This window comes from Pseudomonas sp. AF32 (genome assembly GCF_022342325.2).
Classification (GTDB): domain Bacteria; phylum Pseudomonadota; class Gammaproteobacteria; order Pseudomonadales; family Pseudomonadaceae; genus Aquipseudomonas; species Aquipseudomonas uvaldensis.
In genome coordinates this window covers 57,517-113,405 of sequence record NZ_RQJK02000017.1, presented here as the reverse complement: position 1 = coordinate 113,405, position 55,889 = coordinate 57,517, and the positions used below count along the sequence as shown (strand labels likewise).

The window sequence follows — 55,889 nt, the reverse complement described above, 5'->3', positions numbered from 1 at the left end:
GGGGTCGACTCGTTGCGTGAAACGTCCACTTGGGACTGCACGAACACCCCTTTGCCCGGCTGCACGCTGATCGTGCCCAGGGCGCTCAACGACGAAAGCGCCTCACGCAGCGATGCCCGACTCACGCCCAACTGCACGGCCAGTTCGCGTTGCGACGGCAGCGCATCGCCGGGACCGAAGCCTTGTTCGACGATCAGTTTACGGATGGCTTGCAACGCCACTTCAGGGACGGCGCGAGGGATGGAATTCATGTTCTTTTCGACAGACCGGACCAGTGAGCGGCTAGTTGTAAAGCTATTCGGAGCGCCCGGCAAGTCGTGCCCCAGCGGGGTTCGGCGGCCAATGCCAACGCTCGATAACGGTGCGAAATACGGCGCAACTGTTCAGACCAGTAAGACCGCCTCCCGCCAGTAAAACCGAGGCTTTCGCCGCCGGAAAATCGCCTTGGCACGCCCCGTGCTCTGTCGCCATGCAGAAACCACATCACCGATCCCGGAGATACGCCATGACCCTGCGTTTCAGCGCCCTGCTCACTGCCCTGTTTGCCAGCTTGATGCTTTGTCAGATCCCCGCCCACGCCGATGGCCTTGAAGATGTGGTCAAGCGCGGCACCCTGAAGGTCGCGGTGCCCCAGGACTTTCCACCCTTTGGCTCGGTAGGCCCGGACATGAAACCCCGGGGCCTGGACATCGATACGGCGAAGCTGCTGGCCGATCAGCTCAAGGTCAAGCTTGAACTGACGCCAGTCAACAGCACCAACCGCATTCCCTTCCTGACTACCGGCAAGGTCGATCTGGTGATTTCCAGCCTGGGCAAGAACCCGGAACGTGAAAAGGTCATCGACTTTTCCAGCGCCTATGCACCTTTCTACCTCGCCGTGTTCGGCCCGCCCGAGGCGACCATCAATGGCCTGGATGATCTCAAGGGCAAGACCATCAGCGTCACCCGTGGTGCCATTGAAGACATCGAGCTGACCAAGGTTGCCCCGCCAGATGCCACCATCAAACGCTTCGAAGACAACAACTCGACCATCGCCGCCTACCTGGCCGGCCAGGTGGACCTGATCGCCAGCGGCAACGTGGTGATGGTGGCCATCAGCGAACGCAACCCCAAGCGTGTGCCGGCCTTGAAAGTGAAGCTCAAGGACTCGCCGGTGTACGTCGGCGTGAACAAGAACGAGCCCGCGCTGCTGGACAAGGTCAACCAGATCCTCGCCACGGCCAAGGCCGACGGCAGCCTGGAGAAAAACTCGCAGACCTGGCTGAAACAGCCGCTGCCGGCCGACCTCTGACCAACGCTTGAGGGGGCTGAGCATGGCTTATCAGTTCGATTTCCTGCCGGTGGTGCAAAACACCGAGCTGTTGGTGCGCGGCGCGCTGTTCACCCTGGAGCTGACGGCCATTGGCGCACTCTTCGGGGTCGGCCTGGGTATCGTGGGCGCCGTGGTGCGGGCCTGGGATATCCGGCCGTTCGCCGCGATTTTCGGCGTGTACGTGGAGTTGATCCGCAACACGCCGTTCCTGGTGCAGCTGTTCTTCATTTTCTTCGGCTTGCCGTCCCTGGGTCTGCAGATTTCCGAATGGCAGGCGGCGGTGTTGGCGATGGTGATCAACCTGGGGGCCTACTCCACCGAAATCATCCGCGCCGGCATCCAGGCCATCCCCCGGGGACAGCTGGAAGCCGCCGCGGCCCTGGCGATGAGTCGCTTCGAAGCCTTCCGCTACGTGGTATTGCTGCCAGCGCTGGGCAAGGTCTGGCCGGCCCTGAGCAGTCAGATCATTATCGTGATGCTGGGCTCGGCGGTCTGTTCCCAGATCGCCACCGAAGAGTTGAGTTTCGCCGCCAACTTCATCCAATCGCGTAACTTCCGCGCCTTTGAAACTTATGCGCTGACGACCCTGATCTATTTGTGCATGGCGTTGCTGATCCGCCAGTTCCTGAACTGGCTGGGCCGCCGCTGCCTGTACCGGAGCGCCCAATGAGCGATTTCACTTTTTGGGACGTGGTGCGCAACCTGCTCACGGGCCTGCAATGGACCCTGGCGTTGTCCCTGGTGGCGTTTATCGGTGGGGGCGTGATCGGTTTGCTGGTCCTGGTGCTGCGCATCGCCAAGGGCACCCTGACCCGCCATGTCGCCCGTACTTATATCGAGCTGTTCCAGGGCACACCCTTGCTGATGCAACTGTTCCTGGTGTTCTTCGGCGTGGCCCTGGCCGGGGTGGAGATTTCGCCCTGGATGGCAGCGGCAATTGCCCTCACGTTGTTTACCAGCGCCTACCTGGCGGAGATCTGGCGCGGTTGCGTCGAGGCCATCCCCCATGGTCAATGGGAAGCCTCTTCCAGCCTGGCGTTGAACCGGCTGGAGCAGTTGCGCTACGTGATACTGCCCCAGGCCCTGCGCATTGCCGTGGCGCCGACCGTGGGGTTCTCGGTACAGGTGATCAAGGGCACGGCGGTGACTTCGATCATTGGCTTCACCGAACTGACCAAGACCGGCGGCATGCTCGCCAACGCCACGTTCGAGCCCTTTATGGTGTATGGCCTGGTGGCCCTTGGTTACTTCCTGCTCTGCTACCCCTTGTCCCTCAGTGCGCGCTACCTGGAAAGGAGACTGCATGCCTCTGCTTAGAATTTCCGCCCTGCATAAATACTACGGCGACCATCACGTACTCAAAGGCATCGACCTCAGCATCGAGGAAGGCCAGGTGGTTGCGATCATCGGCCGCAGCGGTTCGGGCAAATCCACCTTGCTGCGCACCCTCAATGGCCTGGAATCGATCAATGACGGTGTGATCGAAGTGGACGGCGAATACCTCGACGCCGCTCGCGCCGATCTGCGCAGCCTGCGCCAGAAAGTCGGCATGGTGTTCCAGCAGTTCAACCTGTTCCCGCACCTGACCGTGGGCGAAAATGTCATGCTCGCCCCTCAGGTCGTACAGAAAGTATCCAGGGCCAAGGCCGCCGAACTGGCGCGACGGATGCTGGAGCGGGTCGGGCTCGGCGAAAAATTCGATGCTTTCCCGGAACGTCTCTCCGGTGGCCAGCAGCAGCGGGTAGCCATCGCCAGGGCCCTGGCGATGTCTCCCAAGGTCTTGCTGTGCGATGAAATCACCTCGGCCCTGGACCCCGAATTGGTCAATGAAGTGCTCAATGTGGTCCGACAGCTGGCCAAAGAAGGCATGACATTGATCATGGTTACCCACGAAATGCGGTTCGCCCGCGAGGTGGGGGACAAGCTGGTGTTCATGCACCAGGGCAAGGTCCATGAAGTGGGGGATCCCAAGGTGCTGTTCGCCCATCCGCAGACAGCAGAACTGGCGAACTTCATCGGGACGGTCGAGTCCGTGGCCTGAAGCGTGGCGCCTGTTCTGGCCTCATCGCGAGCAGGCTCGCTCCCACCTCGGATTGTCGCCCATCGCGATTTCACTGTGGGAACGAGCCCTGCTCGCGATTGACCGCGAAGCGGTCGCCATACATTGGCGTAAGCGGTCGATCGTGGCAGGATGGCAAGGTTATCGACCGAGACTTTCTGACCATGCCGCCATCCCAAGCCAAGAATCTGTCCCTGATCGCCGCCATAGACCTGGGCTCCAACAGCTTCCACATGGTCGTCGCCAAGGCCCAGAACGGGGAAATACGGATTCTCGAACGGCTCGGTGACAAGGTCCAGCTGGCTGCCGGCATCGACGAAGAGCGCCGTCTGAGCGAAGAATCCATCCAGCGCGGACTCGACTGTCTCAAGCGGTTTGCCCAACTGATCAACGGCATGCCCCTGGGCGCAGTGCGGATCGTGGGCACCAACGCCCTGCGCGAGGCGCGCAACCGTGGCGAATTCATCCGCCGCGCCGAGGAAATCCTCGGTCACCCGGTGGAAGTCATCTCCGGCCGCGAAGAAGCCCGCCTGATCTACCTGGGCGTCTCCCATACCCTGGCCGACACCCCCGGCAAGCGACTGGTGGCGGACATTGGTGGCGGCAGTACGGAGTTCATCATCGGCCAGCGCTTCGAGCCCCTGCTGCGCGAAAGCCTGCAAATGGGCTGCGTCAGCTACACCCAGCGTTATTTCCGCGACGGCAAGATCACCCCGGCCCGCTATGCCCAGGCCTACACGGCGGCGCGGCTGGAAATCATGAGTATCGAACACGCCCTGCACCGCCTGACGTGGGACGAAGCCATTGGTTCCTCGGGCACCATTCGCGCCATCGGCCTGGCGCTCAAGGCCGGCGGTCATGGCAACGGCGAAGTCAACGCCGAGGGCTTGGCCTGGCTCAAGCGCAGGCTGTTCAAGCTCGGTGAATCGGACAAGATCGACTTCGAAGGCATCAAGCCCGACCGCCGGGCAATTTTCCCGGCTGGCCTGGCGATTCTCGAGGCCATTTTCGACGCCCTCGAGCTGCAACGCATGGACCATTGCGAAGGTGCCCTGCGCGAAGGCGTGCTCTACGACCTGTTGGGACGCCATCACCACGAAGACGTCCGCGAGCGCACCCTGGGTTCGCTCATGGAGCGTTACCACGTCGATCTGGAGCAGGCCGTGCGCGTCGAACGCAAGGCGCTGCATGCCTTCGACCAGGTGGCCGACGACTGGGACCTGAACGACGGTATCTGGCGCGAACTGCTGGGCTGGGCCGCCAAGGTGCACGAAGTGGGCCTGGACATTGCCCACTATCATTATCACAAGCACGGCGCGTACCTGATCGAACACTCCGACCTGGCAGGTTTCTCCCGGGAAGACCAGCAAATGCTCGCCCTGCTGGTGCGTGGCCACCGGCGCAATATTCCCAAGGACAAGTTCACCGAGTTCGGTGATGACGGCATCAAGCTGATTCGCCTGTGCGTGCTGCTGCGTTTCGCAATCCTGTTCCACCACATCCGCGGCACCCAGGAAATGCCCCAGGTAGCCCTGCACGCCGACGGCGATCAACTGGATGTGATGTTTCCCGATGGCTGGCTGGAAGAAAACCAGCTGACCCAGGCCGACTTCGCCCAGGAAGCGGAATGGCTGACCCGTGTCGGGATTGTGCTGAATATCCACTGATCCAGCAGCAGTGAGAACCAACTGTGGTGAGGGGATTTATCCCCGCTGGGCTGCGAAGCAGCCCTTGGTGAAATGACCTCGGTGAATCTGACGTACCACAGGTTCAGGCTTTAGGGCTGCTGCGCAGCCCAGCGGGGATAAATCCCCTCGCCACAAAGCAACCCCTACCGCCGTTTAACGAACCGGCAACACCGGGCTGCTCAGGCGCTCCAGCAAGGTTGCCTGGGCGCTGCGCGGGTTCTGGTTGCCGGTGGGCGTGTTGCGGATGTAGCGGCCGTCCGACTGCAGGCTCCAGCTGTGGGTGTTGTCGGTGAGGTAGCTTTCCAACTCCTTCTTCACCCGCAGGATCAGTTTCTTGCCCTCTACCGGGAAGCAGGTCTCGACGCGCTTGTCGAGATTGCGCTCCATCCAGTCGGCGCTGGACAGGAACATCTGTTCCTCGCCACCGTTGAGGAAGTAGAACACCCGAGTGTGCTCCAGGAAGCGGCCAATGATCGAGCGCACGTGGATGTTATGGGAGACCCCTGGGATGCCCGGGCGCAGGCAGCACATGCCACGCACCACCAGGTCGATGCGCACGCCCGACTGACTGGCCTTGTACAACGCACGGATGATCTTCGGATCGGTCAGCGAGTTGAACTTGGCAATGATGTGCGCCGGCTTGCCATCCAGGGCGAACTGGGTCTCCCGGGTGATCATGTCGAGCATGCCCTTTTTCAGGGTGAACGGCGCATGCATCAGTTTCTTCATGCGCAGGGTCTTGCCCATGCCGATCAACTGGCTGAACAGCTTGCCGACGTCTTCGCACAAGGCATCGTCGGACGTCAGCAGGCTGTAGTCGGTGTACAGACGGGCGTTGGCCGCGTGGTAGTTGCCGGTGCCCAAGTGGGCGTAACGCACAATCTCACCGGCCTCGCGCCGAAGGATAAGCATCATCTTGGCGTGTGTCTTGAAGCCGACCACGCCATAGATCACCACCGCGCCGGCCGCTTGCAGACGGCTGGCCAGTTGCAGGTTGGACTCTTCATCGAAGCGCGCCCGCAATTCGATCACCGCCGTGACCTCCTTGCCGTTTCGCGCCGCATCCACCAGGGCATCGACGATTTCCGAGTTGGCGCCGCTGCGGTAGAGGGTCTGGCGTACCGCCAGGACGTGCGGGTCCTTGGCGGCCTGGCGCAGCAGGTCGACCACCGGGGTGAACGACTCGAATGGGTGCAACAGCAGGATGTCCTGCTTGCTGATCACGCTGAAAATGTTCTCGCTGTTTTGCAGCAATTTCGGGATCTGCGGCGTGAACGGCGAATATTGCAACTCCGGATGACTGTCCAGGCCGGTGATGCTGAACAGACGGGTGAGGTTGACCGGGCCATTGACCTGGTACAGCTCGGTCTCATGCAGGTTGAACTGCTTGAGCAGGTAATCGGACAGATGTTTCGGACAGGTGTCGGCCACTTCCAGGCGCACCGCATCGCCGTAGCGCCGGGAGAACAGCTCGCCACGCAGGGCGCGGGCCAGGTCCTCGACGTCCTCGGTGTCCACCGACAGGTCGGCGTTGCGCGTCAGGCGGAACTGGTAACAACCCTTCACCTTCATGCCCTGGAACAGGTCATCGGCATGGGCATGGATCATCGACGACAGGAACACATAGTTGTCGCCAGGGCCGCCGACGTCCTCCGGCACACGGATGATGCGCGGCAGCAGGCGTGGTGCGGGGATGATCGCCAGGCCGGAATCGCGACCGAAGGCATCGATGCCCTCCAGTTCGACGATGAAGTTCAGGCTCTTGTTGACCAGCAACGGAAACGGGTGAGTCGGGTCAAGGCCGATCGGCGTGATGATCGGCGCAATCTCGTCACGGAAATAGCGGCGCACCCAGGTCTTGAGCTTGGTGGTCCAGTAACGGCGACGAATGAAGCGCACCTGATGCTTTTCCAGCTCCGGCAACAGGATGTCGTTGAGGATCGCGTACTGGCGATCGACCTGGCCGTGAACCAGTTCGCTGATGCGCGCCAGGGCCTGATGGGGTTGCAGGCCGTCGGCGCCGGCCTGTTCGCGGGCGAAGGTGATCTGCTTCTTCAGGCCGGCGACGCGAATCTCGAAGAACTCATCGAGGTTGCTGGAAAAGATCAGCAGGAACTTCAGCCGCTCCAGCAACGGATAAGACTCGTCCAGCGCCTGTTCCAGCACGCGGATGTTGAATTGCAGTTGCGACAACTCGCGATGGATGTACAGGCTGCTGTCATCCAGGTTGGGGATCGCAATCGCCGGAGCCGGGGCGGGCTCGGTAGCCACCGGGGGAGCAGGCTCCAGCTCCGGTGGCGTCTCGTCGATTTGCTCGACCACGGGTTGAGCGTCTTTTACGGCAACTTCAGTGAGTCCTTCGGTATTCATCGCAAGTTCCTGGGAGGCTATTTCTGCTCTCGTAGCAATTGGGCAGCGCGCACGGCGAAGTAAGTCAGGATGCCATCAGCGCCGGCGCGTTTAAAAGCGGTCAAGGATTCGAGAATCACCCCTTCGCTCAACCAGCCGTTCTGGATCGCCGCCATGTGCATGGCGTACTCGCCGCTGACCTGATAGACAAAGGTCGGCACTTTGAATTCGTCTTTGACCCGGCAGAGAATGTCGAGGTAGGGCATGCCCGGCTTGACCATCACCATGTCGGCCCCTTCCGACAAGTCCGCCGCCACTTCGTGCAAGGCTTCCTGGCTGTTGGCCGGGTCCATCTGATAGGAGGCCTTGTTGGCCTTGCCCAGGCTCAGGGCCGAACCGACGGCATCGCGGAACGGACCGTAGTAGGCGCTGGCGTACTTGGCCGAATAGGCCATGATCCGCACATTGACGTGGCCGGCCACTTCAAGCGCTTCGCGGATCGCCTGGATGCGACCGTCCATCATGTCCGACGGCGCCACCACCTGGGCGCCGGCCTCGGCGTGGGACAGCGCCTGCTTGACCAGCGCATCGACCGTGACGTCGTTCTGCACATAGCCCTCTTCATCGAGGATGCCGTCCTGGCCGTGGGTGGTGAACGGATCCAGCGCAACGTCGGTGATCACACCCAGCTCCGGGAAACGCTCGCGCAAGGCACGGGTCGCACGCTGGGCGATGCCCTCTGGATTCCAGGCTTCGGCGGCGTCCAGGGATTTGAGCGCCGGCGGCGTTACCGGGAACAACGCCAGCGCCGGAATTCCCAGCTCAACCCATTGGGCGGCTTCTTCGAGCAACAGATCGATGGTCAGGCGCTCCACGCCGGGCATCGACGTCACTGCTTCGCGACGGTTCTCACCGTCCAACACGAACACCGGCAGGATCAGGTCATTGGTGGTCAACACGTTTTCACGCACGAGCCGACGAGAAAACTCATCACGGCGATTGCGACGCAGGCGGGTGGCGGGGAAAAGACGGTTGGCGGGGGTAAAGCTCACGGCAGACTCCTGAGCCCGCGCTGACGGGCAAGCGTGACAGTTATAAGCGGTCATTATGACGAACACATTACAGAAGTGTTGCGTCCGGGCGGCAATGTTCTGGACCTGTGACCCGTCGTCGCAGTTATTGTCGTTGTAGGAATTGTTCACGTCGAGACACATTTCGATACTTTCCTGAATGTGTCTGAAGGGTTAGGCTGCGCGTTCATTTCGCCAGCACCCAGACAATGCTCCAGCAATTTCTACATGACTTCGGCTACCTGGCCCTGTTTATCGGCACGTTCTTCGAGGGCGAAACCATCCTCGTGCTCGCAGGCTTCCTGGCGTTCCGTGGCTACATGGACATCAACCTGGTGGTCGTCGTTGCATTCTGCGGCAGCTACGCGGGCGATCAGCTGTGGTATTTCCTGGGACGCAAGCATGGGCGCAAGCTACTGGCTCGCAAGCCCCGCTGGCAGTTGATGGGCGACCGCGCCCTGGAGCACATTCGCCGGCATCCGGACATCTGGGTCCTGAGCTTTCGCTTCGTCTACGGCCTGCGCACGGTGATGCCAGTGGCCATCGGCCTCTCGGGCTATCCGCCGGGCCGTTACCTGTTGCTCAATGGCATTGGCGCAGCCATCTGGGCCACCGCGCTGGCCGCTGCGGCGTACCACTTCGGGGCCGCGCTGGAAACCATTCTGCCCAGCATCAAGAAATATGAACTGTGGGTGCTCGGCAGCCTGCTGGTGCTGGGTTTTGGACTGTGGCTGCGCCGCCGGATCAAGAATGCCCGACTGGCCAGGAAAGTCCTCGAGGCCGAGCGGCTGGAGCAAGCCAGGTCCGGCGAACCTACGACACCCAGCGAGTGAACCGGTTGCGGCAGCAATACAAGCCAATCCCGCTGAGCAGGCTGTAGCAAAGTACCCCGGCCCAGGCTATGGCGCTGACCTGCGCGCTGGCCGGCCATAATCCGACCAGGGGCGCCAGCCATACCAAGGGCAGGTTCGAAGCCAACCGCAACAGCTCCAATCGCAACGCCCAAGGTCGATTCTCCAGGGCCGTGCCCAACACGAACAGCCCGAACGCCACCGCCCCCCACCCCAACACCAGGGCGGCGACCGGCAAGCTGCTTTCCAGGTTCATCAAATAACTGCCCAGCGCAATGTAGGTGCAAAATTGCAGCGCCACGTACCACTGCTGGCGCACGTCCAGCGGCACGTCGAACTTGCGGAACCGGCTCAGGTCCGGCTTATTCAGAGGATACTTCGCCGCGACGTCCGCCGGCCGCCAACCGGTGGGCATGAACCAGATCCGCAGCTTGTCCCACCACCGTTCGGCCCGTCGGGCGTCGGCCCACAGTTGGGCGTAGAACTGCAGGTTGGCCCACAGGGGATTCCAGCTGGCTAGCGGCGTGGTCACCCCAAAAATCACCGGTTCATGCTCGTCCTCCTCCTGGAAGGTGCCGAACAGACGGTCCCAAATAATGAACACCCCTCCGTAGTTGCGATCCATATAGAGAAGGTTCTGCGCATGGTGGGCACGATGATTGGACGGCGTAACGAAGCACCACTCCAGCCAACCGAGCTTGGGAATGTGCTGGGTATGGACCCAGAACTGATACAGCAGATTCAGCGCCGCGACGCTGACGAACACCACCAGCGGGACGCCCAACACCGCCAGTGGCAGGTAGAAAATCCAGCTCAACAGGAACCCTGTGCTGGTCTGGCGCAATGCGGTGGAGAGGTTGTAGTCCTCACTCTGGTGATGCACCGAATGGGCGGCCCAGAGAATGTTGCGCTCATGCCCCATGCGGTGCAGCCAGTAGTAACAGAAGTCGTAGAACACAAAGGCCAGGATCCAGACCCAGGCCCGGTCGGCGGGCAATCGGAAAACGGCCAGATGCTCCAGGGCGAAGGCATAGGTCACCAGGCCCACGCCCTTGGTCAACAACCCGGTGGTGGTAGACAGCACGCCGGTGCTCAGGCTGTTGATCGCATCAGCCACGCGGTAATGGCTGACACCACGCCAGCGATCGGCCAACAGTTCGACGGCAATCAACACGAAGAAGAACGGCACGGCATACAGAATGAAATTCATGATGCGACCCAGTCATGCGAGGCAGGGAGATAGTCGGCAGATTAGGTGTAGCGGCCCGATAACCCTATGGCAACGAGTGACAAATTAGTGGACATTTAACGCCATGAATCTGGAGAAAAGCCCATGAGCAAAAAAGTTGCAGTGATCCTTTCCGGCTGTGGCGTGTACGACGGCGCCGAGATCCATGAAAGCGTGATCACGTTGCTGCGCCTCGACCAACGCGGTGCACAGGTGCAGTGCTTTGCACCCAACATTGCCCAATTGCATGTGATCAATCACCTGACCGGTGAAGAGATGCCCGAAAGCCGAAACGTGCTGGTGGAGTCGGCCCGGATTGCCCGAGGCAACGTGAAGGACTTGCGCGAGGCCAGGGCCGAGGACTTCGATGCCTTGATCGTGCCCGGAGGCTTTGGCTCGGCGAAAAACCTGTCCAATTTTGCCGTCGAAGGCACCGGCTGCACCGTCCAGCCAGAAGTCCTGGCGCTGGCCGAGGCCTTCGCCGAGGCCGGCAAACCGGTGGGGCTGATCTGCATTTCCCCTGCCCTGGCAGCGAAGATCTATGGCCCAGGCGTGATCTGTACCATCGGCACCGATACCGACACAGCCGCCGCCGTGACCAAAATGGGCGGCACCCATACCGATTGCCCGGTGACAGACATCGTCGAGGACACCGCTCGCAAACTGGTCAGCACCCCGGCCTACATGCTGGCGCAAAACATCAGCGAAGCGGCATCGGGCATCAACAAGCTGGTGGACCGTGTGCTGGAGCTGACCCACGAGAACGACGCCTGATCATCGCCGTTCTGCTCCTGTGGGAGTGAGCCTGCTCGCGATTTCGGTATGTCAGCCAGTGATGCGTCGACTGTCAAACCGCCATCGCGAGCAGGCTCGCTCCCACGGACTCTGGCGACAAGCCGATCAGGAAACCTGAATCCGCCGCTTCTCCGCCACCCAGCTGCGCCCGTACAGCACCACAATCGCCACAATCGCGACCACCTGGGCCGCCAGCGAATAAGCATCGGCGTGGATGCCCAACCAATCGAAATCGAAGAACGGCACCGGACGGGTCCCGAAGATCCCCGCCTCCTGCAATGCCTTCACGCCATGGCCGGCGAACACCACCGACAGCGCACACAGCAATGCCGCGTTGATGCTGAAGAACAGCGCCAAGGGCAGACGCGCCGAACCGCGCAGGATCACCCAGGCCAACCCGACCAGCAGCACCAGCGCCGTCGCGCCCCCGGCCAGCACGGCGTTATGCCCGGCGGGGCCGGCCTGCAGCCACAGGGTTTCATAGAACAGGATCACTTCGAACAGCTCGCGGTAGACCGAGAAGAACGCCAGGACAGCGAAACCGAAACGGCCACCACCGCCCACCAGGCTGCTCTTGATGTAGTCCTGCCAGGCCGCCGCGTGACGCCGGTCATGCATCCAGACACCCAGCCACAACACCATCACACTGGCGAACAGCGCCGTTGCGCCTTCGAGCAGTTCACGCTGGGCACCGCTGACATCGATTACATAGGCAGCCAGGCCCCAGGTCGCCAGACCGGCGAACAACGCCAGCCCCCAACCGACGTTGACGCTGCGAACCGCCGATTGCTGGCCGGTGTTGCGCAGGAATGCCAGGATCGCCGCCAGTACCAGAATCGCTTCCAGCCCCTCACGCAACAGGATTAACAGGCCAGAGATGTAGCTCAGCGACCAGCTCAGGCCATCGCCGCCCAGCAGCCCGGCGGACGCCTTCAACTTGGCCTTGGCTGCATCCAGGCGTTGTTCGGCCTGCTCGACCGGCAGACCGTCCTGCAAGGACTGACGATAGGCCATCAGGGCCTTCTCTGTGTCCTTGCGCACGTTGGCGTCGACGTTATCCAGCGAGCTTTCCACCAGCTCGAAGCCCTCCAGATAAGCGGCCACCGACAGGTCGTACGCCTGGTCATGATCGCCGGCACGGTATGCCGCGATACTCTTGTCCAGGGTCGCTGCGGTGTAGTCGAGCAACTGCGCCGGGCCACGCTGGACTTGCGGCGGCTGGGCACGCTGGGCGCGAAAGGTCGCCGCTGCCGCAGGCCCCTGCGCTGCCAGCACTTCAGTCGGCGTCTGGCGCGCGAGGTCGGCAAGATTGAAGGTCTGTTCACTTTTCGCGGCCGCCGGGTCGGCGCTGAAGCTGGCGATGTACGTTGCCAGGTCCCAGCGCTGACGGTCGTCCAGTTGGTCGGCGAACGCCGGCATGTCAGCGCCTTCGACGCCCAGGCCAAGGGTGCTGTAGATCGCATAGAGGCTCAGTTGATCCATGCGTCGACCGTCACGCAGGTTCGCGGGTGGCGGCTCCAGACCGACACCGGCAGGGCCATCCCCGGCACCGCTATCACCATGGCACACCGAGCAATTCTGGGCATACAGCGGCGCGCCCCGAGCCGGGTCAGGCGTGATGATCGGTGCCTGGCTGACTTCGTATGCCACCGCCAGCCTGGCCCCCAATTGGCGAGCCAGGCGGGCGACATCGGCGCCGTCTTGGCGCTGGGTGATCGCGTTGCGCAAAGCGCCGATGCCTTGGCTCAGCTCCGTCTTCTCCGGCTTGGCCGGCAGCGCAACGATCAACGCTTCCAGCGCCTGAGTGAATTCCAGTTGCTCACGATATTCGGACTCGTCAATGACCTTGCCCGCCTCGACTGTTGCCGGATAGTCAGCTCCGATGTAATCCAGCAGATGCAAGGCCTGGGGCGCACCCTCAACGGTATCGGCCAACAGATAAGGGCTACACAGGGCCAACAACGGCAGTGCAAGCCAGCCCAGAAAACGAAGCGGGGGAATCATTAATGACTCTCAGTTGGTAATAAGAAGTAACACATTGTTCACTTCCGCTGCCGTTGGCTCAAGGGCCAATGTGCATCGAGGGCACATTTTCATCGGATCTTCATGCTTTGGAGGTGATGTCACAAAAACAGCATTTAGGAATCGAAAAGCCATTACATGGCCAGCGGCCATGCTTATAATCCCGCCGCCGCCCTGTTTGCAGGAGGTAAAAAGCTCCTCCAGAAACGAGGAACCGACAGCGTCCCGAGGCCTGTCCGTGGATCGCCCCAGCCCGACCGCATACCTGGCTGCTACCTCAGGGAAGAAGTGTTCATGGCCTCCCGTACCGTTTTTTCGGTCGCCCTTGGTGCGATCACCTTGTTGTCCGGCTGTTCGGTATTCCGCAATTACGACAGTGAACTGGCCCAGACCAACCAGCAGTTGGCTTCCGGCAACGTCGACGCAGCCTTGACCCTGCTGGAAAGGAACAACACCGGCAAAGACAAAGATCTGTTGTATTACTTCGAGAAAGGCGAGTTGCTGCGCGCCAAGGGCGATCTGTCCGGCAGCCAGACGGCCTGGACCAGCGCCGATCAGCAGGTCGGCCAGTGGGAAGACGCGGTCAAGCTCGACACCGCCAAGTACGTGGCGCAATTCGGCAGCTTCCTGGTCAACGACAAGGTCCGACGCTACGAGGGCTACGACTACGAAAAGGTCATGCTGACCACGCAGATGGCCCTGAACCTGCTGGCGGTGAACGACTTTGACGGCGCCCGGACCCAAATCAAGAAGACCCACGAACGCGAAGCGGTGATTGCCGAGCTGCGAGACAAGCAATACCTGAAACGCGAGGAAGAAGCCGAGCAGCAAGGGGTCAAGACCGAATACAAGGACCTCCACGGTTACCCGGTGGCCAGTCTCGACGCCCCTGAGGTCGTTGGTCTCAAGAACAGTTACCAGAGCGCGTTCAGCCATTACCTGGCCGGCTTCGTCTACGAAGCCCTGGGTGAAAAGGATCTGGCCGCACCCGGTTATCGCAAGGCCGCCGAGCTGCGCCCCAATACACCATTGCTGGAGCAGGCGCTGCTCAACCTCGACAAACCCGCTGCGAAAAACGATGACAGCGACATCCTGATCGTGGTGCAAAGTGGCCTGGCACCCGCCCGTGACTCGATCCGCATTCCCCTGCCCTTGCCTATCAGCGGCAATCTCGTCATTACCCCGCTCTCGTTCCCGGTAATCAAGCCCGACACGTCCACCGCTACCTTCGCCCAGATCGGTGTCGACGGCCGTCAACTGGACCTGACCCAACTCAACAGCACCACCGCCATGTCCCGCCGTGCCCTGCGCGATGACATGCCCGGGATCATCCTGCGCACGACCGTGCGGGCCATCACCCGTGGCGTGGCGCAAAAGCAGATCAACGAAACCAATCCGCTGGCCGGCCTGGCCGTGGGCCTCACCTCGGCCGTGCTCGAAGGTGCCGACACCCGCACCTGGCGCACCTTGCCGGACTACACCCAGGTGGTCCGCCTGCGCCTGAAGAAAGGCGAGCATGAAGTCACCCTGCCAAGCGCGATAGGCGGCTCCGTGGTCAAGGTGGTCGTCGACCAGCGTTATCAGGTCATCTGCCTGCGAGCCGTGGGCAATCAGGTATTCACCGGCGGCCTGGCGGCCCGGGTCATCCCGAGCGCCAACCCGACTGCCGTCGCCAGTCTCAAGCAACCTTAAGAACGGAGTCTTTGCTCACATGCGTTTAAAAATGATCGCCGTCGGCGTCCTGGCCTTGCTGGCCGGCTGCACCACCCCGCCACCTGAGCCGGGCAGCGCCGCAAGCAAGGTCGTGGCGATGGGCAAGACCAAGAACATCGTGGTGGGCGCCATGCGCGTGGCCCGTGAAAACGGCTACCTGACCGCCAACGTGCAGCTGAGCAACACCAGCTACAACAATAAGACGATGTACTACCGCTTTGCCTGGCTGGGGCCCGAAGGCTTCCCGATCGCCGAAGAGGAAACCTGGAAAAGCCTCACGCTGTACGGCGAACAGACCCGCTTCCTGCCGGCCATCGCACCGACGCCCAAGGCGGTGGATTTCCGACTGGAAATCAACACGCCTTGAGCTTGATGACCGCCAGCCGGGGGCAAACCCTGTGGGAGCGAGCCTGCTCGCGAAACGATGTTTCAACCAGCAATGATGTGGCTGGATGATCGCTATCGCGAGCAGGCTCGCTCCCACAAGGTTCTTTGGCTGCCCGGCATCTCGCGTTAACCCTTTTTCAGCGTTAGAGAGCACTGCCATGTTCACACGTATCGCATCCCTCACCCTCGCTGCCCTGCTGGTCAGCGGCTGCGCCAATAACTCCCCGGTATTGGGCAACAAGAACATCACCTACGGCGACACCAAGGCCGTGGAAACCGTGACCAACGAGTTCGGCTCCACCGATCTGCAGATGATCGCCGAAACCATGACCCGCTCCCTGGCCCAGTCCGGCGTCCTGCAAGGCCGTCCCGTGGTCCAGGTCTATGATGTGAAGAACAAGACCAGCGAGTACATCGATACCCGCGAGATCACCACCAGCATCAAGACCCAGTTGATGAAGACCGGCGCGGCGCGCTTTGCCAGCGACAACAATGCCATGGACAGCCAGGTCGACCAGCTCAAGCTGCAGAACCAGAGCGGCCTGTACAAGAAGAGTACCGTGGCCAAGACCGGCAACATGATCGCCGCCAAGTACCGTCTCGAGGGTTCCATCAGCTCGATCGTCAAGCGCAGCAGCGACTACAAGGACGTCTTCTACAAATTCAGCCTGCAATTGATCGACGTTGAAAGCGGACTGGCCGAGTGGATGGACGAAAAAGAAATCCGCAAGACCACGGAGCGCTGAGCCATGCGCACATGGATAGGCATCATGGCCCTGGCCTGCGCATTTGGCGCGCAGGCGGCCCCGAAAGTCGCTGTCACCGACCTGGCGTATCAGGAGCGGGTGGAGGAATACATCCATACGGTTTCGGCCCAGAGCAACTTCCAGGCGGGCGGCTACAGCGCCAGTGCATCGTCGAGCTACGACGAGATGGAAGCCACCAGCAGCTACATCGAGCAGGGTGAACTGCGCAAGTTCACCGGTGACATCAAGGGTGAGATCCTGCGCAGCGGGATGTTCCAGCTGGTGCAAGGCACGCCCTATACCGCGTCGTCCAAGGGCGATGTCTATGACGTGATCAAGCGCATCAAGGCTGGCCACTTCAAGGGCGCCGACTACGTGCTGTTCGGCACCGTGTCGGACATCGATTTCACCCGTGATCTCAACGAACTGGCCAACACCGACAGCTACTCCGCGGTGCTTGCGCTGACCCTGGTAGCGGATTTCAGTCTGATCAACACCAAGACCTACGAAATCACCTCGGCCTTCACCGCCATGGGTGAAGGCCAGGACACCAAGCTGCTCAACCAGCGGGACGCGCACATCAGCCTGAACCGCCCACGGGTGGTGCGCGAGGTGTCCAAGGCCTTGGGTGAAGATGTGGCGCAGCAACTGAGCCAACAGCTCGGTGGCCCAAGCTACGAACAACCCCGCGAACCCGCACAGCGCAACAACCTGCCACGGGATACGGCGCCAGTGATCCTGCGTTAAGGTTCAGCGCCGATGAATGATGCTTTTGTGGCGAGGGAGCCTGCTCCCTCGCCACAGGTATCGCCAGGCTTTACACCGCCGCCTTGCGGATCGTCGCCAACAAACCCGCCGCGCCGATGAACAACCCTGCAAAGGTCCGGTTCATCCGCCGTTGCTGCTTGGGCGTACGCAACAGGCGCAGAACCTTCGATGCCAGCCCGGTATACCCGGCCATGACAACAAGGTCGACGCAGATCATGGTCACGCCCAGGATCAGGTACTGCTTGACCAGGGGGGCATGAGGGTCGATGAACTGCGGTAGCACCGCCAACATGAAGACCAGGGCCTTGGGGTTGCTGATGTTGACCAGGAAGCCGCGGAACACCAGCGCCATGGGGTTGCCGATAGGCCGCACCGCCGCGTCGTCGCTGATGTCGCCGGGGATGGCCCGCCACTGCTTGATGCCCAGGTAGACCAAGTAGGCAACGCCAAACCACTTGATGGCATAGAACGCCGTGGCCGACGCGGTGAGGATCGCGCCAACACCCGCGGCGACGATCACGATCTGCAAGGCCAGGCCCAATTGCAGGCCCAGAGCGTTCCAGTAGCCGCGCCAGAAACCGTACTGCAGACCGCTGGACATCGATGCAATGGCACCGGCGCCCGGCGAAAGACTGATCACCCAGCAAGCGGCGAAAAACGCCAGCCATGTTTCCAGCACCATTGCACACCTCGGCTCAGATTCGTCGAAACGACTAAGCTAATGCGCCGGCGGGCAGTTGACCACCGCTTTTTCATGCTACTCGAGGAATCCGCCGACCGGAAACGCCTCGCTGCCACGCCAGCGCCGCACCGACCGCTGGAAGAACAGACTGTTGGGCACCTGCACCATGGCGCTGCCGGTGCCCAGCTCCTCCGGTTCGATCAGCGTGGTGTAAAGCAGGTTGATGGCAACTACGCGGCCCTTGATGCCGGGCTTGTCGGTGGTGTCCACCAGCTCCACCACATCCCCCAGGCGAAACGGCCCGACGGTATAGATCAGAACAGCGCAGAACAGGTTCGACAACACGCTCCAGATGGCGAAAAACGCCACGGCCGCTACCGCGACGAACCCCGACAGCGCCGTCCACAGTACAGTGGCCGAGACGCCCAGGCGTTCTAGTACGAAGAGCACCGCGCTGCCCATGATCAGCCAGCGCAACACGCCCCGCAGGATGATCACCAGTTGCGGCGGAAAGGGGTAACGCTCGCCGAGGCCTGTGAGAGCACGGGCCACGAAGCGCTGCGTGAAATAACCGACCAGCAGGATCAACAGGATTTGCACGCCGAGCCAGATCGGCTCGATCCACATGACCGGCACAGGCAAGGCCAAGGCTTCCATCAGGACAACGCCTCCAGCTCCGCTTGCAAGGTTTCCAGCAATTCCAGCGCTTGCATCCACGCCTCCTCGAGTTCCGCTTCCCTGACTTTCAGCCTGGCCTGCTCGGCCAGCAGATCGCGCAGTTCATCCTTGCGCGTCGCCTCGTAGAGACCGCTGTCGCCGAGGCTGGTTTCGATTGTCTGCAATTTCTCGTGCAGCTTGCCCAGTTCGGCTTCGAGCTTGTCGGCCTCGCGCTTGTGCGGCGCCAACTGCTGACGCAACGCCGCGGCGGCTTGGCGCTGGGCTTTCTTGTCGGTCTTGTCGGGGTTCACCGGCGTGCTGCTGACCGGCGCGTTACGCTGACGGTAGTCCACCAGCCAGCGCGCGTAGTCCTCTAGGTCGCCATCGAACTCCTCGACCTTGCCATCGGCCACCAGGAAGAAATTATCCGTGGTGCTCTTGAGCAAATGCCGGTCGTGGGACACCACCAATACCGCACCGCTGAATTCCTGCAACGCCATGGTCAGGGCCAGGCGCATTTCCAGGTCCAGGTGGTTGGTCGGTTCGTCGAGCAATAACAGGTTCGGTCGGCCCCAGGCGATCAGCGCCAATGCCAGGCGGGCTTTTTCACCCCCGGAGAAATTCAGCACTGGCTCGTCGATGCGGCCACCCCGGAAGTCGAACCCACCGAGGAAATCACGCAAGGTCTGCTCGCGCTCGGTCGGTGCCAGGCGCTGCAAGTGCAGCAAGGGGCTGGCCTTGGCATCGAGGGAGTCCAACTGATGCTGGGCAAAGTAGCCAACGACGGTGTTCTCGCCACGCGTCAAACGTCCGGCCAGGGGTTGGAGCTCGCCGGAGAGGTTCTTGATCAGGGTCGACTTACCAGCACCGTTGGGGCCCAGCAAGCCGATCCGCGCACCCGGCGTCAATTGCAGTTTGACCTTCTCCAGCACGGTCTTGTCGCCATAGCCCAGGCGTGCGTCGGACAGGTCGATCAGCGGACTGGAAATCTTGGTGGATTCGCGGAACACGAAATCGAACGGCGAATCGACGTGGGCCGCGGACAGCTCTTCCATCCGCTCCAACGCCTTGATCCGGCTCTGGGCCTGACGGGCCTTGGTGGCCTGGGCCTTGAAGCGGGCGATGTAGCTTTCCATGTGCGCACGCTGCGCCTGCTGCTTCTCGTAGGCCTGCTGTTGCTGGGCCAGTCGCTCGGCACGGGCACGCTCGAAAGCGGTGTAGCCGCCGCGATACAAGACCAGCTTGCGTTGGTCGACATGGGCCACATGATCCACCACGGCATCGAGGAAATCGCGGTCGTGGGAAATCAGCAACAGCGTGCCCGGATAACTCTTGAGCCAGCCTTCGAGCCAGATGATGGCGTCGAGGTCCAGGTGGTTCGTCGGCTCGTCGAGCAACAGCAGATCCGAAGGGCACATCAAGGCCTGCGCCAGGTTCAGCCGCATCCGCCAGCCACCGGAAAAATCGCCGACCTGACGGTCCATCTGTTCGTTGGTAAAGCCCAATCCCGCCAGCAATTTACGCGCACGGGCGTCGGCGGTGTAGCCGTCGGCAGTGTCGAGCTCGGAATGCAAACGAGCCAGCGCCGCGCCGTCGTGGGCCGCTTCGGCGGCGGCCAGGTCCCGCTGGACCTGGCGAAGGCGCACGTCGCCGTCGAGCACATAATCCACCGCCAGCCGTTCGAGGGTATCGACCTCCTGGCGCATGTGGGCGATGCGCCAGTCGGGCGGCAGAGAGCAATCGCCGGAGTCCGGGTGCAACTCGCCTCGCAACAAGGCGAACAGGCTCGATTTGCCGGCGCCGTTGGCACCGATGAGGCCGGCTTTGTGGCCGGCGTGCAGAGTCAGCTCGGCGTCTTCTAGCAGACGTTGCGGGCCACGCTGTAAAGTCAGGTTCTGAAGTCGGATCATAATGGCGGCGGAGTCTACCAGCTTCGCTCGCAACTGGCGCGAGTAGCACGATGTCCTCTGACCTGTGGAGTTTTTCCCTCGATCTCTATGCCAGGCCTGGTGTAGAGCAGGCATGCCTGACCCTGCAAAAAGCCGGTGCGAGCGTCTGCCTGCTGCTGTGTGGTTTATGGCTGGCGCAGCGCGGTGTGGCTTGCAACGAACGAAGGCTGCTGCAACTTCAACAGCTGGCCGACACCTGGGACACTGAAGTCATACGGCCTTTGCGGGCCCTTCGCACCCAATGGAAAGACCGTGCCCAGCAAGACACTGAACTCGATAGCCTGCGCGAAGAAATCAAGAAGCTGGAGCTGGAGGCTGAACGGCAGCTATTGAAACGGCTGGAAGCGGCGACCAGGGATTGGCCTGGGGGGAGATCGATTGACGCCGAGCGATGGCTGCAAGGGTTGGCGGGGATTGCCGACCCATCACACGGCGACGCGCTGCATCTGTTGCGCGTCGCCGTGTCGGATCCTGCGGTTTAAAACCTTAGGAAGCGCTGGTTGGGGTGCTGGTGGCCGGCGTCGTGGCGACAGTCGGGTTCACCGCCGGAGCAGGTGTGCTGGCGGATGGCGCGGGCGACGCGGCGGGTGCCGGCGACGGTGCCGCAGGCTTGGCCGCAGCGGTCGTTGGTTTTGCGGTGGCTGGTTTCTTCACGGCCGGTTTCGCGGCTGGCTTGGCGGCAGGTTTGGCAGCGACCGGCTTCGCAGCAGCAGGCTTGGCGGCAGGTTTAGCCGCCGTTTTTGCAGGCGCTTTTGCGGCGGTCGACTTGGCCGTCGCAGCAGGCTTGGCTACGGCAGGTTTAGCCACGGCAGATTTGGCAGCCGCTGTTTTTGCCGTCGCTGGCTTGGCGGCAGCTTTGGCAGCAACGGGTTTCGCGGCCGCTTTGGCAGCTGGCTTGGCCGTGGTGGTTTTTGCTGCAGCAGGTTTGGCAGCAGCCACCTTGGCGGCAGGCTTGGCAGCGGGTTTAGCAGCCGCAGGCTTGGCAGCCGAGGCTTTTGCAGCTGGTTTGGCGACCGCTTTCACGGCCGGTTTTTTCGCAGCCGGTTTAGCCGCGCTGGCCGCGACAGGTTTTGCCACTGCCGGTTTGACAGCGGGCTTGCTCGCTGCTTTGGCTGGCGTTTTTGCGGCAGGTTTGGCTGCCACTTTGGCCGGTGTTTTAGCCGCAGCAGGTTTAGCGGCCGGCTTTTTGGCCGATACAGCGACAGGCTTGGCAGCACGAAGGGTCAGTGCCTTGCCGGCAGCCTCCTGCACGCGACCGACACCCTGGGCCAGCTTCAGGCTTTCCTGGGCATCACGTTTGAGTTGCAAGATATAGGCACGGGTTTCGGACTGACGATCCTTCAAGGCATCGAGCAGGTTTTCGAGTTCTTTAACGGCGTCCTTGGCTTTGGCCTGCGCCTTGGCCTTGCCGGCAGTGGCTGCTTCTTGCAGTTTGGTGCGGGACTTGTGCAGTTTTTCCTGCGCTTTGCCGCGTTGTTTTTCCAGTTTGGCGAGCAGTTTTTCAGCATCAGCCAGGGCTTGAGAGCAGGCATTTTCCAAATGCTCGAGCAGGCTGCCCGAGAGTTGTTGGAGCAAGTGCAACGGAGTATTTACAGGCTTCTTGGGGGCCGACATGGTTTACCTCCTGACTGACGTGAGTGCGGCTCATACTAGACCTCTGCTGCAACCGCCGCTAGGGCATGTTGACAGTACACAGGACGTTGCGTTGCAAGGGACGAAAAATCTTCTGAGCCACTGCCGGTACGATCCACTTGCACCGACATTCGCACTGGCATAATCCCTCGATTCGAGGCCGGAGAAAGTACACATGTTGCGTCACCTGTTTTTATGCTTGTGCATGGTCTGCACCATGACCCAGGCCGCCGATAAAACCAGCGCAAGCGATGCTCACGACCTGGCCTACAGCCTGGGCGCGAGCCTGGGTGAGCGTCTTCGCCAGGACGTACCCGACTTGCAGATCCAGGCGTTGGTGGAAGGTTTGCAGCATGCCTATCAGGGCAAGCCATTGGCCCTCAAGGATGAACGCATCGAGCAGATCCTCGCCGAACACCAGGCACAGCTGAGCGCTCAGTCGACGACACCGCAGATCGAGGTCGCGCTGAAGACGGAACAGAAGTTTCTCAACGAGGAGAAGAACCGGCCAGGCGTACAGCAATTGGCCGACGGCATCCTGCTGACCGAACTCAAGCCAGGCAACGGAGCAAAAGCCGGCCCTCACGGCAAGGTCCAGGTGTTGTACACGGGGCGGCTGCCCGACGGCACGGTATTCGATTCCAACCGCCAGGCTCAGTGGTTCAGCCTCGACAGCGTGATCGATGGCTGGCGCAGTGCATTGCCGCAAATGCCGGTAGGCGCGAAATGGCGACTGGTGATTCCTTCGACCCTGGCCTATGGCGCCGAAGGTGCCGGGGATGTGATCCCGCCGTTCACGCCACTGGTGTTTGAAATCGAGTTGTTGGGCGCGACGATCTGACGTTGGCGAAAACGAAAAACGGTGCGCAATGCGCACCGTTTTTTATCGCCGCAGGGCTTTCAAGCCTGGACCGCGGCCTCTTCCTTATGGGCGTTGTGCAGCACTTCGATCAAGCAGTCTTCCAGCTCGAAACGCTCATGCAGCAAGCCACCCAATTCCTTGAATTTTTCCGCTACGCACTTGCCTTCATCGCACAGGTCATTGAAGGCCAGCAGCTTTTCGGTAATGACGTCGATGCGCGGATAGATCTGATCGGCGAGTTCCAGGCCACGTTTGTCGTTGAAGGCCTTGGCTTCGCTCGTCAGTTGTTCGTAGATCTCGAAATGGCCAGCGGAGACATAGTCGACCAGCACACCGCAAAATTCCTGCAGCGGCTTGCGGCTTTCTCCCAGCGCCTCGGGCTTGTCGCCGAGCGCATCATAGGCCCGAACCAGTTCGTGACGCTCCTGCAACCAGCGGTCGATCAGCAGGTGCACCCCACCCCAGCGTTCCTGAGCATTCTGACAACTTTCGAGCATGGCGATTTCTTCCCTTGTGAGTCATGCCCCTCGCAGCCTGCGTACACCTGACTCATGGCAAGCCGGACACAACATGATCGAACGGCACGATTCCAATGATACGTGCGGGCCAGATTATGCCCGCACGACAGCTGCTTCAAGGTACGCAGGAGATAAAGTTCATACAAGTGTTTAATCCCCGATCCGGACCCATTGCGACGTCTTGCCGCCGAGCGGTCGGATCAGTGCATTCCAGACAAGGCGAAGCAGCAAGTAGGTCATGACGATGGACACGGCGAGAAAAAACAGCAGGCTCCATTCGGGAACGCTCAAGTCGAACAGCGTCCAGGTAATGCTTGCACAGTCGACCGCACCGTCGATGACGCGATGCACGGCGCTCCACCATGAACTCGATCCCTGCGTGCGACTGAAGCAATCAGGCAATAACTCAGCCGAATGACTTTGCACCAGCACCTGGTGCCACGCCAATGTCATCGCCCCCGACACGAGAACCAGGCCCAGGGCCCCGTAGATAATGCTGCCCGTTTGACCCGGACCGTGCACACAGGCCGCCAGGCAGTTTCCCAGGAACAACATCAGGCACAACCGCTGCAGGACACACAGGCTGCAAGGCGCCAGGCCAACCGCATATTCCAGATAGCTGGCGATGCCCAGGGCCAGGGCCGCAGCAATGGAAGCCAGGAAAAACAAGAAGCGTGAGCAGGCCAAAGACATGGCGGTTCCGTAACAAAAAAGACAGGTAGTTACGGTAGAGGAAAGCCCTCGGGCCTTTCAAGGCAGGCCCGCGCAGACACTTCACCTAGGGTGTAGGGAATTCCCGACAGACGCGAGAGGATTCAGCGCAATCCTTTGTAGGACTTTGCTTAGCCCACCCTTCGAGCCTTGAACCGGACCGTTATTGGCAGCCAAACCCATGGCAACGCCCCACACTGATTGCCGGCACTGTCCGCCCCGTCCTGTCAGCCGGACAAGGCCTGGGACGCCGGCAATGGCGCAGCGAGCAGGCGTTCGTCCAGCAAGCCCAGGCCCTCCTGGAACAACTGGTTGCTGCGTTCGGCATCCCCCATCTGCGCCAACAGTCGCGCCAGTTCGGCACAGGCTTCCGGGTTGCGCTGGATCCGCAGGCTGCTTTCGAGGTAATCCCTTGCCTTGCCCCACAAGCTGTTCTGCAGGCACAGACGCCCCAGTGTCAGCAGCAGGCTGGAATCGGCCGGATGATCCTTGAGCCAGCCCTCGGCCGCCTGCAACTGCCGGATCGGGTCCTGGCCACGGACCAGTCCATACAGACGCGCCAAGTGGCTGTCATAGTGGCGCTTGAGCGCCGTGCGCAACACTTCTTCGGCCTCGCCCTGGGCACCCAGTTGTCGCAGTTGCTCGGCATAGGCCGCGATCAATGCCGGCTCCTGGCGCTGCGCGGCGGTCAGTTGCTGCCAGGCGCGGTTGAGCGATTGCAGACCCACACTGCCGTCTTCTTCGCGATGCGCCGCCAGGGATAGATTTTCGCCCCAGGCCCGACGCTCCAGCTCCGCGAGCTCGGCCGCAGGCAAGACTTTGTCCTTGCGCAGCTCCGGCAACAGGCGAACCACCGCTGACCAGTCACCGCGCTGTTGATGCAGGCGCTGCAACTGGCGCAACGTCTGGGCGTTGTGAGGATGACGATCGTGCATCGCTTGCAACGTGACCAAGGCACCGTCGGTGTCGCCCCGATCCATCTGCAACTGAGCGTGCGTCAGCGCAATGGCGAGCTCGGCCTGGGGCTGACGCTCCAGAGCACGTTCGAGCAGGCTGTCGCTCTGCTCGTACAGCCCTTGTTCATTGGCCGCGCGGGCCGCACCGAGGTAATACAGCAAGGGCTGGCGCTCGGCTTCGGCGGCGCGATGCAAATGTCGCTGGGCACTGGCCCAGCGCCCTTCGGCCAGGTCCAACTGACCGTGTTCGATCGCCACTTGCACACGACGACTGCGGTTACGCCGCGACCAGGGATTGACCACGCCGCTGGAGGTGGTCACCAGCCCGATCAACGCGCGCACGCACCACCACAGCAACCAAAGCACCATCACCAACGCCAGGGTGACCCACAGGCCGGCTTCGTAACGGAAGTTCTTGTAGGCCACCAGCACGTAACCCGAATGCTCGGCGATCGCGACGCCCAGCAAGGCGGCGGCAGCGATCACCACGAACAGAATCACGTAGAGGCGCTTCATGGCTTGGCCTCCTGCTCACCAGGCTTGGCCGGGGGCTTGACCGATTCTTCGACGGTGAGGTTGCGACGCTCCAGGTAGGCCTGGACGCTGCCGAGGGCACCCGTCAGGTCCGGCGTGACCACCGTGACCGGTTGCCGGGACAGCTCCGCCACGCGCTCGAGCATGATCCTGCTCTGCGGGTTGTCCTGGTTGAAGTTGTTCCTGAGGACGTCACGAGCTTCGTCCAGCGCCTGGGTGTACACCGGCGCCTGACCATTGAGGGCGGCCCATTGCGCCTGCTCCAGTGCCAGGCTCAAGGCCAGGCGCACCTGCATCAGGCTCTGCCCGGCCAAGAGCGGACGGACATTCTCGTCGGCATTGAAATCGATACGGATATAGCGCGAAATCTGATCCCACCACTGAGCCCAGCGGCTGGCGCCGTCGCCGTCGGCGGTCAACCCCAGCAGCGACTCGCCACGATCCTTGTACTCGGGTGCCAATTCCGAAAGCTGCAGGACCTGCTCGCGCAAGGCGCCCAGTTGCAGGAACAGCCCGGTCCGATCCGGCTGTTCGGTGCTGCGCAACGCCGCAAGCGTCTTGGCCAGTTGTTCACGGGCGGCAAATGAGCCCGGGTCGTTTTGCTCGCGCAGGATCTCGTCTGCCCCTTGGACCAACGCCTGGGCGCTACTGATGTCCTGCAAGGCGGAAAGGCGCAGGCTGGCCAGGCGCAACAGATGCTCGGCCTCAGCCAGGCGCCAGTCCTTGCGGCTGGCCCCCAGCACCGTTTCCAGTCGCTGGCTCAGGTGCTGCTGGTCGCCCTGCAATTGGGCGACCAGACGCCGCCGCTCCTCCAGCTCTTCGGCCGCGGGCAATTGCGCAAGGCGCTCACTGAGACGCTGCTCGTTGAGCTTGAGATTCTGCGCCTGATCGTTCAGCGCCTGGACCTGGGCGAACTGCTGCTGATTATTGGCTTGCAGGTGACGGACCTGCCAGACACCCCAGCCACCCACGGCGACACCGGCTGCGCCCAGCAACAAGGCGACAACGGCCAACCCGTTACCGCGACGCGGTGCCGTCGGTGCCGCAGGTTCAACCGGCGCATCGATGGCTGGTCGGTCTTTATCTTCTTTTGGCAAGGCTGTTTCGCTCACGTGTCCATCCTTTGCATTAGAAAACGGCACGGCTTGTTCCCGTAACGCCGCCAGCAAAGCCGAGGCGCTGGCGCCACGACAATCCACAACTGTTCGGGCGCCGGCGGCACGCGCCATCTCGGCAACCCTTGGGCTTGGAACGAATAACGGCAACCGCGCCAGGGCGGGCCACGCTTCGCCGGCCAAGCGATGCAGATGCTCGAAGCTCTGCCCACTGCTGACCATCAGCGCGTTCAAGCGTTCCGCTTCGACCTTCTCCGCCAGCTCGCCGTCGCGATACCGAGGCAGGCTGCGTCGGTACAACTCCAGATAATCGACACTAGCACCTTGCTCACGCAAGCGCTCCGCCAGCAGACCACGCCCGCCTTCGCCACGCACGATCAGGACCCGCGGCCCAGGCCCGGCGAGAGCCTGACGCAGTTCAGGGAGTTCAAGCAAGGCTTCGCTGTCGTCACCATTGTCCGGGTAAGACACGGTGAGGCCCGCGTCGGCAAGGATCTGCCCGGTGGCGGCACCCACGCTGAACCAGGGCTGCTCCGGGGGCTCAGGCCAATAGTGGCGCAACCGCTCCACGCAGAGCCGGGCCGCCGGTTTGCTGACCACGATCACCGCACAATACCGGTCCAGCCGTTGGAGAGTCTCCCGCTCGGAATCGGACGCAGGGAGCGGCTCGATAGCCAGCAGCGGCAAGCTGCTGGTAAATACTCCAGCATCCGCCAGCACCGCCGCCAGGGCCGACGATTCATCCTCCGGCCGGGTCAGCAGCAGCCGCCAGCCCGTCACGCGTGGCCTGCCTCGCCGTAGACCTTCTTGAGGATGTCGTCGGCGCCCTGGCTCAACAAATCCTCGGCCACCCGCACACCCAAAGCCTCGGCATCGCCACGAGGTGCCCGCGCCTGGGAACTGAGCAACCGTCCACCATCGGGATCCCCCACAAGGCCACGCAACCACACCTGCTCACCTTCGAGCACGGCGTAGCAGGCAATCGGCACCTGGCAGCCACCGTTGAGGTGCTTGTTGAGGGCGCGCTCGGCGAATACGCGGGTGGCCGTGTCTTCATGGTGCAGGGGCGCGAGCAGCGCATGGATCTCGCTGTCGGCGCTGCGGCACTCGATACCCACCGCCCCCTGTCCGCCGGCCGGCAAACTGTCCTCGACACTGATGGCCGAAGTGATGCGGTCCTCGAAGCCCAGGCGAATCAGGCCGGCGGCCGCCAGGATGATTGCGTCGTACTCGCCGGCATCGAGCTTGGCCAACCGCGTATTGACGTTGCCGCGCAGGAAGCGGATCTGCAGGTCCGGCCGACGGGTCAGCAACTGGGCCTGGCGACGCAGGCTGGACGTGCCGACCACACTCCCGGCTGGCAGGGCGTCCAGGCTGGCGTAGGTATTGGAAACGAATGCATCGCGCGGATCTTCGCGCTCGCAGATACAGAACAGACCCAAGCCTTCGGGAAAATCCATGGGCACGTCTTTCATCGAGTGAACGGCGATATCCGCCTCATTGTCCAGCAGCGCGGTTTCCAACTCCTTGACGAACAGGCCTTTGCCGCCGATTTTCGACAGCGGCGAATCCAGCAGCTTGTCGCCACGACTGACCATGGGAACCAGCGTGACGATCAGGCCGGGATGAGCCGCCTCAAGACGGGCTTTGACGTATTCGGCCTGCCACAGGGCCAAGGCGCTTTTACGGGTGGCGATGCGGATCTCGCGAGGGGACATGGATCAATCCGTACTGAAAAGATACGACGGATAATAACAGCTCAGCCAAATACGCTTTGACTTGAATCACGACCCCGGGGCCTCCCTGCCCGTCAATATCCTGGAAAGGGAGCACCGGGACACCCCCGCACCGATGGTCAAAGCTGTTGCATCATCTTGCGTACGCCGGCCACATGTCGCCGACTGACGATCAACGCATCGCCGTTCAGGCCTTTGAGAAACAGCTGGAAATGCCCCAGGGGCGTACGCTGCAGGCGCTCGATCCGCTCGCGGGCCACGAGGGCGTTGCGGTGGATGCGCACGAAGCGCTCGCCGAACTCATCCTCCAGGGCCTTGAGTGGTTCATCCAGCAGCACTTCGCCGCTCTCGTGGCGCAAGGTCACATATTTATGGTCGGCAATGAAGTAGACCACCTGATTCAACGGAATCAGCTCGATACCCTTGCGGGTCCGCGCACTGATGTGACTGCGTGGGCCGCTACCGCTTTCGGCGGCCGGACGGGTCAGCGCCGCCAGTTGACTGCGATTGGGCCGCTCGGCCTTGCGTAGCGCGTCAAGCAGTGCCTCGGACGCCATCGGCTTGACCAGGTAGCCCACGGCACCGGCCTGCAATACCTCGGGTGGGAAGTCGTCCCGTGTGGTGCAGAACACCACGGCGGGTGGCGACTCTCGCTCGCACAGCTTCGCCGCGACCTGCAGGCCATCCAGGCCAGGCATGCGGATGTCGAGCAATACGATATCCGGCTTGTGGCTGTCGATAAGGGCCAAAGCCTCTTCGCCATTGGTGGCGCTCGGCTCCAGGACACTGTACCCCTCGAGCTCACCAACCATTCGGCTGAGGCGCTCGCGGGCCAGGGGTTCGTCATCAACGATCAGGACATTCATAGTGCGCTGGATTCCTGCGTGAGTCTCGCACAAGGATAGCGTAGACAGAGGCGGTAACATCCGTCACCGCGATTCACGCTAAGACTCGTTCGAGGGCCAAAAAGTGCCGCGAGGCGGTTGCCTATCTTTACCAGCGCTTGCCGACCGATGCTCGGGGCCCGTTGTCGCACGGCGTCGCCGTAGGGGTTATCAAGACTCGATCCGATCAATATGAGCACCTCCGCGTCTGGGTTCGTCCGATGCACCATGAATAAAAAATCCGACGTCCTATCGTCCACTGTAGACGGTTGCCACGATGATATTGCTCAATTGGAAAATATCGTTGTGCAAATCCTGCGTCGCAAGCCCGGGCGCCATCGAAAAAAACCTGCCGGACAGTGCCAGCGCCAGCGCCAGCGCCGGGAACCCTGTTATCATCCGTGGCAGCCTTAACCGCTACTTTTTCCACAGCCGATCACGAGCGAATTCATGAGCACTGACAAGACCAATCAGTCCTGGGGCGGCCGCTTCAGTGAACCCGTCGACGCTTTCGTCGCCCGCTTCACCGCCTCCGTCAACTTCGACCAGCGCCTGTATCGCCACGACATCATGGGTTCGATCGCCCACGCCACCATGCTGGCCAAGGTCGGCGTGCTGACCGATGCCGAGCGCGACAGCATCATCGATGGTCTGAAGACCATTCAGAGCGAGATCGAGGCCGGCCAGTTCGACTGGCGCGTCGATCTCGAAGACGTGCACATGAACATCGAAGCACGCCTGACCGATCGCATCGGCGTGACCGGCAAGAAACTGCACACCGGTCGCAGTCGCAACGACCAGGTGGCCACCGACATCCGCCTATGGCTGCGCGATGAAATCGACCTGATCCTGGCCGAGATCACCCGCCTGCAAAAAGGCCTGCTGGAACTGGCCGAGCGCGAAGCCGAAAGCATCATGCCCGGCTTCACCCACCTGCAGACGGCCCAACCGGTGACCTTCGGGCACCACATGCTGGCCTGGTTCGAGATGCTCAGCCGCGACTACGAACGCCTGGTCGATTGCCGCAAGCGCACCAACCGCATGCCCTTGGGCAGCGCTGCGCTGGCCGGCACCACTTACCCCATCGATCGTGAGTACACCGCACAGTTGCTGGGTTTCGACGCCGTGGGCGGCAACTCCCTGGATAACGTCTCGGATCGTGACTTCGCTATCGAATTCTGCGCCGCCGCCGGTATCGCGATGATGCACCTGTCCCGGTTCTCCGAAGAGCTGGTGCTGTGGACCAGCGCGCAATTCCAGTTCATCGACCTGCCGGATCGCTTCTGCACCGGCAGTTCGATCATGCCGCAAAAGAAAAACCCCGACGTCCCGGAATTGGTACGGGGCAAGAGCGGCCGCGTATTCGGCGCGCTGATGGGCCTGTTGACCCTGATGAAAGGCCAGCCACTGGCCTACAACAAGGACAACCAGGAAGACAAGGAGCCGCTGTTCGACGCCGCCGACACCTTGCGCGACTCGCTGCGGGCCTTTGCCGACATGGTCCCGGCCATCAAGCCCAAGCATGCGGTGATGCGCGAAGCGGCCCTGCGCGGTTTCTCCACCGCCACCGACCTGGCGGACTACCTGGTGCGCCGTGGCCTGCCCTTCCGCGACTGCCATGAGATCGTCGGCCATGCCGTGAAGTACGGCGTTGACAACGGCAAGGACCTGGCCGAGATGAGCCTGGACGAACTGCGCCAGTTCAGCGATCAGATCGAGCAGGACGTGTTTGCGGTTCTGACCCTGGAAGGCTCGGTCAATGCCCGTGACCACATCGGCGGCACGGCACCGGCACAGGTCAAGGCCGCCGTGGCGCGCGGCCAGGCGTTGCTCGCCAGCCGCTGAAAGCATCGCGAGCAGGCTCGCTCCCACAATAGATCTCGCTGAACACAAATCCTGTGGACAGATGAAGATCCAATGTGGGAGCGAGCCTGCTCGCGATGACTGACTTCAAAACAGCATAAATCTCACTTTTTGGCCGCGACCATCGCCAAAAACTCCGGCATCGCCGCCTCCTTGTCCGCAGCAATCCGCTGCACGTTCGGGTTCGCCTCCAGCCGCGCCATCAACGCCTTGGCCGCCGGCATGTCGGCCAGCAGATCGATATCAAACAATTTCCTGCCCACTTGTAATGCCAGCGAGACACTGTAGAGGAAATACAGATCGGCCAGGCTCAAGCTATCGCCCGCCACATAGGGTGAGAACTTGCCATGGCGACCGAGCGTGGCGAATCCCAGCAGCAGCTCGGTCCGGGTCTTTTCCTTGATGGCATCGGGCACCGCCATGCCAAAAAACGCCTCGGCGTAGCAAGCCCGCCCCGGCAGCTCGATGTACAGTTCGATCTCCCTGCAGAGAGCCAGCACCTGGGCGCGCGCGAACGGCTCATCGGGCAACAGTGGCTTGCCTGGCTGGGTTTGTTCGATGTATTCGAGGATGACGCTGGTTTCGTTGATAAACCCGTGTTCGGTTTTCAACACCGGCACCTTGCCACGAGGGCTGACGGCGAGCACCTCGGGGGTCTGGTTGCCGTAGAACGGCACCTCTTCGAAGGGCAGGCCCTTCTCCAGCAGCGCCAGCTTGACCATGTTGTAATAATTACTGACAGAAAAACCGTAAAGCTCAAGCATTACAAATGCCTCCAGGCCGTGTGGGGTTGGCAGCCTTGGGTTATAGACCGCCCGCCCATTTCTCGCCAGGAGCATCACGCCGCTGAATGCGGGTAGACTGGCGGCTTTCCTATCAGGAGCCTGCCATGAGCGAGCCAACCGACATCGACAACGACGAAGAAGAATTCGTCGAATCGACGCTGATCGAAGCCATCGAAAACCAGATCGAAAGCGGCAACCCGCCGGCGGCCAGGGCGACGTTCAACAAACTGACCCTGGTGAACTACGAACGCGAAGACATTCTCAACCTGATGGCCCATGTGCTGGCCTATGAGATTGATGCCATGCTCGAGGAAGATCGCCCGTTCGATACCCAATGGTACGAAACCGCATTGCGCGCCCTGCCCGAGTTGCCGCCGGAAAAGCGATAAATCCAATGGGGGAGCAAGGTGTGCTCCCCCGGTAAAATAAAAAAGCATGGCTCTGACACTGGACAGTTCGCCCGAGTGCGCTCAACTTAAGGGCGCTGTCGTCCAAATTCCTAGAAAGTCTGGAGTCCTTATGTCGCTTACCCCTGAGCTGGTTGCCGAACTGGAAATCCTTGCACTCTTCAACCTGGACAGTTCCCAGGAAGGCCTGAAAATTCATCAGACCGCTGCCCCCTCTGCCATCGCCGCTGCCAAGCGCCTGCACGAAAAAGACCTGATCACCCAGTCCGATGGCGGTTACCTGACCAGCCTGGGACGGGATGCCGCCGAGCATGTGCAAGGCCTGTTGACCATCCTCAACGTCGTATCGCAAGCCGCCTGATCGTGCTGTCGCCCACGGAAATCCCCGCATCGGGATTTCCGCAGGCGCACTACGCGCCCATGTAAGAAATCTGACGTCAAAATCATATTTCAGCTTAAGAATTCCACAGCCCGGACGCTAAACTGCCATCACCTTCGATCTCCCACGTTCGACACCGCGAGCCGGTTTGAGCCGACATGACCCGCAATCACGAAATACGCCCAGACCTGGATGAGGGAATCGACCGCAAGGTCCTGAACCAGCTGCGCGCACGTTTTCTCAAACTCAACACAATCCGGATGAATCGCGCCCTGGAAGGCCTGTCGCCTCGCCAGCAGAGCGTATTGACCTTGTTGCCGTTGTTTTTCCACGTCAATCATCCCCTGTTGCCCGGCTACGTCTCGAGCAATACCCCGGCCGGGCTGTCGAACTACGAACCCGATGCCGATGTTCTCGCCGAGGCCCAGCGGCTGACCCGCTCGTTTTCCTACAAGCCACGGCACGGCAGCAACCCGCCGCGCCCCATCCTCGGCCTGTTCCTGATGGGCAGCCTGGGCACGCTCGCCCAGGCGGACCAGAGCGACATGGATGTGTGGGTCTGCCATGGACCTGACCTGAGCGACGACGAACTGGCGGAGCTGCGCAAGAAATGCCAGTTGCTCGAAGCCTGGGCCGCGACTCAGGGTGCCGAAGCCCACTTCTTCCTGATCGACCCGGCCCGGTTCGTGCGAGGCGAGCGGGACACCCGGCTCAGCTCCGACGATTGCGGCACGACCCAGCACTACCTGCTGCTGGACGAGTTCTACCGCACCGCGATCTGGCTCGCCGGGCGTACGCCGATCTGGTGGTTGGTGCCGGTCTACGAGGAAGACAACTATGAGCAATACACCCACGCGCTGATCTCCAAGCGCTTCATCCGCGCGGACGAGACGCTGGACCTGGGGCACATGGCCTACATCCCGCCCGGCGAATTCATCGGGGCGGGGCTGTGGCAGTTGTTCAAGGGCATCGAGTCGCCTTACAAGTCCGTGCTCAAGCTGCTGCTGACCGAGGTCTACGCCAGCGAACACCCGGATGTCCAGTGCTTGAGCCTGCGCTTCAAGCAAGCGGTGTTCGCCAACCGCCTGGATCTGGAAGAGTTGGACCCCTATGTGCTGGTCTATCGCCGCATCGAGGAATACCTCAACGCCCGTGGCGAACCCGAGCGTCTGGAACTGATCCGTCGTGCCCTGTACCTGAAGGTCAACCGCAAGCTCACCGGCCCGTCGCGCAGCAGCGGCTGGCAACGCACGCTGCTTGAGCGCCTGGCTACCGAGTGGGGCTGGGACCAGCGCCAGCTCGCGCTGCTGGACAGCCGCAGCCAGTGGAAGGTGCGCCAGGTCAGCAGCGAACGGCGTGCGCTGGTCAACGAGCTGACCTACAGCTATCGCTTCCTGACCCAGTTCGCCCGTACCGAGAAGACCGTCAGCCTGATCAACAAACGGGACCTCAACGTCCTTGGCCGACGCTTGTATGCGGCGTTCGAACGCAAGGCCGACAAGGTCGAGTTCATCAACCCCGGTATCGCCCCGGACCTGGCCGAGGACACCCTGACGCTGGTCCAGTCGCCCAACAAGAAAGAGCCCGGGCAAAACCAGTGGGGCCTGTACAACGGCAACCTTAATGCCCTGGAATGGGAGAACTTCGCGCCGATCAAGCGCAGCCGCGAATTGCTGGAACTGTTGACCTGGTGCCATCGCAATGGCGTGATCGATAGCAGCACGCGGCTGGCGCTACACCCTGGCGACAGTGACTTGAGCGAGTTCGAGCTGTTCAATCTGCTGGGCAGCCTGCAACAGGCCATCGCCCTGCCCTTGGCCACGGTCGACGAAGAACAGCTTTTGCATGCCAGCGTGCCCAGCGAAGTGCTGATCCTGGTGAATGTCGGCGTCGACCCGCTCAAGCATCACCGCGACCTGAATATCCTGATGACCACCGAGCGCACCGACTCCCTGAGCTACGCCGGGGTCCGGGAGAACCTGGTACTGACTCTCGACCAGGTCACGCTCAACAGTTGGAACGAAGTGCTGGTCAACCGCTTCGATGGCGAGCACGCCCTGCTCGATTGCCTGCGCGACTACCTCAACGACCTGCCCTCCGGGCAGCGCCAGCCGCGCTTGCGGGTCCGCTGCTTCTGCCACAACCGTGCGCAATTCATCGCGCGGCGGGTCGAGGAAGTGATCGAAACGGCCCAGACCCTGCTGCTCAGCAACCTCAATCATCGTTATCTGCTGCAAGTCCAGCAGCACTACCATGTGCTGGAGCTGGTGCCTGGCCAGGTCAACCATGTGGCACTGACCAGCCTGTCGGCGCTGGTGGATTACCTGGGCGAAGAGTTGACGGCCTACAGTCCGCTGCACCTGGATCCGATGGCCCTGGAAGACCACGACCTGGCGTTGATCCTGCCCATGGGCCAACCCGAGTGCCTCCAGGTGTTCTACCGGGTCAACGAAGACGACGCTGACCTGTACGTACTCGATGAGCTCAACGCCCTTTGGCAACAGCGCCTGCCCTATCACGACGAGCAAAGCCTGCTGGTGCCGCTGCAACGCTTCCTGCAATCGGTGTTGTACCGCCGTGACGCCCTGCTGTCGATGGACAGCGACCAGCCGTTGAACCTCGAAACCCTGTATTACCAGCTCCTGCCCTCGGGCAACGGCCGGGCGCGGCGGATCGAGGCGCGACAGGCCCCGCAGACGCCGGTGAACAAGCCGTTCTACGACGTGCAGGCGATTATCGGTAAAGCCGCCCACGGCCAGGTCCACGTCACCCTGTATTGCAATCAGCAGGAGTTTTCGGAACTGGAACATGGCGACCAGCTGTTCCGCGTGGTCGCCAGGGAAATCGTCGAGCAGCGTCGCGAGGCCGAGCGCTATCGCTGCTACATCACCGACCTGGACCTTTCGGGCCTGGTGGGAGACGGGGCCTGCTCAAGCAATTTGTACCTGCGCTACAAGGCTGACCTGGAACGCGCCCTGAACGAGGCGCTGGCCCTGGTCTGAGCAATCAGAGGTGGAAGTCGCCGCCCGCTTCAGGCTGGTATTCCACCGCCAGCAACGTCAACTTGAGGGTCTTGCCGCCCGGGGCCGGCCAGTCGATGTGCTGGCCAACCTTCAGGCCCAGCAGCGCGCTGCCTACCGGCGCCAGGATCGATATCTTGCCTTCGTCGGCATTGGCATCCTGTGGATACACCAGGGTCAGGTGATAGTCCTTGCCACTGCTTTCCTCGCGGCAATGCACACGCGAATTCATCGTCACGACGTCGGCGGGCACGTCCTCATGGCTCACCAGGGTATCGGCACGGTCCAGTTCGGTCTGCAACGCGATCACGCCCGGAAGCGTTTCATCCAGGCTGTCGATCAGACGTTCCAGACGCTGTACGTCCAGGCGGGTAAGGGTGATGGAAGGTGCGGTCATGATCCAGGCAGACTCCTTTCTTCTGCACGAAAAAAGCAAAACCCCGCCACAGGAAGACGGGGTTTTCACGGGCCTCGATGCGTTGAGGCGTAGCCGGACACTAACACAGCTCAATAAATAAACAAGCCGGAGCCCCAAGAGAACACCCCTACACCGTGTTCGCTGTGGGAGCGGGCTTGCTCGCGAAGACGGCGGTACAGCCAAGAACTTACTCAACTGACCCGCCGCATTCGCGAGCAAGCCCGCTCCCACAATGATTCAGGGGCAGCATCTAGGTGCGATGCTTGCGCCTGAGCGCCTCGGCACAGATCGCCCGCCGCCGCTCATCATCGGCCGAGCGCCATTCGCGGATGTCGTCCACGTGGCGGAAGCAGCCCAGGCAGACTTTCTGCTCATCCAGCTTGCACACGCTGGTGCACGGCGACGGCACAGCCGGGCTGACATTGCTGTAGAGCGGTTTGGGCGGTCGCACCGCAGCGGCCTGGGCCACGCCGTTACAGACCTTCGAAATCGAATTTCACCCCGGCCTGCGCCTCCACGATGCGCTCAAGCATTTCGCCCAGCTGCTCTTCGCTCTTGTCGCACAGCCAACGCTCGCTTTCCTCGTCGTAGTCGAAGTGGAAACCGCCGGACACGGCTGCCAGCCACAACTGCCGCAACGGCTCCTGGCGACTGAAAATCAGCTGGCTGCCATTTTCGAACTTGACGGTCAGCACACCGGCGGAGCTTTCCAGGTCGATGTCCAGTTCGCTCTCATCGAAGATGTCCTCCAGCATTTGCTGGGTGGCATCGACCAGATCGTGGAAACGGGCTTCAGTCAAACTCATTGCGACAACCTCGAAAATGTCTGCTCATGCTCAAGCGCCGCAAGATACGGGCGCTTTCTGGCGATTGCAAAGGATATACCGATCGACGACCACCGCGCCCGTGTGAGTCGATAACGCCCCTCAGGCCCGCCGGACGGGAGTCCCGTTGCATAGGCAAGCTGCCGGGTGGCCGGTATACTCCGGCGCAATTAACGCATTTTCAAGGATTTCGCCATGAAGCGCCTGATCTCTTCCCTTGCTGCGCTCGTCGCGGTTGCCTGCCTTGTGACAGCCTGCGGCCAGAAAGGTCCCCTGTATCTGCCTGATGAGAGCAAGTCCCCTGAAGAGCAGGCCAAGTCGTCGCAGTCCAAGTCTCACTCGCACGACACCCATTCCACCACCTACTAAGGGAACGCCATGGACGCTTTTAACTACCGTGGCGGGGAGCTGTTCGCGGAGGGGGTTGCCCTGTCTGCGATCGCCGAACGTTTCGGCACGCCGACCTATGTCTATTCCCGTGCCCATATCGAGGCTCAGTACCGGACCTTCGCCGACGCGCTCAGCGGCATGCCACACCTGGTGTGCTTTGCCGTGAAAGCCAACTCCAACCTGGGCGTACTCAACGTCCTGGCACGCCTGGGCGCCGGTTTCGACATCGTCTCCGGTGGTGAGCTCGAACGCGTCCTGGCCGCCGGTGGCAGCGCCGACAAGATCGTGTTTTCCGGCGTCGGCAAGACCCGTGAAGACATGCGTCGCGCCCTGGAAGTGGGTGTGCACTGCTTCAACATCGAATCCACCGATGAGCTGGAACGCCTGCAAGTGGTCGCCGCCGAATTGGGTGTTCGCGCGCCGATCTCCCTGCGGGTGAACCCGGATGTGGATGCCGGCACCCACCCGTACATTTCCACCGGGCTCAAGGAAAACAAGTTCGGCATCGCCATCGCCGACGCCGAAGATGTGTACGTGCGCGCCGCGCAACTGCCGAACCTGGAAGTACTGGGCGTCGATTGCCACATCGGCTCGCAACTGACCACCCTGGAACCCTTCCTCGATGCCCTCGACCGCCTGCTGGCGCTGATCGACCGTCTCGGTGATTGCGGCATCTACCTGCGTCATATCGACCTGGGCGGCGGCGTCGGCGTGCGCTATCGCGACGAAGAACCGCCCCTGGTGGCCGACTACATCAAGACGGTGCGCGAACGCCTCGAAGGCCGCGACCTGGCGCTGATGTTCGAGCCGGGCCGCTACATCGTCGCCAACGCCGGTGTGCTGCTGACCCAGGTCGAATACCTCAAGCACACCGAGCACAAGGATTTCGCCATCGTCGACGCGGCCATGAACGACCTGATCCGCCCGGCGCTGTACCAGGCGTGGATGGACGTGACGGCGGTGCGTCCTCGCGATACCGCCACGCGCAGCTACGATATCGTCGGACCGATCTGCGAAACCGGCGACTTCCTGGCCAAGGGCCGGGAGCTGGCGCTGGAAGAAGGGGATCTGCTGGCCGTGCATTCGGCTGGTGCCTACGGGTTTGTCATGAGCTCCAACTACAACACTCGCGGCCGCTGCGCCGAAGTGCTGGTAGACGGTGACCAGGCATTCGAAGTGCGTCGCCGCGAGACGGTAGCCGAGTTGTTTGCCGGCGAAAGCCTGCTGCCGGAGTAAAACCATGCTGCTGCGTTTTACCAAGATGCACGGCCTGGGCAACGACTTCATGGTCCTCGACCTGGTCAGCCAGCACGCGCACATCCTGCCCAAGCATGCCAAGCAATGGGGCGACCGGCACACCGGTATCGGTTTCGACCAATTGCTGATCGTCGAGGCGCCCACCAATCCGGATGTGGATTTCCGTTACCGGATCTTCAACGCCGACGGTTCGGAAGTGGAACAGTGCGGCAACGGTGCGCGCTGCTTCGCCCGCTTCGTGCTGGACAAGCGCCTGACCGCCAAGCGGCGGATTCGCGTCGAGACCAAAAGCGGCATCATCGAGCTGGATGTGCGCAACGATGGCCAGATCGGCGTCAACATGGGCGCTCCGCGCCTGAAACCGGCGGATATTCCGTTCGAAGCACCCGCCCAGGCCTTGAGCTATCCGCTGGAGGTCGATGGCGCCACGGTGGAACTGGCGGCGGTGTCCATGGGTAACCCTCATGCGGTGCTGCGGGTCAGCGACATCAACAGCGCCCCGGTGCATGAATTGGGGCCGAAGATCGAGAACCACCCGCGCTTCCCTGCGCGAGTGAACGTCGGCTTCCTGCAAGTTATCGACCGCCACCGCGCGCAACTGCGTGTCTGGGAACGCGGTGCGGGGGAAACCCAGGCCTGCGGCACCGGCGCCTGTGCCGCTGCCGTCGCGGCGATCAGCCAGGGATGGATGGATTCACCCCTGTTGATCGACCTGCCCGGCGGGCGCCTGTCCATCGAGTGGGCAGGCCCCGGCCAACCGGTGATGATGACCGGGCCGGCAGTACGCGTATACGAAGGACAAGTTCGTCTTTGAGTGAGTCAAACCCATGACCGACAAGCCACAGGTTCCAGCCCCGCAGCCCGACGAAACCCCGAGCCCGCTCCCGGAGACCGCGGCGGTGGCCGCTTACCTGGAGGCTCATCCGGACTTTTTCGTCGAGCGCGAAGAGTTGCTTTCAGTGATGCGCATCCCCCACCGGCGCGGCGATACCGTATCGCTGGTGGAGCATCAGATGAAGATCCTGCGCGAGCGCAACATTGAGATGCGCCATCGTCTCTCGCACCTGATGGATGTCGCCCGAGACAACGACCGTCTGTTCGAAAAGACCCGTCGCCTGATCCTGGCCCTGATGGATGCCAGTACTCTGGAAGATGTGGTGATGAGCGTCGAGGACAGCCTGCGACAGGATTTCCAGGTGCCTTTTGTCAGCCTGATCCTGTTTGGCGACAACGCCATGCCGGTCGGCCGCTGGGTGACCCATGCCGATGCGCAGACCGCCATCGGCGGCCTGCTCACGGAAAACAAGAGCGTCAGTGGCAGCCTGCGCGAGCATGAGCTGGACTTCCTCTTTGGCGAAGAACAACGCAAGCAGATTGGCTCCACCGCCGTCGTCGCCATCGCCCATCAAGGCGTGCACGGCGTGCTGGCCATCGCCAGTCGCGATCCCCAGCACTACAAGAGTTCGGTGGGCACGCTGTTCTTGAGCTACATCGCCGAAGTCACCGGCCGCGTACTACCACGGGTTGCCGGTTCGCTGCGCTCGGTACGCTGATGATGGAGCGGCAGTTGGAGGCCTACTGCGAACACCTGCGCAGTGAGCGCCAGGTGTCGCCCCACACGTTGTCGGCCTATCGTCGCGACCTGGAAAAAGTGCTGGGCTGGTGCCAGAAGCAGAACGTCGACAGTTGGCAGGCCCTGGACATCCAGCGCCTGCGCAGCCTGATCGCGCGACTGCACCAGCAGGGGCAATCTTCCCGCAGCCTGGCACGACTGTTGTCGGCAGTGCGTGGCTTATACCACTACCTCAACCGCGAAGGCCTCTGCGACCACGACCCGGCCACCGGACTGGCACCGCCCAAAGGCGAGCGCCGGTTGCCGAAGACCCTCGACACCGACCGCGCCCTGCAACTGCTCGAAGGCGCGGTCGAGGATGACTTCCTGGCGCGACGGGACCAGGCGATTCTCGAACTGTTCTACTCCTCCGGCTTGCGACTTTCAGAGCTGACGGGCCTGAACCTGGAGCAACTGGACCTGGCCGATGGCATGGTCCAGGTGCTCGGCAAGGGCAGCAAAACGCGCCTGCTGCCCATCGGCCGCAAGGCCCGGGAGGCCCTGGCCTTGTGGCTGCCGCTGCGGGCACTGGCCAACCCTGCCGACGACGCGGTCTTCGTCAGCCAACAGGGCCGGCGCCTCGGACCACGAGCCATCCAGGTACGGGTCAAGGCCGCTGGCGAGCGCGAACTCGGACAGAACCTGCATCCGCACATGCTCAGGCACTCCTTCGCCAGTCATGTGCTGGAATCCTCCCAGGACCTGCGTGCGGTCCAGGAGCTGCTCGGCCACTCGGACATCAAGACCACCCAGATCTACACTCACCTGGACTTCCAACACCTGGCGACGGTCTATGACAGTGCCCACCCCAGGGCCAAACGCATCAAGGGCGACGAATCATGACCATCGAGCTCATCACTTTCGACCTGGACGACACGCTGTGGGACACCGCTCCGGTGATCGCCAGCGCCGAAGCCGTCTTACGCCAATGGCTGACCGACAACGCACCGGATCTGGGTGGCGTGCCGGTGGAGCACCTGTGGACGATCCGCGAACAGGTACTGCGCGAGGAGCCGGGCCTGAAGCACCGCATCAGTGCGCTGCGCCGGCGAGTGCTGTTCCGTGCGCTGCAAGAGGCAGGCTATGACCAGTGGCAGGCTTCGGGGCTGGCGGACCAGGCATTCGAGGCGTTCCTGCATGCGCGCCATCAATTGGAGGTCTTTCCGGAGGTGCAGCCCACCCTGGAAATCCTGGCCAATCACTTCTCCCTCGGCGTGGTCACCAATGGCAACGCCGACGTACGTCGCCTGGGGCTGGCGGACTACTTCAAGTTCGCCCTGTGTGCCGAAGACATCGGCGTCGCCAAGCCAGACGCCCGGTTGTTTCACGAAGCCCTGCAACGCGGCGGCGCCACCGCGCAAACCGCCGTGCACATTGGCGATCACCCGGGCGACGACATCGCCGGCGCCCAGCAGGCCGGGCTGCGGGCAGTGTGGTTCAACCCGACGGGCAAGACCTGGGATGCCGAGCACCAACCGGATGCCGAGGTTCGCAGCCTGACGGAACTGCCGGCGTTGCTGGCGGGGTGGCATAGCCGGCCCTGAGCCGGCAAACGCCACAGCCCCCTGTGGGAGCGAGCCTGCTCGCGATAGCGGTGGGTCAGTTTGCGTTGATGTGGAATGTGCCGCCGCCATCGCGAGCAGGCTCGCTCCCACATGCATCGCAATCAACTTGAAGCTTTATCTGACTCATGAAAAAGCCCGCAGCGACGGCGGGCTTTTTCGTGCAAGCAAGAAGCAGAAGCTCAGATAGGGCGGCTGCCGTACTTGTTGTCAGGCTTCTTGGGCGGATCGGCGACCACGTTGGCCTCCACTTCCTGCACCTTTCCGCCCCTGGCCAGGAACTCTTCCATGGCCTTGGCGAGCGCATCACGCTCCTTGTTCTTGGCCTCTACGCTCGGCAACTCGTCGATCGACACTGCCGCCTTGGCCTTGCCCTTGGCGGGCACCGGGACATCGGCAACATCGTCATCGGCAACGTCTTCAGCCGCCGCTTCCAGACCGTCTTCGGCCTCGTCTTCGTCACCGACTTCGAGGTCGTCGTTTTCCAGATCATCGTCGCTCATGTTCTACCTCATGACTTGCGAAAAGCAGATTAGTTATAGCCCAGCTTCGCCAACTGTCGAAGGCTGCCAGAAAAAATTCAACATCCGCCGGCAATCAGCGGTCATGCCCCTTCACCGTACAAGGTGGCGAGGACTTTACGAGCACCGCCATGATCCCGGTGCTCGCCCAGATAAACACCTTGCCAGGTACCCAGTGCCAGTCGCCCGTCCGTTACCGGCAGGCTGACCTGACAACCCAGCACGCTGGCCTTGAAGTGCGCCGGGAGGTCGTCCAGGCCTTCGTCGTTGTGCTCATAACCGGCGGCTCCTTGTGGGATCAGCCGATTGAAAAATCGTTCGAAGTCTCGACGAACCGCCGGATCGGCGTTCTCGTTGATGGTCAACGAGGCCGAGGTATGCTGCAGCCACAGATGCAACAGACCGACGCGACACGCCCGGAGTTCAGGCAGGCCGGCGAGCAACTCGTCCGTCACCAGATGAAAGCCCCTGGGCCTTGCCCGCAGGGTGATCAGCGTCTGTTGCCACATACAGATCTCCGCACGTTCGGCGCGCATTCTAGCGCGCTCTGGAAAAAAACAAAGAGCCTAATATTCCTCCTTCGATGTAAGCCTTTGGCGGTAGAAAAACCGTGTCGCTTACATGACAAAAGACGTTGGAAAAACCGGGGCTTCTTCTGAGCAATGACAAACTGCGGACAAAAAAATGCCCGGCGAACCGGGCATTATTTTTTTGCGTGCGCTTACAGGTTGTAGCCACGCTCGTTGTGTTCGGCCAGGTCCAGGCCAACGGCCTCTTCTTCCTCGGAGACCCGCAGGCCCATGACGGCGTCCAGAACCTTGAGGATGATAAAGGTGACGATCGCCGTGTAGATCACGGTGAAACCCACACCCTTGACTTGAATCCAGACCTGCGCACCGATATCGGTCACGGTGCCGAAGCCACCCAGGGCCGGTGCGGCGAACACACCGGTCAGGATCGCGCCGAGGATACCGCCAATACCATGCACGCCGAAGGCATCCAGGGAGTCGTCGTAGCCGAGCTTGCGCTTGAGGGTGGTCGCGCAGAAGAAGCACACCACGCCCGCCGCCAGGCCGATGACCAGGGCGCCCATCGGGCCCACGGTGCCGGCAGCCGGTGTAATTGCAACCAGACCCGCCACCACGCCCGAGGCGATGCCCAGTGCGCTTGGCTTGCCGTGGGTGATCCACTCGGCAAACATCCAGCCCAGCGCCGCGGCAGCGGTGGCGATCTGAGTCACCAGCATCGCCATGCCGGCCGTGCCGTTGGCGGCGACGGCGGAACCGGCGTTGAAGCCGAACCAGCCAACCCACAGCATGGCAGCGCCCATCAGGGTGTAACCCAGGTTATGCGGCGCCATCGGCGTGGTCGGGAAACCTTTGCGCTTGCCCAGCACCAGGCACGCCACCAGGCCCGCGATACCGGCGTTGATGTGCACTACGGTGCCGCCGGCGAAGTCCAGCACGCCCCAGTCCCACATCAGGCCGCCGTTACCGGACCAGACCATATGCGCAATCGGCGCGTAGACCAGCGTGAACCACACCCCCATGAAGATCAGCATGGCGGAGAATTTCATCCGCTCGGCGAAGGCGCCGACGATCAGGGCCGGGGTGATGATGGCGAAGGTCATCTGGAAGGTGACGAATACCGCTTCAGGGAACAGTGCCGCCGGGCCGGTGATGCTGGCTGGGGTGACACCCGCCAGGAACGCTTTGCCCAGGCCGCCGATGAAGGAGTTGAAATTGACGACGCCCTGCTCCATGCCAGTGGTGTCGAACGCGATGCTGTAGCCATAGATGACCCACAGGATGCTGATCAGACCGGTAATGGCAAAGCACTGCATCATCACGGAAAGAAGGTTTTTCGACCGGACCATGCCGCCGTAGAACAGCGCCAGGCCAGGGATGGTCATGAACAGAACCAGAATCGTGGCAGTCAGCATCCAGGCGGTGTCGCCGGAATTCAGTACAGGGGCTGCCGCTTCTTCCGCCATGGCCAGGCCAGGCATTACGAAGGACAACAGGGCTCCTAGCCCTGCGAATTTACGCAGAGTCATATTGTTTTCTCCTGGGGCGTTGGGTTTGGCGGCTTAGATGGCGTCGGTATCGGTTTCGCCGGTACGGATGCGGATAGCCTGTTCCAGATTGACCACAAAGATCTTTCCGTCACCGATCTTGCCGGTGTTGGCAGCCTTGGTGATGGCCTCGATGACCCGGTCCAGATCCTTGTCGTCGATGGCGACGTCGATCTTCACCTTGGGCAGGAAGTCGACCACGTATTCCGCGCCGCGATACAGCTCGGTATGGCCTTTCTGCCGGCCGAAGCCCTTGACCTCGGTAACGGTAATGCCCTGCACGCCGATTTCGGACAACGACTCGCGCACGTCGTCCAACTTGAACGGCTTGATGATGGCAGTGACTAGCTTCATGAAACTCTCTCCCGAATTGGTGGACTTGCCCCAGGAAAACAAACCCGACTCAAGTCTAAGCGCAGTGCCTGGCTTTGTAACGCATCGTCGGCCCAAGTTGCCCGACCGGCGCCAGTCAACCGTTCCTGACGAAGCTCCCCGCTTCGTCTGCTGCACTGCATTCGTCACAACGACTGCATCAGTGCATGGGTCATCAGCCACTAAGCAGAAACCTTGCCATCTGTGCCCAAACCCACTGATTTCAATCCCTTACCCGATTCGCCGACCTGTACTGCCCCACGAACCGCAGCGATACGCACAACAACAGTGCGACAGTGCCCGGCCTCGTGCGCGAAAAGCGTGCATCCGCACTGGTGAATTGACTATAGACACTGCGTGATACACTGCCTGCCATTGTTTTCAGGACACCTGACATGCTTGCGCCAAAAGACCTCCTCGACGCCCTGAGCGGCCACGCCTCCCGTCTACTCAGCGGCGATACACCCCTGCCCAAGAGTGAAATCGAAAGCCAGTTCAAAGCGCTGCTGCAAAGCGGATTCAGCAAGCTGGACCTGGTGAGCCGGGAAGAATTCGACAGCCAGATGGTGGTTTTGGCGCGGACCCGGGCACGGTTGGAGAGCCTGGAGGCGAAGGTGGCGGAGCTGGAAGCGCGGCTGGCGCCAGCGCAGGATTGACCGACTCCGGTTGTCATGCCCGGCCGTCGCCAGGCGTGACAATCCAAAGGTTCAAAGGCGGAAACGGCCAACCAGCGTGTTGAATGACAAGGCCAGGCTGGACAGCGCCTGGCTTGATGCATTGGTCTGGTTCGCCCCCGCCGCGGTCTGGGACGAAAGGTCCTGGATGTTCACCAGGTTGCGGTCGACCTCGCGGGCCACATGGGCCTGCTCCTCGGACGCCGTGGCTATCACCAGGTTGCGATCATTGATCTGCGAAATACCCTCGGCGATCTGCTCCAGCGCCTCACCCGTGGCCCGGGCCAGACTCTGGGTCTCGGTCACCAGCACCTGACTCTTGCCCATGGCATCGACCGCGCTGTCGGCACGATCCTGTACCGCGTGGATCATGCTTTCGATTTCACCGGTGGACGCCTGGGTCCGCGCCGCCAGGGCACGGACCTCATCAGCCACCACGGCGAAGCCGCGGCCCTGCTCCCCGACCCGTGCAGCCTCGATCGCCGCATTGAGTGCGAGCAGGTTGGTCTGCTCGGCGATCCCGCGGATCACATCCAATACCTTACCGATATCGCGCACTTGCACGGCAAGATCACTGACCAGGCCGGTGGATGAGGTGATTTCCCGCGTCGCATCGTTGATCGCCTGCACCGCGCTACGGGCCTGATCTCGCCCACTGCTGGCCTGCGAGCTGGTCGCTTGGGAAGCCTGCGAGGTGGAAACGGCATTGCGGGCCACCTCCTCGACCGCTGAAGTCATCTCGGTCACAGCCGTGGCCGCCTGTTGGATTTCGTCGTTCTGTCGGATCAAGGCACGACTGCCATCGTTGGTCACCGCAGTGAGCTCCTCGGCGGCTGAAGCCAACTGCTCCGAAGCACTGGCGATCTGCTGGAGGGTGGCCTTCAGGCTGGTTTGCATATCACCCAGCGCCATGAGCAACTGACCCGCCTCATCACGACGGGTGCTGGTGATGTGCTGGGTGAGATCTCCCTGGGCGATGCGTTGCGCGCAATCAACTGCTGCGGCAATCGGACGACTGATCAGGCGGCTGATAAACATGCCCAGCAGCAGTGCGGTAATAAAAGCTACGACGATACCGCTGTACAAAACCGTCCTGGCCGTCGCCTCCTGGCGCGTGGCGGCCTTGGCACCTTCGCTGATCTGGCGGTCGTTGGAATCGATCATGATGGTCAGCTGGTCCATCACCTTTCGATAAGCCTTCTGCACGTCGCCCATCAGCAGGATGCGGCCATTTTCCAGATCGCCTGCAGCCATCAACGCCACATACTGCTGCACCATGGCCTGATAAACCGGCCAGTCACGTGCCATCTGGTCGCCGGCCATGCGCTCGTCTTCGGCCAGGGGGCCTTTGCGATAAGCCGCAAAAGCCTCCTCGCTGGCCAACTGATTGGCCTTCATCGAAGCGAGAAACTCATCCTTCACACTTTGAGGGGCATTGCTGGCGGTAGCGATATACAAGCGGTACATGTCCCGCGTCTGGCCGACCGCCTTGGTCTTGGTCTGCGCCGTGTTGGCGACCGACACCAGATTATTGTTAAACACGGTCTGCAGACGCGCCGACAGTGTGGCAACCCCGCTGACGCCCAGCATCCCCACGGCCAGAGTGATCAAGGCACAGAGGAAAAATGCAGTAAGCAGTTTGGTCGAGAATTTTGCATCGTTGAGCCAGTTCATTAGCCGATCCTTATGAGGCAATGGCTCATTGCCATACCTCTTGGGGATGCTAAGTCATGTGAAAAACCGGTCACATGGAGAACAGCGGATGACCGTATGGATTTTTCAATGCGGTTTGTCCGAAGCGGGCACCATCGGCAGCTCCAGCGCAAACAGCGCTCCGAGTCCCGGCCCGTCGCTTTGCACCATCAGTTCACCGCCCATTTCATGGGCCGCCAGGATGCAGCTGTGCAAGCCGAAGCCATGGCCGTCGACCCGTGTCGTGAAACCATGCTCGAACACCCGGGTGAGATTGCCCATGGAAATGCCCTCGCCGTTGTCCTCGACCTCGACCCGCACTCGCTTGTCTTCAATGGCCTTGAGACGCAGGATGATCCGGGATGGCCGGTCCACGACCGGGTCGAGGGCCTGCTTGGCGTTGTTGATCAGGTTGATCAAAATTTGCAGCACCTTGTGTTTATCCAGCGGCATCAGCGGGATATCGTCGAGCTCCTTGACCACCGTTACATGATGGCGTGCCAGGGAGACATGGCAGATTCGCACCACATCCTCGATCAACTCTCGCAACGACCCCGGCTCCAACACACTTGAATTGCCGGCATACGCCTGCTGAGTGGCGACGATTTCCTTGACGTGGTCGATGCTTTTGGTCAGCTGCGCCAACTCATTGATCATGCTTTGCTGCTCGATTGCCAGTGACTCGGCGAGCTTGCCCAAGTACTCCGGCAGAGCCCGGCCCTTTGGATCACTGCTGAAGAAATCGCCCAGATCGTCGGAATGTTCCTTCATCAACTGGACGACCTTGGCGACCCCCTGCCCTTTGGACGTGTGCACTTTGTCGTACAAGACCTGGGCCGACACGTTAACGCTATTGAGCACATTGCCCACGTTATGCAAGACGTTAGTAGCAATCTCCGCCATGCCCGCCCGCCGGGCAGTGGTGACCAGTTCGGCCTGGGCTTCGCGCAATTCGTCGTTGACCCTGGCCAATTGCTGGGGACTGGGAATCTTCAGCGCCGCGGGTATCAGCCGGACCAGCAAAATAGCGGTAATCACCGAGGCAATGGCGGTGATGACCTTAACCAGCGCCGACAGCCAGTAGTACGGTTGCCAGATGGTCAGGATCTCCATCACATGGCTGGTCCCGCAGGCCAGGATAAAGACGCCGAAAGCCGCCAGCATCCAGTCGAACGGAACGTCCTTGCGCTTATGGATGAAGTAAAGAAGGGTGAAGGGAATGCTGATGTAGGAAAAAGTGATCAAGCCATCGGCGATGACATTGGTCCAGAGCAGATCCGGACGCCACATGTAGCAGTGGCCATGGGGCATAAAGCGGTTGTCGGTCAACAGCGCCAGCAGATTGTCCATGGCCGCTTCCTCCCTGTGCCGTTTGTATACCGCCAATACCGGACTTTTTCAGTCTAGCAGAGGGCCCTGATGCCCCCCGCCGTATTCGAAACATCCTGCGAAAAAACGGCCATTCAATTACCGCTCCGGGACCTTCCCTCACGACTACCCTTTGAACAGCCGCAGGACGCGGCCCTTTATTCACTCAAGGAACGTTCCATGTCGCTCGCCATCGTCCACAGCCGCGCCCAGGTAGGGGTGGAGGCCCCTGCCGTTACCGTTGAGGTTCATCTGGCCAATGGTTTGCCATCGCTGACGATGGTCGGTTTGCCGGAAGCGGCTGTGAAGGAAAGCAAGGACCGGGTGCGCAGCGCGATCATCAACTCAGGGCTGAACTTCCCGGCGCGGCGCATCACCTTGAACCTGGCGCCCGCCGATCTACCGAAGGATGGCGGGCGGTTCGACCTGGCGATTGCCCTGGGGATCCTGGCCGCCAGTGTGCAAGTGCCGACCCTGACCCTTGACGACGTGGAATGCCTCGGTGAGCTGGCATTATCCGGCGCGGTGCGGCCGGTGCGCGGTGTCTTGCCCGCGGCGCTGGCGGCACGCAGGGCCGGGCGTACGCTGGTAGTCCCACGGGCAAATGCCGAGGAGGCCTGCCTGGCGTCGGGCCTGAAGGTCATCGCCGTGGATCATCTGCTCGAAGCCGTCGCGCACCTCAACAGCCATACGCCCATCGAACCTTTCGTTTCCAATGGGTTGCTCTCGGCCAGCAAGCCTTATCCAGACCTGAACGAAGTACAAGGCCAGGCCGGAGCCAAGCGCGCCTTGCTGATCGCTGCCGCCGGCGCTCATAACCTGCTGCTCAGCGGGCCTCCGGGAACCGGCAAGACCTTGCTGGCGAGCCGTCTGCCAGGGCTGTTGCCGCCATTGGCCGAGAGCGAGGCCCTGGAGGTGGCGGCGATTCAATCGGTCGCCAGTTGCGTGCCGTTGAGCCACTGGCCGCAACGGCCGTTTCGCCAGCCGCACCACTCGGCCTCCGGTCCAGCACTGGTGGGCGGCGGGTCCAAACCGCAGCCAGGGGAAATCACCCTCGCTCACCATGGCGTGCTGTTTCTGGATGAATTGCCCGAGTTTGACCGCAAGGTCCTGGAAGTGCTGAGGGAACCGCTGGAATCAGGCTACATCGTGGTGTCTCGCGCCCGTGACCGGGTGCGCTTCCCGGCACGTTTCCAACTGGTGGCGGCAATGAATCCGTGCCCTTGTGGATACCTGGGCGAGCCCACTGGCCGCTGCTCCTGCACGCCGGACATGGTGCAGCGCTATCGCAACAAGTTGTCCGGCCCCTTGCTGGACCGTATCGACTTGCACCTGACCGTCTCCCGTGAGGCCACCGCACTCAATCCACGGAGCGCACCGGGCGAGGATACGGCCACCGTCGCTGGACAGGTGGCCGAAGCCCGCGAGCGCCAGCACAAACGCCAGGGTTGCGCCAACGCTTTCCTGGACCTGCCGGGTTTACGCCGGCACTGCCATTTATCCACAACCGACGAAACCTGGCTGGAAACGGCCTGCGAACGGCTGACCTTATCGCTGCGTGCCGCCCATCGCCTGCTCAAGGTCGCCCGGACATTGGCGGACCTGGAGCAAGCGGCAAGCATTCGGCGCGAGCACCTGGCCGAAGCGCTGCAATATCGGCCCGCTACACCATGAACCGGGTCATGGCTTGGCCAGATCCACCAGCGGCGTGTCGCGCACTTCGGTTTTCTGACCGTTCTGGATGGTATCGATGCGCTTGAGTGCCTTGTCCACGGCACCCTTGTCCGCCAACAGGCTGTAATTGATCGTGAATCGCTTGTGCTCTTTCGGCCCGATAGTGGGGACCAGGCCCAAAGGTCGCTGGTACCGGCGGTTATAGGAAAAGCTGGTGCCCGGCTCCAACCCGGTCACATATCCCTGGCCCTGGGTGTCGGTGTTTTTCCACAGGGAGAAAACCGGAAGCGTCGCGGTGTTGAAGCCCACCGACACGCCAAGGTTGCCGGCCCTGTTGTGCAATACGGTGAGAGTGTCGCCCTTGGCATCGGCGTACGGCACGACGTTGAAGACGGTTTCGTCGTAATCACGCGTTGGCCCCCGGTAGGTTTGCCAATCGCCCAGGTCGCCCTTGGCCTTGTCGTTGAAGGGCGACACCTGCTTGATCGGGGCAACGAAACGCGCGCCCTGCTCCAGGAACGGCGTGCTGAAATTGCTGTGGTACAGCGCCTGGTATTCCTTCGGGTAATCGCCGTTGTTGGTCAGCGTGTCGTTGAGTGCGAAGGTCACGCTGCCAGGCTCGGTGACCAGTTCGGTCTGCACCGAGAAGTCGACCTTCTTGAAGGCCTGCTCCTTCAGCTCGCCCCTAAGCGTGATGGCGTATGGCGGTTTTTCATCGATATGCAGGGTGACCTTGTTGGCCGGAATGTTGGCGGCGCGACCGTGCAGGGTCAGCAGCTCGCCATTGTCCATGCCCGGGTGGCCGACCCATTCGTAGCCACAACGGGTCACCAGTTCGTTGAAACCTTCGAGCCAACCCAATCCACCGCGACCGTTGAGCTCGATAAAGGCCGGATTGACCACTTCCTTGACCGGCGAATCCCAGCCCATGCGCACGCTGCCCACCGAGGCCTGCAACACGTTCATGCCGCGGGTCGGGACGACCGAAAGCTTCAGGGTGCCGTTGTCGATGTCGACGATACTGACGCCCTCCTGCCGCCCGCCATGCAGGGTACGCATCGTCACGGAGAAGGGTTTGTCGGTTTTGACGCCGAGCTGTTGGCTGGTGATTTGCCAGGGCTGTGCGGCTTTGTCAGTGTCGAGCAGGACGTAGTCCCAAGCCATGGCGTGGGACGCGACGCCCAAGGCGCCGAGGGCAACAAACAGTTTGAGCGGAGTCATGGGAGTAGCCTTCTTTTTGGAGTTGTGCGGATTTTATAGTCTTGCAGAAACGTTTCAGCAAGTAGAAATACCGCAACCATCGCGAAAATGAAGGGTGGGTAAGCGACTCGATAAAAGCGGCCCGGTTGGCGCGAGGCTGGCTGGCCTGCCGCCATCGCGAGCAGGGCTCGCTCCCACAGGGTTTGGCTGAAATTAATCGTCATCCCGTGGGAGCGGGCCCTGCTCGCGATGAGGCCCTTCTGCCAGCAGCAGAATGCCTCAGCGGAACCGATCGACTTCCTGACGCAGGTCCTGCGCCAGTTTTTCCAGTTCCTTGGCGGTGATCGCCAGGTTCGAGACCACTTCGCGTTGTTCGCTGTTGGCCATGGCGATGCTCTGCAGGTTACTGCTCAACAAGGTCGCGGTGCTGCTTTGTTCCTGGGTGGCGGTGGTAATCGCCGCGAACTGCTGGCCGGCCGAACGGCTCTGCTCGTCGATGCGGGCCAGGGCCGAGGCCACGTTGGCGTTGCGCGACAGGCCTTCCTGCATCAACAGGTTGCCCTGTTCCATGGTGCTGATGGCGTTGCCGGTTTCCTGCTGGATGCTGGTGATCATGCTGGAGATTTCGTCAGTGGCCTGACGGGTACGGGACGCCAGGCTACGGACTTCGTCAGCCACCACGGCGAAACCACGGCCCTGCTCACCCGCACGGGCGGCTTCGATGGCGGCGTTCAAGGCCAGCAGGTTGGTTTGTTCGGCAATGGACGTGATCACGCCCACGATGCCGCCGATTTCCTGGGAACGCTGGCCCAGGGTATTGATGACCGTGGCGGTACTGTTGAGCGCGCCGGCGATCTGCTCCAGGGACGACGAAGCTTCATCCATCGACGTGCGACCGATCTGAGTCTGTTGTGCGTTTTCCTGTGCCAGACGCTGGGTGTTACTCATGTTGTCGGCAATGTTCAACGAGGTCGCACTGAACTCTTCCACCGCGCCGGCCATGCTGGTGATTTCGCCGGACTGCTGCTCCATTCCTTCATACGCCCCGCTGGACAGGCCGGACAAGGCCTGGGCGCGGCTGTTGACCTCCTGAGAAGCCTTGCGGATGTGTTCGACCATGGTCGACAGCGCCTGGCTCATCTGATTGAAGGCCCGGGCCAGTTGACCGATTTCGTCATGGCTCGACACGTTCAGGCGGACGCTCAGATCACCGGCCCCCAAGGCTTCCGCCTGGCGTACCAGATCCCCGAGAGGCGCCAGTTTGCTGCGCAGCAGCCACATCGCCGCGCCAACGGCCAGCAGCATCGCCAGCAGGCTGCCGATGGCCAGTTGCGTGCCCACGTTCCAGGTCACGGCGCTGATCTCGGCTTTCGGCATGCTCGCCACAACCGCCCATGGCCCGCCTTCGAACGGAACGGCGACGCTGTAGAACTCTTCGGCGGTATCGTTCCAGAACACCCCTTTGCCCGGCGTCTTGGCCAGCTTCTGGGTCGTGGTGGCTGCCTGGTCCAGCGCCTGCACGCCGGCGGGTGGCACCAGCCATTTGTTTTGCTCATCCAGCAAAGCCAGCGAACCGGTCTGGCCAATGCGGAAGCGCTTGAGGTTTTCGAACTGCGCGTTCTGCGCATCGGTGTAATCGAACCCTACATACAGCGCGGCGATGATCTTGCCGCTGCTGTCGCGCACCGGGCTGTACTGGGTCATGTAGTAGCGCCCGAACAGCAGGGTGCGACCGATGTAGCTCTGCCCGGCCATCAAGCGAGCATAGGCCGGGCTGGCATGGTCGAGCACCGTACCGATGGCGCGCGTACCGTCCTGCTTGCTGACGGAGGTGCTGACGCGGAAGAAATCCTCACCGTTGCGCACGAATACCGTGGCTGTTCCGGCGGTCATTTGCTTGAACTCGTCGACTTCGGTGAAATCGTTGTTCAACACCGTGCTGCCCAGGTTCAGGCTTGGGACCTGAACGCCCGCCACGGCAACCGGCTGGTCGGGGTGTACGCTGAGGCCAGCGCTGAAACGCTTTTCGAACAGGCCGGCCAACCGCTGGGTGCTTTCGCGCAGGGTGCCGTGGAAAGTGCTGAGCTGATCGGCTAACAAACGCGCTTCACTGGCCAGGTGTTCTTCACGGGTGGCAAGGTTGGCTGTATCCAGTGAACGCAGGGCAAAAACAGTACTGCCGGAAATCACGACCGCCAGTATCACGGCGAGGGCAAGACCCAGCTGTGAGGCGATCCGGGCACGGGGTTGAGACATGACGGCTCCTGGACGAGTGACCAGATCATCCTGATCGAGTCGCACACTCGGCATTTTATTCGGGTGAATTTATCGGTAAGCCCTTTCTGAACGAAGGTTCCATGTGCACGAATTCGGCGGCAAAGCCGAATACTTGAGCGCTTCGGGCGGATTAATATCAAGTAGCCACCAAGCGAGCATTTAACGATTCAGCCGAGGCGTTCTACCGTCGGCAATTGCATGGCCTTCACCTCACCCTGGAGAAAGTCACTGAGCCGACGCAAACGTTCACCTCCCGGCCGGGTTTTCGGCCAGACCAGGTAGTAATGCTCACCGCTGGCGACGGCCGTCGGCCATGGCAGGCTCAAACGCCCCTGTGCCACATCCTCGGCCACCATCAGCAAGTCGCCCATCGATACGCCATAACCGCGAGCGGCCGCGATCATGCCCAGCTCCAGCGTATCGAACACCTGCCCACCCTTGAGCGAAACCTTGTCGGAAAGGCCCATGCACTCGAGCCACTTGCGCCAGTCCCGACGGTCTGGCGTCGGGTGCAGCAATTCCGTGCTGGCCAGCCGTGCAATGTCCCAAGGCTGATCGTTCAACAGGTTCGGCGCGCCTACCGGGATCAACTCTTCGGGAAAAAGCAGGCTCGCTTCCCAGTCTGCCGGGAAGTGCCCGTTGCTCAACAATACGGCGCAATCGAAAGGCTCGGTGTTGAAGTCCACCGAATCGACATCCATCCACGCGCTGGTCAGTTGCACTTCATTGCCCGGCTGCAAATGGCGAAAGCGACTCAGGCGCGCCAGCAACCAACGCATGGTCAAGGTCGAGGGTGCCTTCATGCGCAGGATACCGTCCTCCCCGTGCAGGGTATGGCAGGCCCGCTCCAGCGCCATGAACCCCTCGCGCACGCCCGGCAGAAGCAGCCGCGCCGCTTCGGTCAGTTGCAGATTGCGTCCATTGCGCTGGAACAGTCGGCAGGCAAAGTGCTCCTCAAGCGTACGGATATGGCGGCTGACCGCACTTTGCGTAATCGACAATTCGTCCGCGGCGCGGGTAAACGAGCTGTACCGCGCCGCGGCTTCGAATGCCCGCAGTGCATACAGAGGAGGGAGACGGCGCGCCATTGGGAATCTCCGTAAGGCTGTCCACGCACCGTACCAGATATCCTGCATGAGTTTTAATCATGCCAGCGATCTTTTTTATCCTTTTGTGCAAAGCTCCGGAGGCGCCGAGAATCGAAGCTTTACTGCCTTTTCCAAACAGGTAGCGTGATGACCATGCAACATCCGGCGCGTACCGAACTCCGGGCCATCCTGCGGCTGGCGGGGCCGTTGATTGCCTCGCAGTTGGCGCACATGTTGATGGTCCTGACCGACACATTGATGATGGCGCGCCTGAGCCCCGAAGCCCTGGCCGGTGGTGGGCTGGGGGCGGCGTCTTATTCGTTCGTCTCGATTTTCTGCATCGGTGTGATCGCAGCCGTGGGCACCCTGGTCGCAATCCGCCAAGGCGCGGGCGATGTCGAGGGTGCTACCCGGCTGACCCAGGCCGGGTTATGGCTGGCCTGGCTGATGGCCCTGGTGGCGGGGTTACTGCTATGGAACCTCAAACCCGTGCTGTTGATGTTCGGCCAGACCGAAACCAACGTGCTGTCCGCCGGGCAATTCCTGCTGGCCCTGCCATTCGCCCTGCCCGGCTACCTGAGTTTCATGGCTCTGCGCGGTTTCACCAGCGCCATTGGCCGGGCCACGCCGGTGATGGTGATCAGCCTGGGCGGCACCGTGGCCAACTTCCTGCTCAACTACGCGCTTATCACGGGCCTGTTCGGCCTGCCGAAACTGGGGCTGATGGGGATTGGCCTGGTGACGGCCATTGTCGCCAATTGCATGGCCCTGGTGCTGGCCTGGCATATCCATCGTCACCCGGCTTACCACGCCTATCCATTGCTTGCAGGCCTGTCACGACCCAATCGCCACTACCTCAAGGAACTGTGGCGCCTGGGCTTGCCGATTGGCGGCACTTATACCGTGGAGGTTGGCCTGTTTGCGTTCGCCGCGCTGTGCATGGGCACCATGGGCAGCACGCCATTGGCGGCACACCAGATTGCCCTGCAAATCGTCTCGGTGGCGTTCATGGTCCCGGCGGGGATGTCGTATGCGATCACCATGCGCATCGGCCAACACTACGGCGCCGGGCAACTGCTCATGGCGAGACTGTCCGGACGGGTCGGTATCGGCTTCGGCGCAGCGGTGATGCTGACATTCGCCATGGTGTTCTGGCTGTTGCCGAATCAGCTTATCGGCCTGTTTCTGGACCACAACGACCCGGCTTT

Annotated in this window: 54 protein-coding genes and 2 pseudogenes (2 of these 56 only partly in view); 26 read left to right on the top strand and 30 right to left on the bottom strand. The window is 61.7% G+C overall.

The annotated features are described in order from the left end of the window. Positions 1 to 251, bottom strand: partial view of a FadR/GntR family transcriptional regulator gene (locus EGM97_RS17085; protein WP_238961684.1) — the beginning only. 457 nt of this gene lie to the left of the window's left edge; 251 of the gene's 708 nt are visible here — the first part of the coding sequence; its start codon is at positions 249 to 251; its stop codon lies off the left edge, out of view. Positions 252 to 505: 254 nt separating this feature from the next. Here EGM97_RS17085 and EGM97_RS17080 point away from each other — a divergent pair, with 254 nt between their 5' ends. From EGM97_RS17080 to ppx, 5 genes are all read left to right on the top strand, one after another. After that, positions 506 to 1,291: a transporter substrate-binding domain-containing protein gene (locus tag EGM97_RS17080; protein WP_238961685.1), complete on the top strand. Its 786-nt coding sequence runs from the start codon at positions 506 to 508 to the stop codon at positions 1,289 to 1,291. Between the two features lie 22 nt (positions 1,292 to 1,313). Next, positions 1,314 to 1,982 (top strand): amino acid ABC transporter permease, encoded by a 669-nt coding sequence (locus EGM97_RS17075; protein WP_238961686.1) that lies wholly within the window; start codon positions 1,314 to 1,316, stop codon positions 1,980 to 1,982. Beyond that, a complete protein-coding gene (locus EGM97_RS17070; RefSeq protein WP_053148465.1) occupies positions 1,979 to 2,629 on the top strand; it encodes an amino acid ABC transporter permease in 651 nt (216 codons plus the stop codon). Before EGM97_RS17075 ends, EGM97_RS17070 begins: the two co-directional genes overlap by 4 nt. Beyond that, entirely contained in the window at positions 2,616 to 3,353 is a 738-nt protein-coding gene (locus tag EGM97_RS17065; protein WP_238961687.1) for an amino acid ABC transporter ATP-binding protein, read from the top strand. Before EGM97_RS17070 ends, EGM97_RS17065 begins: the two co-directional genes overlap by 14 nt. Positions 3,354 to 3,535: 182 nt before the next feature. Then, the gene (gene ppx / locus EGM97_RS17060; protein ID WP_238961688.1) at positions 3,536 to 5,038 is read left to right on the top strand and encodes an exopolyphosphatase; all 1,503 of its coding nucleotides are present in this window, start codon (positions 3,536 to 3,538) and stop codon (positions 5,036 to 5,038) included. A 174-nt stretch (positions 5,039 to 5,212) separates the two neighbouring features. Here ppx and ppk1 read toward each other — a convergent pair whose 3' ends face one another. After that, positions 5,213 to 7,429, bottom strand: coding sequence for a polyphosphate kinase 1 (ppk1, locus tag EGM97_RS17055; protein WP_238961689.1), 2,217 nt, complete (start codon positions 7,427 to 7,429; stop codon positions 5,213 to 5,215). 17 nt (positions 7,430 to 7,446) lie between these two features. Continuing rightward, complete coding sequence (hemB, locus tag EGM97_RS17050; protein ID WP_238961690.1) at positions 7,447 to 8,460, bottom strand: porphobilinogen synthase; 1,014 nt, start codon at positions 8,458 to 8,460, stop codon at positions 7,447 to 7,449. Positions 8,461 to 8,687: 227 nt separating this feature from the next. On the opposite strand from hemB, the gene EGM97_RS17045 reads away from it, so the two are divergent. Continuing rightward, positions 8,688 to 9,311, top strand: a complete 624-nt coding sequence (locus tag EGM97_RS17045; protein WP_238961691.1) for a DedA family protein — start codon at positions 8,688 to 8,690, stop codon at positions 9,309 to 9,311. Here the strand turns inward: EGM97_RS17045 and EGM97_RS17040 are convergent. Further along, positions 9,292 to 10,539 carry a sterol desaturase family protein gene (locus tag EGM97_RS17040; protein WP_238961692.1) on the bottom strand — a complete coding sequence of 416 codons (1,248 nt, stop codon included), beginning with the start codon at positions 10,537 to 10,539 and terminating at the stop codon, positions 9,292 to 9,294. The genes EGM97_RS17045 and EGM97_RS17040 overlap by 20 nt on opposite strands. 123 nt (positions 10,540 to 10,662) lie before the next feature. Between EGM97_RS17040 and elbB the strand changes: the two genes are divergently transcribed. Then, positions 10,663 to 11,331 carry an isoprenoid biosynthesis glyoxalase ElbB gene (gene elbB / locus EGM97_RS17035; protein WP_238961693.1) on the top strand — a complete coding sequence of 223 codons (669 nt, stop codon included), beginning with the start codon at positions 10,663 to 10,665 and terminating at the stop codon, positions 11,329 to 11,331. A 126-nt stretch (positions 11,332 to 11,457) separates the two neighbouring features. On the opposite strand, the gene EGM97_RS17030 is transcribed toward elbB, so the two are convergent. Continuing rightward, the gene (locus EGM97_RS17030) at positions 11,458 to 13,356 is read right to left on the bottom strand and encodes a cytochrome c/FTR1 family iron permease (RefSeq protein ID WP_238961694.1); all 1,899 of its coding nucleotides are present in this window, start codon (positions 13,354 to 13,356) and stop codon (positions 11,458 to 11,460) included. Positions 13,357 to 13,668: 312 nt separating this feature from the next. Here EGM97_RS17030 and EGM97_RS17025 point away from each other — a divergent pair, with 312 nt between their 5' ends. The 4 genes from EGM97_RS17025 to EGM97_RS17010 all read left to right on the top strand — a co-directional run bounded on the left by EGM97_RS17025 (position 13,669) and on the right by EGM97_RS17010 (position 16,967). Continuing rightward, positions 13,669 to 15,066 carry a COG3014 family protein gene (locus tag EGM97_RS17025; RefSeq protein WP_238961695.1) on the top strand — a complete coding sequence of 466 codons (1,398 nt, stop codon included), beginning with the start codon at positions 13,669 to 13,671 and terminating at the stop codon, positions 15,064 to 15,066. Between the two features lie 19 nt (positions 15,067 to 15,085). After that, entirely contained in the window at positions 15,086 to 15,454 is a 369-nt protein-coding gene (locus EGM97_RS17020; protein ID WP_238961696.1) for a YcfL family putative periplasmic lipoprotein, read from the top strand. 178 nt (positions 15,455 to 15,632) lie between these two features. Further along, the gene (lpoB, locus tag EGM97_RS17015) at positions 15,633 to 16,220 is read left to right on the top strand and encodes a penicillin-binding protein activator LpoB (protein WP_238961697.1); all 588 of its coding nucleotides are present in this window, start codon (positions 15,633 to 15,635) and stop codon (positions 16,218 to 16,220) included. Between the two features lie 3 nt (positions 16,221 to 16,223). Continuing rightward, the gene (locus EGM97_RS17010) at positions 16,224 to 16,967 is read left to right on the top strand and encodes a penicillin-binding protein activator LpoB (protein ID WP_238961698.1); all 744 of its coding nucleotides are present in this window, start codon (positions 16,224 to 16,226) and stop codon (positions 16,965 to 16,967) included. Between the two features lie 70 nt (positions 16,968 to 17,037). Here EGM97_RS17010 and rhtB read toward each other — a convergent pair whose 3' ends face one another. The 3 genes from rhtB to EGM97_RS16995 form a co-directional block, all read right to left on the bottom strand. Beyond that, positions 17,038 to 17,670, bottom strand: a complete 633-nt coding sequence (gene rhtB, locus EGM97_RS17005) for a homoserine/homoserine lactone efflux protein (protein WP_238961699.1) — start codon at positions 17,668 to 17,670, stop codon at positions 17,038 to 17,040. A 75-nt stretch (positions 17,671 to 17,745) separates the two neighbouring features. Then, on the bottom strand, positions 17,746 to 18,327 hold the full coding sequence (locus EGM97_RS17000; RefSeq protein ID WP_238961700.1) for a mechanosensitive ion channel family protein: 582 nt from the start codon (positions 18,325 to 18,327) through the stop codon (positions 17,746 to 17,748). Continuing rightward, positions 18,327 to 20,237, bottom strand: a complete 1,911-nt coding sequence (locus EGM97_RS16995) for an ATP-binding cassette domain-containing protein (protein WP_238961701.1) — start codon at positions 20,235 to 20,237, stop codon at positions 18,327 to 18,329. The genes EGM97_RS17000 and EGM97_RS16995 overlap by 1 nt, the downstream gene beginning before the upstream one ends. Positions 20,238 to 20,287: 50 nt before the next feature. Here EGM97_RS16995 and EGM97_RS16990 point away from each other — a divergent pair, with 50 nt between their 5' ends. Continuing rightward, positions 20,288 to 20,758 (top strand): TIGR02444 family protein, encoded by a 471-nt coding sequence (locus EGM97_RS16990; protein WP_238961702.1) that lies wholly within the window; start codon positions 20,288 to 20,290, stop codon positions 20,756 to 20,758. A gap of 4 nt (positions 20,759 to 20,762) precedes the next feature. On the opposite strand, the gene EGM97_RS16985 is transcribed toward EGM97_RS16990, so the two are convergent. Beyond that, positions 20,763 to 21,890 (bottom strand): AlgP family protein, encoded by a 1,128-nt coding sequence (locus tag EGM97_RS16985; RefSeq protein ID WP_238961703.1) that lies wholly within the window; start codon positions 21,888 to 21,890, stop codon positions 20,763 to 20,765. 193 nt (positions 21,891 to 22,083) lie between these two features. Between EGM97_RS16985 and EGM97_RS16980 the strand changes: the two genes are divergently transcribed. Beyond that, on the top strand, positions 22,084 to 22,749 hold the full coding sequence (locus EGM97_RS16980; protein ID WP_238961704.1) for an FKBP-type peptidyl-prolyl cis-trans isomerase: 666 nt from the start codon (positions 22,084 to 22,086) through the stop codon (positions 22,747 to 22,749). Between the two features lie 59 nt (positions 22,750 to 22,808). Here EGM97_RS16980 and EGM97_RS16975 read toward each other — a convergent pair whose 3' ends face one another. The 7 genes and pseudogenes from EGM97_RS16975 to EGM97_RS16945 all read right to left on the bottom strand — a co-directional run bounded on the left by EGM97_RS16975 (position 22,809) and on the right by EGM97_RS16945 (position 29,206). Next, entirely contained in the window at positions 22,809 to 23,267 is a 459-nt protein-coding gene (locus EGM97_RS16975; RefSeq protein ID WP_053148521.1) for an Rsd/AlgQ family anti-sigma factor, read from the bottom strand. 171 nt (positions 23,268 to 23,438) lie between these two features. Further along, the gene (locus EGM97_RS16970; RefSeq protein WP_238961705.1) at positions 23,439 to 23,981 is read right to left on the bottom strand and encodes a disulfide bond formation protein B; all 543 of its coding nucleotides are present in this window, start codon (positions 23,979 to 23,981) and stop codon (positions 23,439 to 23,441) included. Between the two features lie 245 nt (positions 23,982 to 24,226). Beyond that, the gene (locus EGM97_RS16965) at positions 24,227 to 25,471 is read right to left on the bottom strand and encodes a heme biosynthesis protein HemY (RefSeq protein WP_238961706.1); all 1,245 of its coding nucleotides are present in this window, start codon (positions 25,469 to 25,471) and stop codon (positions 24,227 to 24,229) included. Then, a complete protein-coding gene (locus tag EGM97_RS16960) occupies positions 25,468 to 26,601 on the bottom strand; it encodes a uroporphyrinogen-III C-methyltransferase (RefSeq protein WP_238961769.1) in 1,134 nt (377 codons plus the stop codon). Before EGM97_RS16960 ends, EGM97_RS16965 begins: the two co-directional genes overlap by 4 nt. Before the next feature lie 36 nt (positions 26,602 to 26,637). Further along, positions 26,638 to 27,384 (bottom strand): annotated as a pseudogene (locus EGM97_RS16955) (uroporphyrinogen-III synthase); the annotation flags it as partial. Continuing rightward, a complete protein-coding gene (gene hemC, locus EGM97_RS16950; protein WP_238961707.1) occupies positions 27,381 to 28,322 on the bottom strand; it encodes a hydroxymethylbilane synthase in 942 nt (313 codons plus the stop codon). The gene hemC and the pseudogene EGM97_RS16955, both read right to left, overlap by 4 nt. 137 nt (positions 28,323 to 28,459) lie before the next feature. Then, positions 28,460 to 29,206 carry a LytR/AlgR family response regulator transcription factor gene (locus EGM97_RS16945; RefSeq protein WP_238961708.1) on the bottom strand — a complete coding sequence of 249 codons (747 nt, stop codon included), beginning with the start codon at positions 29,204 to 29,206 and terminating at the stop codon, positions 28,460 to 28,462. Between the two features lie 468 nt (positions 29,207 to 29,674). Between EGM97_RS16945 and argH the strand changes: the two genes are divergently transcribed. Further along, positions 29,675 to 31,069 carry an argininosuccinate lyase gene (gene argH, locus EGM97_RS16940; protein WP_053148539.1) on the top strand — a complete coding sequence of 465 codons (1,395 nt, stop codon included), beginning with the start codon at positions 29,675 to 29,677 and terminating at the stop codon, positions 31,067 to 31,069. A 122-nt stretch (positions 31,070 to 31,191) separates the two neighbouring features. On the opposite strand, the gene EGM97_RS16935 is transcribed toward argH, so the two are convergent. After that, a complete protein-coding gene (locus tag EGM97_RS16935) occupies positions 31,192 to 31,851 on the bottom strand; it encodes a glutathione S-transferase family protein (protein ID WP_238961709.1) in 660 nt (219 codons plus the stop codon). 125 nt (positions 31,852 to 31,976) lie between these two features. Between EGM97_RS16935 and EGM97_RS16930 the strand changes: the two genes are divergently transcribed. From EGM97_RS16930 to EGM97_RS16920, 3 genes are all read left to right on the top strand, one after another. Beyond that, a complete protein-coding gene (locus tag EGM97_RS16930; RefSeq protein ID WP_238961710.1) occupies positions 31,977 to 32,261 on the top strand; it encodes a hypothetical protein in 285 nt (94 codons plus the stop codon). Positions 32,262 to 32,391: 130 nt separating this feature from the next. Next, the gene (locus EGM97_RS16925) at positions 32,392 to 32,640 is read left to right on the top strand and encodes a TIGR02647 family protein (protein ID WP_238961711.1); all 249 of its coding nucleotides are present in this window, start codon (positions 32,392 to 32,394) and stop codon (positions 32,638 to 32,640) included. A 176-nt stretch (positions 32,641 to 32,816) separates the two neighbouring features. Beyond that, positions 32,817 to 35,660 (top strand): class I adenylate cyclase, encoded by a 2,844-nt coding sequence (locus EGM97_RS16920; protein ID WP_238961712.1) that lies wholly within the window; start codon positions 32,817 to 32,819, stop codon positions 35,658 to 35,660. Positions 35,661 to 35,664: 4 nt separating this feature from the next. Here the strand turns inward: EGM97_RS16920 and rnk are convergent, their stop codons facing one another. The 3 genes from rnk to cyaY all read right to left on the bottom strand — a co-directional run bounded on the left by rnk (position 35,665) and on the right by cyaY (position 36,902). Then, positions 35,665 to 36,075, bottom strand: coding sequence for a nucleoside diphosphate kinase regulator (rnk, locus tag EGM97_RS16915; protein WP_053148552.1), 411 nt, complete (start codon positions 36,073 to 36,075; stop codon positions 35,665 to 35,667). Positions 36,076 to 36,346: 271 nt separating this feature from the next. Further along, positions 36,347 to 36,565 carry a DUF1289 domain-containing protein gene (locus EGM97_RS16910; RefSeq protein WP_238961713.1) on the bottom strand — a complete coding sequence of 73 codons (219 nt, stop codon included), beginning with the start codon at positions 36,563 to 36,565 and terminating at the stop codon, positions 36,347 to 36,349. A gap of 4 nt (positions 36,566 to 36,569) precedes the next feature. Further along, positions 36,570 to 36,902, bottom strand: coding sequence for an iron donor protein CyaY (gene cyaY / locus EGM97_RS16905; RefSeq protein ID WP_238961714.1), 333 nt, complete (start codon positions 36,900 to 36,902; stop codon positions 36,570 to 36,572). Positions 36,903 to 37,115: 213 nt separating this feature from the next. Between cyaY and lptM the strand changes: the two genes are divergently transcribed. From lptM to EGM97_RS16875, 6 genes are read left to right on the top strand one after another with little or no spacing between them, the layout of a single operon-like run. Then, a complete protein-coding gene (gene lptM, locus EGM97_RS16900; RefSeq protein ID WP_082339676.1) occupies positions 37,116 to 37,289 on the top strand; it encodes an LPS translocon maturation chaperone LptM in 174 nt (57 codons plus the stop codon). A 9-nt stretch (positions 37,290 to 37,298) separates the two neighbouring features. Next, complete coding sequence (gene lysA / locus EGM97_RS16895; RefSeq protein ID WP_238961715.1) at positions 37,299 to 38,546, top strand: diaminopimelate decarboxylase; 1,248 nt, start codon at positions 37,299 to 37,301, stop codon at positions 38,544 to 38,546. Positions 38,547 to 38,550: 4 nt separating this feature from the next. Continuing rightward, a complete protein-coding gene (gene dapF, locus EGM97_RS16890; protein WP_238961716.1) occupies positions 38,551 to 39,381 on the top strand; it encodes a diaminopimelate epimerase in 831 nt (276 codons plus the stop codon). Positions 39,382 to 39,394: 13 nt separating this feature from the next. Continuing rightward, positions 39,395 to 40,120: a DUF484 family protein gene (locus tag EGM97_RS16885; RefSeq protein WP_238961717.1), complete on the top strand. Its 726-nt coding sequence runs from the start codon at positions 39,395 to 39,397 to the stop codon at positions 40,118 to 40,120. 2 nt (positions 40,121 to 40,122) lie between these two features. After that, a complete protein-coding gene (gene xerC / locus EGM97_RS16880) occupies positions 40,123 to 41,022 on the top strand; it encodes a tyrosine recombinase XerC (RefSeq protein WP_238961718.1) in 900 nt (299 codons plus the stop codon). Beyond that, positions 41,019 to 41,723, top strand: a complete 705-nt coding sequence (locus EGM97_RS16875; protein ID WP_238961719.1) for an HAD family hydrolase — start codon at positions 41,019 to 41,021, stop codon at positions 41,721 to 41,723. The genes xerC and EGM97_RS16875 overlap by 4 nt, the downstream gene beginning before the upstream one ends. Positions 41,724 to 41,923: 200 nt before the next feature. Here the strand turns inward: EGM97_RS16875 and sutA are convergent, their stop codons facing one another. From sutA to glnK, 4 genes are all read right to left on the bottom strand, one after another. After that, positions 41,924 to 42,244 carry a transcriptional regulator SutA gene (gene sutA / locus EGM97_RS16870; RefSeq protein WP_238961720.1) on the bottom strand — a complete coding sequence of 107 codons (321 nt, stop codon included), beginning with the start codon at positions 42,242 to 42,244 and terminating at the stop codon, positions 41,924 to 41,926. A gap of 101 nt (positions 42,245 to 42,345) precedes the next feature. Continuing rightward, a complete protein-coding gene (locus tag EGM97_RS16865; protein WP_238961770.1) occupies positions 42,346 to 42,771 on the bottom strand; it encodes a secondary thiamine-phosphate synthase enzyme YjbQ in 426 nt (141 codons plus the stop codon). A 212-nt stretch (positions 42,772 to 42,983) separates the two neighbouring features. Continuing rightward, the gene (locus EGM97_RS16860; RefSeq protein ID WP_238961721.1) at positions 42,984 to 44,318 is read right to left on the bottom strand and encodes an ammonium transporter; all 1,335 of its coding nucleotides are present in this window, start codon (positions 44,316 to 44,318) and stop codon (positions 42,984 to 42,986) included. A 33-nt stretch (positions 44,319 to 44,351) separates the two neighbouring features. Continuing rightward, positions 44,352 to 44,690, bottom strand: coding sequence for a P-II family nitrogen regulator (gene glnK / locus EGM97_RS16855; RefSeq protein ID WP_002555808.1), 339 nt, complete (start codon positions 44,688 to 44,690; stop codon positions 44,352 to 44,354). A 413-nt stretch (positions 44,691 to 45,103) separates the two neighbouring features. Between glnK and EGM97_RS16850 the strand changes: the two genes are divergently transcribed. Beyond that, positions 45,104 to 45,364 carry an accessory factor UbiK family protein gene (locus EGM97_RS16850; protein WP_238961722.1) on the top strand — a complete coding sequence of 87 codons (261 nt, stop codon included), beginning with the start codon at positions 45,104 to 45,106 and terminating at the stop codon, positions 45,362 to 45,364. A 51-nt stretch (positions 45,365 to 45,415) separates the two neighbouring features. On the opposite strand, the gene EGM97_RS16845 is transcribed toward EGM97_RS16850, so the two are convergent. Together EGM97_RS16845 and EGM97_RS16840 are read right to left on the bottom strand one after the other, a co-directional pair. After that, a complete protein-coding gene (locus EGM97_RS16845) occupies positions 45,416 to 47,056 on the bottom strand; it encodes a methyl-accepting chemotaxis protein (protein WP_238961723.1) in 1,641 nt (546 codons plus the stop codon). Between the two features lie 105 nt (positions 47,057 to 47,161). Then, complete coding sequence (locus EGM97_RS16840) at positions 47,162 to 48,424, bottom strand: sensor histidine kinase (protein WP_238961724.1); 1,263 nt, start codon at positions 48,422 to 48,424, stop codon at positions 47,162 to 47,164. A gap of 198 nt (positions 48,425 to 48,622) precedes the next feature. Here EGM97_RS16840 and EGM97_RS16835 point away from each other — a divergent pair, with 198 nt between their 5' ends. Next, positions 48,623 to 50,116 carry a YifB family Mg chelatase-like AAA ATPase gene (locus tag EGM97_RS16835; RefSeq protein WP_238961725.1) on the top strand — a complete coding sequence of 498 codons (1,494 nt, stop codon included), beginning with the start codon at positions 48,623 to 48,625 and terminating at the stop codon, positions 50,114 to 50,116. 6 nt (positions 50,117 to 50,122) lie between these two features. Here the strand turns inward: EGM97_RS16835 and EGM97_RS16830 are convergent, their stop codons facing one another. The 4 genes and pseudogenes from EGM97_RS16830 to EGM97_RS16815 all read right to left on the bottom strand — a co-directional run bounded on the left by EGM97_RS16830 (position 50,123) and on the right by EGM97_RS16815 (position 54,681). Then, positions 50,123 to 51,337: an aldose 1-epimerase family protein gene (locus tag EGM97_RS16830; protein WP_238961726.1), complete on the bottom strand. Its 1,215-nt coding sequence runs from the start codon at positions 51,335 to 51,337 to the stop codon at positions 50,123 to 50,125. Positions 51,338 to 51,595: 258 nt separating this feature from the next. After that, positions 51,596 to 52,318: a methyl-accepting chemotaxis protein gene (locus EGM97_RS16825; RefSeq protein WP_477788824.1), complete on the bottom strand. Its 723-nt coding sequence runs from the start codon at positions 52,316 to 52,318 to the stop codon at positions 51,596 to 51,598. A gap of 132 nt (positions 52,319 to 52,450) precedes the next feature. Next, positions 52,451 to 53,572 (bottom strand): annotated as a pseudogene (locus tag EGM97_RS16820) (Cache 3/Cache 2 fusion domain-containing protein); the annotation flags it as partial. A gap of 188 nt (positions 53,573 to 53,760) precedes the next feature. Next, positions 53,761 to 54,681 carry a LysR substrate-binding domain-containing protein gene (locus tag EGM97_RS16815; protein ID WP_238961728.1) on the bottom strand — a complete coding sequence of 307 codons (921 nt, stop codon included), beginning with the start codon at positions 54,679 to 54,681 and terminating at the stop codon, positions 53,761 to 53,763. Positions 54,682 to 54,828: 147 nt separating this feature from the next. On the opposite strand from EGM97_RS16815, the gene EGM97_RS16810 reads away from it, so the two are divergent. Next, positions 54,829 to 55,889 carry the 5' portion of a NorM family multidrug efflux MATE transporter gene (locus EGM97_RS16810; RefSeq protein WP_238961729.1) on the top strand. 340 nt of this gene lie beyond the right edge of the window, so only the first 1,061 of its 1,401 coding nucleotides appear in the window; the start codon lies at positions 54,829 to 54,831; its stop codon lies beyond the right edge, outside the window.

Coding starts and splice junctions, on each gene's coding strand:
- EGM97_RS17080 (WP_238961685.1), top strand. CDS start 506: ATGACCCTGCGTTTCAGCGCCCTGCTCACTGCCCTGTTTGCCAGCTTG.
- EGM97_RS17075 (WP_238961686.1), top strand. CDS start 1,314: ATGGCTTATCAGTTCGATTTCCTGCCGGTGGTGCAAAACACCGAGCTG.
- EGM97_RS17070 (WP_053148465.1), top strand. CDS start 1,979: ATGAGCGATTTCACTTTTTGGGACGTGGTGCGCAACCTGCTCACGGGC.
- EGM97_RS17065 (WP_238961687.1), top strand. CDS start 2,616: ATGCCTCTGCTTAGAATTTCCGCCCTGCATAAATACTACGGCGACCAT.
- ppx (WP_238961688.1), top strand. CDS start 3,536: ATGCCGCCATCCCAAGCCAAGAATCTGTCCCTGATCGCCGCCATAGAC.
- ppk1 (WP_238961689.1), bottom strand. CDS start 7,429: ATGAATACCGAAGGACTCACTGAAGTTGCCGTAAAAGACGCTCAACCC.
- EGM97_RS17045 (WP_238961691.1), top strand. CDS start 8,688: ATGCTCCAGCAATTTCTACATGACTTCGGCTACCTGGCCCTGTTTATC.
- EGM97_RS17040 (WP_238961692.1), bottom strand. CDS start 10,539: ATGAATTTCATTCTGTATGCCGTGCCGTTCTTCTTCGTGTTGATTGCC.
- elbB (WP_238961693.1), top strand. CDS start 10,663: ATGAGCAAAAAAGTTGCAGTGATCCTTTCCGGCTGTGGCGTGTACGAC.
- EGM97_RS17030 (WP_238961694.1), bottom strand. CDS start 13,356: ATGATTCCCCCGCTTCGTTTTCTGGGCTGGCTTGCACTGCCGTTGTTG.
- EGM97_RS17025 (WP_238961695.1), top strand. CDS start 13,669: ATGGCCTCCCGTACCGTTTTTTCGGTCGCCCTTGGTGCGATCACCTTG.
- EGM97_RS17020 (WP_238961696.1), top strand. CDS start 15,086: ATGCGTTTAAAAATGATCGCCGTCGGCGTCCTGGCCTTGCTGGCCGGC.
- lpoB (WP_238961697.1), top strand. CDS start 15,633: ATGTTCACACGTATCGCATCCCTCACCCTCGCTGCCCTGCTGGTCAGC.
- EGM97_RS17010 (WP_238961698.1), top strand. CDS start 16,224: ATGCGCACATGGATAGGCATCATGGCCCTGGCCTGCGCATTTGGCGCG.
- rhtB (WP_238961699.1), bottom strand. CDS start 17,670: ATGGTGCTGGAAACATGGCTGGCGTTTTTCGCCGCTTGCTGGGTGATC.
- EGM97_RS17000 (WP_238961700.1), bottom strand. CDS start 18,327: ATGGAAGCCTTGGCCTTGCCTGTGCCGGTCATGTGGATCGAGCCGATC.
- EGM97_RS16995 (WP_238961701.1), bottom strand. CDS start 20,237: ATGATCCGACTTCAGAACCTGACTTTACAGCGTGGCCCGCAACGTCTG.
- EGM97_RS16990 (WP_238961702.1), top strand. CDS start 20,288: ATGTCCTCTGACCTGTGGAGTTTTTCCCTCGATCTCTATGCCAGGCCT.
- EGM97_RS16985 (WP_238961703.1), bottom strand. CDS start 21,890: ATGTCGGCCCCCAAGAAGCCTGTAAATACTCCGTTGCACTTGCTCCAA.
- EGM97_RS16980 (WP_238961704.1), top strand. CDS start 22,084: ATGTTGCGTCACCTGTTTTTATGCTTGTGCATGGTCTGCACCATGACC.
- EGM97_RS16975 (WP_053148521.1), bottom strand. CDS start 23,267: ATGCTCGAAAGTTGTCAGAATGCTCAGGAACGCTGGGGTGGGGTGCAC.
- EGM97_RS16970 (WP_238961705.1), bottom strand. CDS start 23,981: ATGTCTTTGGCCTGCTCACGCTTCTTGTTTTTCCTGGCTTCCATTGCT.
- EGM97_RS16965 (WP_238961706.1), bottom strand. CDS start 25,471: ATGAAGCGCCTCTACGTGATTCTGTTCGTGGTGATCGCTGCCGCCGCC.
- hemC (WP_238961707.1), bottom strand. CDS start 28,322: ATGTCCCCTCGCGAGATCCGCATCGCCACCCGTAAAAGCGCCTTGGCC.
- EGM97_RS16945 (WP_238961708.1), bottom strand. CDS start 29,206: ATGAATGTCCTGATCGTTGATGACGAACCCCTGGCCCGCGAGCGCCTC.
- argH (WP_053148539.1), top strand. CDS start 29,675: ATGAGCACTGACAAGACCAATCAGTCCTGGGGCGGCCGCTTCAGTGAA.
- EGM97_RS16935 (WP_238961709.1), bottom strand. CDS start 31,851: ATGCTTGAGCTTTACGGTTTTTCTGTCAGTAATTATTACAACATGGTC.
- EGM97_RS16930 (WP_238961710.1), top strand. CDS start 31,977: ATGAGCGAGCCAACCGACATCGACAACGACGAAGAAGAATTCGTCGAA.
- EGM97_RS16925 (WP_238961711.1), top strand. CDS start 32,392: ATGTCGCTTACCCCTGAGCTGGTTGCCGAACTGGAAATCCTTGCACTC.
- EGM97_RS16920 (WP_238961712.1), top strand. CDS start 32,817: ATGACCCGCAATCACGAAATACGCCCAGACCTGGATGAGGGAATCGAC.
- rnk (WP_053148552.1), bottom strand. CDS start 36,075: ATGACCGCACCTTCCATCACCCTTACCCGCCTGGACGTACAGCGTCTG.
- cyaY (WP_238961714.1), bottom strand. CDS start 36,902: ATGAGTTTGACTGAAGCCCGTTTCCACGATCTGGTCGATGCCACCCAG.
- lptM (WP_082339676.1), top strand. CDS start 37,116: ATGAAGCGCCTGATCTCTTCCCTTGCTGCGCTCGTCGCGGTTGCCTGC.
- lysA (WP_238961715.1), top strand. CDS start 37,299: ATGGACGCTTTTAACTACCGTGGCGGGGAGCTGTTCGCGGAGGGGGTT.
- dapF (WP_238961716.1), top strand. CDS start 38,551: ATGCTGCTGCGTTTTACCAAGATGCACGGCCTGGGCAACGACTTCATG.
- EGM97_RS16885 (WP_238961717.1), top strand. CDS start 39,395: ATGACCGACAAGCCACAGGTTCCAGCCCCGCAGCCCGACGAAACCCCG.
- xerC (WP_238961718.1), top strand. CDS start 40,123: ATGGAGCGGCAGTTGGAGGCCTACTGCGAACACCTGCGCAGTGAGCGC.
- EGM97_RS16875 (WP_238961719.1), top strand. CDS start 41,019: ATGACCATCGAGCTCATCACTTTCGACCTGGACGACACGCTGTGGGAC.
- sutA (WP_238961720.1), bottom strand. CDS start 42,244: ATGAGCGACGATGATCTGGAAAACGACGACCTCGAAGTCGGTGACGAA.
- EGM97_RS16865 (WP_238961770.1), bottom strand. CDS start 42,771: ATGTGGCAACAGACGCTGATCACCCTGCGGGCAAGGCCCAGGGGCTTT.
- EGM97_RS16860 (WP_238961721.1), bottom strand. CDS start 44,318: ATGACTCTGCGTAAATTCGCAGGGCTAGGAGCCCTGTTGTCCTTCGTA.
- glnK (WP_002555808.1), bottom strand. CDS start 44,690: ATGAAGCTAGTCACTGCCATCATCAAGCCGTTCAAGTTGGACGACGTG.
- EGM97_RS16850 (WP_238961722.1), top strand. CDS start 45,104: ATGCTTGCGCCAAAAGACCTCCTCGACGCCCTGAGCGGCCACGCCTCC.
- EGM97_RS16845 (WP_238961723.1), bottom strand. CDS start 47,056: ATGAACTGGCTCAACGATGCAAAATTCTCGACCAAACTGCTTACTGCA.
- EGM97_RS16840 (WP_238961724.1), bottom strand. CDS start 48,424: ATGGACAATCTGCTGGCGCTGTTGACCGACAACCGCTTTATGCCCCAT.
- EGM97_RS16835 (WP_238961725.1), top strand. CDS start 48,623: ATGTCGCTCGCCATCGTCCACAGCCGCGCCCAGGTAGGGGTGGAGGCC.
- EGM97_RS16830 (WP_238961726.1), bottom strand. CDS start 51,337: ATGACTCCGCTCAAACTGTTTGTTGCCCTCGGCGCCTTGGGCGTCGCG.
- EGM97_RS16825 (WP_477788824.1), bottom strand. CDS start 52,318: ATGGCCGGCGCGGTGGAAGAGTTCAGTGCGACCTCGTTGAACATTGCC.
- EGM97_RS16815 (WP_238961728.1), bottom strand. CDS start 54,681: ATGGCGCGCCGTCTCCCTCCTCTGTATGCACTGCGGGCATTCGAAGCC.